The organism is Clostridium sp. AF34-10BH (assembly GCF_003478095.1).
GTDB classification, from domain to species: Bacteria; Bacillota; Clostridia; order Lachnospirales; family Lachnospiraceae; genus Acetatifactor; species Acetatifactor acetigignens.
The window spans coordinates 117745-175415 of record NZ_QUEC01000002.1; the positions used below are offsets into that span (position 1 = coordinate 117745).

Annotated in this window: 58 protein-coding genes and 1 pseudogene (1 of these 59 running past the window's edge); 5 read left to right on the forward strand and 54 right to left on the reverse strand. The window is 47.1% G+C overall.

Annotation, left to right across the window (positions count from 1 at the left end):
• Positions 1-35: 35 nt before the first annotated feature.
• On the reverse strand, positions 36-956 hold the full coding sequence (gene gpr / locus DWZ61_RS02490; protein WP_117464776.1) for a GPR endopeptidase: 921 nt from the start codon (positions 954-956) through the stop codon (positions 36-38).
• A 188-nt stretch (positions 957-1144) separates the two neighbouring features.
• Here gpr and rpsT point away from each other — a divergent pair, with 188 nt between their 5' ends.
• Positions 1145-1408, forward strand: a complete 264-nt coding sequence (rpsT, locus tag DWZ61_RS02495) for a 30S ribosomal protein S20 (protein ID WP_022311808.1) — start codon at positions 1145-1147, stop codon at positions 1406-1408.
• A gap of 327 nt (positions 1409-1735) precedes the next feature.
• On the opposite strand, the gene DWZ61_RS02505 is transcribed toward rpsT, so the two are convergent.
• The 11 genes from DWZ61_RS02505 to gap form a co-directional block, all read right to left on the reverse strand.
• Positions 1736-3826 (reverse strand): polyribonucleotide nucleotidyltransferase, encoded by a 2091-nt coding sequence (locus DWZ61_RS02505; RefSeq protein ID WP_117464775.1) that lies wholly within the window; start codon positions 3824-3826, stop codon positions 1736-1738.
• Positions 3827-4107: 281 nt separating this feature from the next.
• Positions 4108-4374: a 30S ribosomal protein S15 gene (gene rpsO / locus DWZ61_RS02510; protein ID WP_022311806.1), complete on the reverse strand. Its 267-nt coding sequence runs from the start codon at positions 4372-4374 to the stop codon at positions 4108-4110.
• Positions 4375-4500: 126 nt separating this feature from the next.
• Entirely contained in the window at positions 4501-6423 is a 1923-nt protein-coding gene (locus DWZ61_RS02515; protein WP_118537295.1) for a GGDEF domain-containing protein, read from the reverse strand.
• Between the two features lie 212 nt (positions 6424-6635).
• Positions 6636-7679, reverse strand: coding sequence for a C40 family peptidase (locus DWZ61_RS02520; protein ID WP_118537296.1), 1044 nt, complete (start codon positions 7677-7679; stop codon positions 6636-6638).
• A gap of 219 nt (positions 7680-7898) precedes the next feature.
• Positions 7899-8831 carry a TPM domain-containing protein gene (locus DWZ61_RS02525; RefSeq protein ID WP_118537297.1) on the reverse strand — a complete coding sequence of 311 codons (933 nt, stop codon included), beginning with the start codon at positions 8829-8831 and terminating at the stop codon, positions 7899-7901.
• A gap of 27 nt (positions 8832-8858) precedes the next feature.
• A complete protein-coding gene (locus DWZ61_RS02530) occupies positions 8859-9953 on the reverse strand; it encodes a hypothetical protein (protein ID WP_118537298.1) in 1095 nt (364 codons plus the stop codon).
• Between the two features lie 133 nt (positions 9954-10086).
• Complete coding sequence (locus DWZ61_RS02535) at positions 10087-10623, reverse strand: DUF3877 family protein (protein ID WP_118537299.1); 537 nt, start codon at positions 10621-10623, stop codon at positions 10087-10089.
• A 144-nt stretch (positions 10624-10767) separates the two neighbouring features.
• Complete coding sequence (locus DWZ61_RS02540) at positions 10768-11016, reverse strand: amidohydrolase family protein (protein ID WP_279220468.1); 249 nt, start codon at positions 11014-11016, stop codon at positions 10768-10770.
• Positions 11017-11055: 39 nt separating this feature from the next.
• Positions 11056-11808 carry a triose-phosphate isomerase gene (gene tpiA / locus DWZ61_RS02545; RefSeq protein ID WP_118537301.1) on the reverse strand — a complete coding sequence of 251 codons (753 nt, stop codon included), beginning with the start codon at positions 11806-11808 and terminating at the stop codon, positions 11056-11058.
• A 103-nt stretch (positions 11809-11911) separates the two neighbouring features.
• Complete coding sequence (locus DWZ61_RS02550; protein WP_118537302.1) at positions 11912-13135, reverse strand: phosphoglycerate kinase; 1224 nt, start codon at positions 13133-13135, stop codon at positions 11912-11914.
• 93 nt (positions 13136-13228) lie between these two features.
• Entirely contained in the window at positions 13229-14242 is a 1014-nt protein-coding gene (gene gap, locus DWZ61_RS02555) for a type I glyceraldehyde-3-phosphate dehydrogenase (RefSeq protein WP_022154143.1), read from the reverse strand.
• Between the two features lie 235 nt (positions 14243-14477).
• On the opposite strand from gap, the gene DWZ61_RS02560 reads away from it, so the two are divergent.
• The gene (locus DWZ61_RS02560; protein ID WP_118537303.1) at positions 14478-15299 is read left to right on the forward strand and encodes a histidinol-phosphatase HisJ family protein; all 822 of its coding nucleotides are present in this window, start codon (positions 14478-14480) and stop codon (positions 15297-15299) included.
• Positions 15300-15312: 13 nt separating this feature from the next.
• On the opposite strand, the gene DWZ61_RS02565 is transcribed toward DWZ61_RS02560, so the two are convergent.
• The 7 genes from DWZ61_RS02565 to nifS all read right to left on the reverse strand — a co-directional run bounded on the left by DWZ61_RS02565 (position 15313) and on the right by nifS (position 21528).
• Positions 15313-15681, reverse strand: coding sequence for a DUF3783 domain-containing protein (locus DWZ61_RS02565; protein WP_022154145.1), 369 nt, complete (start codon positions 15679-15681; stop codon positions 15313-15315).
• Positions 15681-16097: a DUF523 domain-containing protein gene (locus tag DWZ61_RS02570; RefSeq protein WP_118537304.1), complete on the reverse strand. Its 417-nt coding sequence runs from the start codon at positions 16095-16097 to the stop codon at positions 15681-15683. Before DWZ61_RS02570 ends, DWZ61_RS02565 begins: the two co-directional genes overlap by 1 nt.
• A gap of 31 nt (positions 16098-16128) precedes the next feature.
• Positions 16129-17709: a cardiolipin synthase gene (gene cls, locus DWZ61_RS02575; protein ID WP_243026331.1), complete on the reverse strand. Its 1581-nt coding sequence runs from the start codon at positions 17707-17709 to the stop codon at positions 16129-16131.
• 375 nt (positions 17710-18084) lie between these two features.
• Positions 18085-18624, reverse strand: a complete 540-nt coding sequence (locus DWZ61_RS02585; protein ID WP_022313479.1) for a hypothetical protein — start codon at positions 18622-18624, stop codon at positions 18085-18087.
• Between the two features lie 176 nt (positions 18625-18800).
• Positions 18801-19880 (reverse strand): tRNA 2-thiouridine(34) synthase MnmA, encoded by a 1080-nt coding sequence (gene mnmA / locus DWZ61_RS02590; protein WP_118537306.1) that lies wholly within the window; start codon positions 19878-19880, stop codon positions 18801-18803.
• A 5-nt stretch (positions 19881-19885) separates the two neighbouring features.
• Positions 19886-20323, reverse strand: a complete 438-nt coding sequence (nifU, locus tag DWZ61_RS02595) for a Fe-S cluster assembly scaffold protein NifU (RefSeq protein ID WP_022154150.1) — start codon at positions 20321-20323, stop codon at positions 19886-19888.
• A 26-nt stretch (positions 20324-20349) separates the two neighbouring features.
• Positions 20350-21528, reverse strand: coding sequence for a cysteine desulfurase NifS (nifS, locus tag DWZ61_RS02600; RefSeq protein ID WP_022313477.1), 1179 nt, complete (start codon positions 21526-21528; stop codon positions 20350-20352).
• A gap of 136 nt (positions 21529-21664) precedes the next feature.
• On the opposite strand from nifS, the gene DWZ61_RS02605 reads away from it, so the two are divergent.
• Positions 21665-22996: a polysaccharide biosynthesis protein gene (locus DWZ61_RS02605; RefSeq protein WP_118537307.1), complete on the forward strand. Its 1332-nt coding sequence runs from the start codon at positions 21665-21667 to the stop codon at positions 22994-22996.
• A gap of 44 nt (positions 22997-23040) precedes the next feature.
• Here DWZ61_RS02605 and DWZ61_RS02610 read toward each other — a convergent pair whose 3' ends face one another.
• The 3 genes from DWZ61_RS02610 to DWZ61_RS02620 form a co-directional block, all read right to left on the reverse strand.
• Positions 23041-23424: a hypothetical protein gene (locus DWZ61_RS02610; RefSeq protein ID WP_118537308.1), complete on the reverse strand. Its 384-nt coding sequence runs from the start codon at positions 23422-23424 to the stop codon at positions 23041-23043.
• A 123-nt stretch (positions 23425-23547) separates the two neighbouring features.
• Positions 23548-24012, reverse strand: a complete 465-nt coding sequence (gene nrdR / locus DWZ61_RS02615) for a transcriptional regulator NrdR (RefSeq protein ID WP_022313475.1) — start codon at positions 24010-24012, stop codon at positions 23548-23550.
• A gap of 53 nt (positions 24013-24065) precedes the next feature.
• Positions 24066-24299: a YlmC/YmxH family sporulation protein gene (locus DWZ61_RS02620; RefSeq protein ID WP_022313474.1), complete on the reverse strand. Its 234-nt coding sequence runs from the start codon at positions 24297-24299 to the stop codon at positions 24066-24068.
• Positions 24300-24461: 162 nt separating this feature from the next.
• On the opposite strand from DWZ61_RS02620, the gene sigG reads away from it, so the two are divergent.
• On the forward strand, positions 24462-25241 hold the full coding sequence (sigG, locus tag DWZ61_RS02625; protein ID WP_118502548.1) for an RNA polymerase sporulation sigma factor SigG: 780 nt from the start codon (positions 24462-24464) through the stop codon (positions 25239-25241).
• Here sigG and DWZ61_RS02630 read toward each other — a convergent pair.
• The 24 genes and pseudogenes from DWZ61_RS02630 to ychF form a co-directional block, all read right to left on the reverse strand.
• Complete coding sequence (locus DWZ61_RS02630) at positions 25231-25779, reverse strand: VanZ family protein (protein WP_117464758.1); 549 nt, start codon at positions 25777-25779, stop codon at positions 25231-25233. The genes sigG and DWZ61_RS02630 overlap by 11 nt on opposite strands.
• A gap of 39 nt (positions 25780-25818) precedes the next feature.
• Positions 25819-26127, reverse strand: a complete 309-nt coding sequence (locus DWZ61_RS02635) for a hypothetical protein (RefSeq protein ID WP_022313472.1) — start codon at positions 26125-26127, stop codon at positions 25819-25821.
• A 147-nt stretch (positions 26128-26274) separates the two neighbouring features.
• Positions 26275-27012 carry an RNA polymerase sporulation sigma factor SigE gene (gene sigE, locus DWZ61_RS02640; protein ID WP_022313471.1) on the reverse strand — a complete coding sequence of 246 codons (738 nt, stop codon included), beginning with the start codon at positions 27010-27012 and terminating at the stop codon, positions 26275-26277.
• Positions 26972-27880: a sigma-E processing peptidase SpoIIGA gene (locus tag DWZ61_RS02645; RefSeq protein ID WP_118537309.1), complete on the reverse strand. Its 909-nt coding sequence runs from the start codon at positions 27878-27880 to the stop codon at positions 26972-26974. The genes sigE and DWZ61_RS02645 overlap by 41 nt, the downstream gene beginning before the upstream one ends.
• A gap of 124 nt (positions 27881-28004) precedes the next feature.
• Positions 28005-28667 (reverse strand): penicillin-binding transpeptidase domain-containing protein, encoded by a 663-nt coding sequence (locus DWZ61_RS02650; protein ID WP_118502552.1) that lies wholly within the window; start codon positions 28665-28667, stop codon positions 28005-28007.
• A 70-nt stretch (positions 28668-28737) separates the two neighbouring features.
• A complete protein-coding gene (locus tag DWZ61_RS02655; protein ID WP_118502555.1) occupies positions 28738-30612 on the reverse strand; it encodes a recombinase family protein in 1875 nt (624 codons plus the stop codon).
• Positions 30609-30791 (reverse strand): hypothetical protein, encoded by a 183-nt coding sequence (locus tag DWZ61_RS02660; RefSeq protein WP_118502557.1) that lies wholly within the window; start codon positions 30789-30791, stop codon positions 30609-30611. The genes DWZ61_RS02655 and DWZ61_RS02660 overlap by 4 nt, the downstream gene beginning before the upstream one ends.
• 788 nt (positions 30792-31579) lie before the next feature.
• Positions 31580-32608, reverse strand: coding sequence for a hypothetical protein (locus tag DWZ61_RS02665; protein ID WP_118502559.1), 1029 nt, complete (start codon positions 32606-32608; stop codon positions 31580-31582).
• Positions 32609-33015: 407 nt separating this feature from the next.
• Complete coding sequence (locus DWZ61_RS02670) at positions 33016-33795, reverse strand: hypothetical protein (protein WP_118502561.1); 780 nt, start codon at positions 33793-33795, stop codon at positions 33016-33018.
• Between the two features lie 93 nt (positions 33796-33888).
• Positions 33889-34380 carry a hypothetical protein gene (locus DWZ61_RS02675; protein WP_145985599.1) on the reverse strand — a complete coding sequence of 164 codons (492 nt, stop codon included), beginning with the start codon at positions 34378-34380 and terminating at the stop codon, positions 33889-33891.
• 259 nt (positions 34381-34639) lie between these two features.
• Positions 34640-35857, reverse strand: a complete 1218-nt coding sequence (locus tag DWZ61_RS02680) for an IS256 family transposase (protein WP_172594840.1) — start codon at positions 35855-35857, stop codon at positions 34640-34642.
• A gap of 62 nt (positions 35858-35919) precedes the next feature.
• Entirely contained in the window at positions 35920-36237 is a 318-nt protein-coding gene (locus tag DWZ61_RS02685; protein WP_182426967.1) for an Eco57I restriction-modification methylase domain-containing protein, read from the reverse strand.
• Positions 36238-36310: 73 nt separating this feature from the next.
• Positions 36311-36445, reverse strand: coding sequence for a DUF3846 domain-containing protein (locus DWZ61_RS20045; RefSeq protein WP_243026332.1), 135 nt, complete (start codon positions 36443-36445; stop codon positions 36311-36313).
• 33 nt (positions 36446-36478) lie between these two features.
• Positions 36479-37003 carry a hypothetical protein gene (locus DWZ61_RS02690; RefSeq protein WP_022312578.1) on the reverse strand — a complete coding sequence of 175 codons (525 nt, stop codon included), beginning with the start codon at positions 37001-37003 and terminating at the stop codon, positions 36479-36481.
• A gap of 282 nt (positions 37004-37285) precedes the next feature.
• Positions 37286-37921, reverse strand: a complete 636-nt coding sequence (locus DWZ61_RS02695; RefSeq protein WP_145985598.1) for a hypothetical protein — start codon at positions 37919-37921, stop codon at positions 37286-37288.
• Between the two features lie 156 nt (positions 37922-38077).
• Complete coding sequence (locus tag DWZ61_RS02700; RefSeq protein WP_022312576.1) at positions 38078-38536, reverse strand: hypothetical protein; 459 nt, start codon at positions 38534-38536, stop codon at positions 38078-38080.
• A gap of 16 nt (positions 38537-38552) precedes the next feature.
• Positions 38553-39011: a hypothetical protein gene (locus tag DWZ61_RS02705; RefSeq protein ID WP_022312575.1), complete on the reverse strand. Its 459-nt coding sequence runs from the start codon at positions 39009-39011 to the stop codon at positions 38553-38555.
• A gap of 80 nt (positions 39012-39091) precedes the next feature.
• Positions 39092-40217 (reverse strand): annotated as a pseudogene (locus DWZ61_RS02710) (penicillin-binding transpeptidase domain-containing protein); the annotation flags it as partial.
• Positions 40218-40331: 114 nt separating this feature from the next.
• The gene (locus DWZ61_RS02715) at positions 40332-42593 is read right to left on the reverse strand and encodes a penicillin-binding protein 2 (protein WP_243026333.1); all 2262 of its coding nucleotides are present in this window, start codon (positions 42591-42593) and stop codon (positions 40332-40334) included.
• Positions 42594-42611: 18 nt separating this feature from the next.
• On the reverse strand, positions 42612-43067 hold the full coding sequence (locus DWZ61_RS02720) for a cell division protein FtsL (protein WP_117464753.1): 456 nt from the start codon (positions 43065-43067) through the stop codon (positions 42612-42614).
• 33 nt (positions 43068-43100) lie between these two features.
• Positions 43101-44030, reverse strand: a complete 930-nt coding sequence (gene rsmH / locus DWZ61_RS02725; protein WP_117464807.1) for a 16S rRNA (cytosine(1402)-N(4))-methyltransferase RsmH — start codon at positions 44028-44030, stop codon at positions 43101-43103.
• Positions 44031-44065: 35 nt separating this feature from the next.
• A complete protein-coding gene (gene mraZ / locus DWZ61_RS02730; RefSeq protein ID WP_117464806.1) occupies positions 44066-44497 on the reverse strand; it encodes a division/cell wall cluster transcriptional repressor MraZ in 432 nt (143 codons plus the stop codon).
• Between the two features lie 299 nt (positions 44498-44796).
• Entirely contained in the window at positions 44797-45672 is an 876-nt protein-coding gene (gene lgt / locus DWZ61_RS02735; RefSeq protein ID WP_117464752.1) for a prolipoprotein diacylglyceryl transferase, read from the reverse strand.
• Positions 45673-46026: 354 nt separating this feature from the next.
• A complete protein-coding gene (ychF, locus tag DWZ61_RS02740) occupies positions 46027-47124 on the reverse strand; it encodes a redox-regulated ATPase YchF (protein WP_022312568.1) in 1098 nt (365 codons plus the stop codon).
• Between the two features lie 182 nt (positions 47125-47306).
• Here ychF and DWZ61_RS02745 point away from each other — a divergent pair, with 182 nt between their 5' ends.
• A complete protein-coding gene (locus tag DWZ61_RS02745; protein ID WP_117464751.1) occupies positions 47307-48353 on the forward strand; it encodes an acyltransferase in 1047 nt (348 codons plus the stop codon).
• Here DWZ61_RS02745 and DWZ61_RS02750 read toward each other — a convergent pair.
• The 8 genes from DWZ61_RS02750 to rlmN all read right to left on the reverse strand — a co-directional run.
• A complete protein-coding gene (locus DWZ61_RS02750; protein WP_242993312.1) occupies positions 48328-49515 on the reverse strand; it encodes an N-acetylmuramoyl-L-alanine amidase in 1188 nt (395 codons plus the stop codon). The two genes, DWZ61_RS02745 and DWZ61_RS02750, sit on opposite strands and share 26 nt — an antisense overlap.
• Positions 49516-49605: 90 nt before the next feature.
• A complete protein-coding gene (locus tag DWZ61_RS02755; protein WP_117464750.1) occupies positions 49606-50871 on the reverse strand; it encodes a HAMP domain-containing methyl-accepting chemotaxis protein in 1266 nt (421 codons plus the stop codon).
• A gap of 98 nt (positions 50872-50969) precedes the next feature.
• A complete protein-coding gene (locus DWZ61_RS02760; protein ID WP_118502567.1) occupies positions 50970-52130 on the reverse strand; it encodes a toxic anion resistance protein in 1161 nt (386 codons plus the stop codon).
• Positions 52131-52198: 68 nt separating this feature from the next.
• Positions 52199-53596: a 5-bromo-4-chloroindolyl phosphate hydrolysis family protein gene (locus DWZ61_RS02765; RefSeq protein WP_118537312.1), complete on the reverse strand. Its 1398-nt coding sequence runs from the start codon at positions 53594-53596 to the stop codon at positions 52199-52201.
• 2 nt (positions 53597-53598) lie between these two features.
• A complete protein-coding gene (gene rsgA, locus DWZ61_RS02770) occupies positions 53599-54492 on the reverse strand; it encodes a ribosome small subunit-dependent GTPase A (protein ID WP_118537313.1) in 894 nt (297 codons plus the stop codon).
• 18 nt (positions 54493-54510) lie between these two features.
• The gene (pknB, locus tag DWZ61_RS02775; RefSeq protein WP_118537314.1) at positions 54511-56649 is read right to left on the reverse strand and encodes a Stk1 family PASTA domain-containing Ser/Thr kinase; all 2139 of its coding nucleotides are present in this window, start codon (positions 56647-56649) and stop codon (positions 54511-54513) included.
• Positions 56650-56682: 33 nt separating this feature from the next.
• Positions 56683-57411: a Stp1/IreP family PP2C-type Ser/Thr phosphatase gene (locus DWZ61_RS02780; protein WP_118502571.1), complete on the reverse strand. Its 729-nt coding sequence runs from the start codon at positions 57409-57411 to the stop codon at positions 56683-56685.
• 1 nt (position 57412) lies between these two features.
• Positions 57413-57671, reverse strand: the end of a protein-coding gene (rlmN, locus tag DWZ61_RS02785; protein ID WP_118537315.1) for a 23S rRNA (adenine(2503)-C(2))-methyltransferase RlmN. The gene runs 815 nt beyond the window's last position; 259 of the gene's 1074 nt are visible here — the last part of the coding sequence; its start codon lies beyond the right edge, outside the window; its stop codon occupies positions 57413-57415.

Sequence of the window (57671 nt, forward strand, 5' to 3'; positions counted from 1 at the left end):
CTCAACTCATGAACTGTTACCCTATATATATGCAGTTACGCCCAGTTTTTTTCCATGGCAATATTGATTCCCTCGGAGACCGTGTAGCTGACCCGTTTGATCACAGAATCGATATCCTTTCCGGTCATATACATATTGTTCAGTTCTGCAAAAGCCATGCGGTGCTGTCCCATATATTTGACCGCATCGAACTCCTTTTCCCCGCTCATCAGCTTCTCCAGTGCATCTCCCACAATCGTGGCGGCATCCACCACCGTGGGGATCCCGATGGCAATTACCGGTACGCCCAGGGTCTCTTCGGTCAGGGCATTGCGGTGATTGCCCACGCCGGAGCCGGGCTGAATGCCGGTATTGGTGATCTGGATCGTACGGTTCAATCTTCTGGTGCTGCGAGCCGCCAGCGCATCCACCACGATCAGCACATCCGGTTGCGTCTCCTTCACCACACCGCTTATGATTTCTGCCGTCTCCATACCGGTCTTCGCCATTACCCCCGGCTCAATACTGCTGACCAGATTCATACGGGTACAGTTGTAGGCTGCTTTGCCGTAGGCTCTGACTACGTGTCTGGTGATCAGCAGATTGTCCACCACCTGCGGTCCCAGAGCGTCTGCCGTCACTTCCCGGTTTCCCAGCCCCACGATCAATACCGACAGTTCCTCCGCTTCCCCGGGCATCATTTTCAAAAGTTCCTCCGCTAACGCCTCCGAGATCTCCCTGTGGTAATCGTCATCCGGTTCCACCATGGCCGGTGCCTCCATGGTCACATAGACACCCATGGGCTTTCCCAGTGTTTTTTCCGCATTTTTCGTATCGATGGTCACCTTGGTAATGCGGATATCCGTCTCTTCCTCATAGTGCTCGTCCACCGACACACCCCGCAGTTTGCTTTCCTCTTCATTGACACTTTCTCTTGCCTCCAGGGCCAGGTCTGTTCTGATCTGAAAAGTTTCCATTTTTTCACCCTCTGTCTGCCTTTCTTATCAATACATTTTTTACAAAAATCCGCAAAATATGTATTGACAAAAGCTCCCAGATTGTCTAAACTACAATAGTATGTTTACGTTAGTCTTCCGTGTCTGGCTAAAGTGAAACATTTCTTGTAAATTATAATTTTATTGTATACATTATGGAGGTGTACGACTTGGCTAACATTAAATCTGCAAAAAAGAGAATTTTAGTATCCCGCACAAGAGCTGACAGAAACAAAGCTATCAGATCCGGCGTTAAGACCGCTATCAAGAAGGTATACGCTGCAATCGAGACCGGTGACAAGGAAGCAGCTAAGGCTGAATTAACCGCTGCTACCAAGACCATCGAGATGGCTACTTCTAAGGGCGTTTACCACAAGAACAACGCTGCAAGAAAGGTTTCCCGTCTGAGCAAAGCTGTCAACGGAATGGCTTAATTTTTCTTGCACTGGTACAGAATTTAAGACATACAAAAGCGCCTATACCGTCATGTAGGTGCTTTTTTTGTGCCCTTTTTCAAATGTCACTTCTTGCTGCCTCATTCCAGGCAGATCCGGCTGACTGTCTTCCGCCCGTTTCATATACTTTATACACCATCTCGCTTAAAAGCTCGATGATGTACATTTGCCAAATACCGATTCTTGTGCAAGCACAAATCTGTACCTGGCTCATCGTATACACAAAAAGGACCTCTGCACAGTACACTATGCAGCGATCCTTTCTTATTTTATATCTTATATTCTTATGCCTTGCGTTCTTACAGCTTACTGCTGTGCTACATCCTTCATGGAGAAGCTGATTCTGCCCATCTTATCCTTACCCAGGCATACTACAGTCACTACATCGCCCAGAGTCAGAACATCTTCTACACGGTTGATTCTCTCCTTGGCGATCTTGGAGATGTGTACCATGCCTTCCTTGCCGGGTGCGAACTCGATGAATGCACCGAACTCCTTGATGCTGACTACCTTACCCTTGAAGATCTGCCCCTCTTCGAAATCGGTGGTGATGATCTTCACCATCTCCAGAGCCTTATCCATCATTTCCTTGTCAGTACCGCAGATAGATACCTTACCATCATCGGTGATATCGATCTTCACACCGGTACGGGCAATGATCTCATTGATGGTCTTACCACGCTGTCCTACTACATCACCGATTCTGTCGGGATCGATCTGAATGGAGATGATCTTGGGAGCGTACTTGCCAACCTCTGTTCTGGGAGCAGAGATAGCGGGCTTCATGCAGGTATCCATGATGAACAGTCTTGCATCACGGCATCTCGCAATAGCGCCTTCTACGATAGGTCTGGTCAGACCGTGGATCTTAATATCCATCTGGATCGCGGTAATACCTTCGGTAGTACCGGTTACCTTAAAGTCCATATCTCCGAAGAAGTCTTCCAGTCCCTGGATATCGGTCAGCAGAACGAAATCGTCATCGGTCTCGCCGGTTACCAGACCACAGGAAATACCTGCTACCATCTTCTTGATGGGTACGCCTGCTGCCATCAGGGACATGCAGGAAGCACAGGTGGATGCCATGGAGGTAGATCCGTTGGATTCAAAAGTCTCAGATACGGTACGAATTGCATAAGGGAACTCGTCCTCACTGGGCAGTACGGGGATCAGGGCTCTCTCAGCCAGAGCGCCGTGACCGATCTCACGTCTTCCGGGTCCGCGGGAAGGCTTGGTCTCACCTACGGAATAGGAAGGGAAGTTATAGTGATGCATATATCTCTTGCTTACTTCGTTCTCATCCAGGCCATCGATCTTCTGCTGCTCGGACAGAGGTGCCAGAGTACATACGTTACAGATCTGGGTCTGTCCACGGGTGAACATAGCGGAACCATGTACACGGGGGATGATGTCTACTTCTGCTGCCAGAGGACGGATCTGGGTGATTGCACGTCCATCGGGACGCTTGTGGTCTTTCAGGATCATCTTACGAACGGTCTTCTTCTCATACTGGTATACTGCCTCACCTAAGATAGCCAGCCACTCTTCGTTCTCAGCGAAAGCCTCTGTCAGCTTGTCGGTGATCACACGGATATTCTCCTCACGGGTCTGCTTATCATCGGTGAATACAGCTTCTTCCATCTCAGCGGGAGATACGATCTTCTTCATCTCCTCGAACATTTCAGCGGGCACTGCACAGCTGGTGTACTCATGCTTCTTCTTGCCTACTTCTGCTACAATCTTGTCGATGAAAGCAATGATGGTCTGGTTCACTTCGTGAGCCTTATAAATTGCTTCGATCATGGTTGCTTCAGGAATCTCGTTCGCTCCTGCCTCGATCATGATCACCTTTTCTCTGGTGGAAGCAACGGTCAGGTTCAGATCACCTTTCTTCCACTGCTCCTGGCTGGGATTGATGATGAACTCGCCATCGATCATGCCTACCTGGGTCATAGCGCAGGGGCCATCGAAAGGAATATCGGAAATGCAGGTAGCGATAGCTGCACCGATCATAGCCACCAACTCCGGACGACACTCGGGATCCACGCTCATTACCATGTTGTTCAGGGTTACATCATTACGGTAATCCTTGGGGAACAGGGGACGCATGGGTCTGTCGATGACACGGCTGGTCAGAATAGCATTCTCACTTGCCTTTCCTTCTCTCTTGTTGAAACCGCCGGGGATCTTACCCACAGCGTACATCTTCTCTTCATACTCTACACTCAGAGGGAAGAAATCGATACCGTCTCTGGGCTTCTCGGAAGCGGTTGCGGTACAGAGAACCGTGGTATCACCATAATGCATGAATGCACATCCGTTTGCCTGCTTACCTACACGGTTGATATCAACCACCAGAGGTCTGCCTGCAAGATCCATCTTGTAACTTTGATACATAAATTCCTCCTATCCATCGTACTGTGACTGTTATCTTTGGTGCCACGCTACGATATGAATTATTATTCTACGGGCTGGAGGATTACCGAAACTACTGAAAATTCCATGTCGCTCCCATGATCCGCAACATAATCTTTTCAGCGGTCTCGGGGCTCACTTCCATCCCGTGTGTTACCTTTTCAGGCGCGGTGAATTAGATTTTCACCGTGCATATGGATGTAATGAGAAACAAGAGAAGCGGAGCGCCGATGTAATCGGCAGACCCCGCTCACCAGTCAGCATTATTTTCTTAAGCCAAGCTTCTCGATTAATGCACGATATCTCTCAATATCCTTCTTCTTCAGGTACTCCAGAAGACCACGTCTCTGACCTACCATCTTCAGCATACCACGACGAGAATGATGATCCTTGGGGTTCTCCTTCAGATGCTCGGTAAGCTCCTGGATTCTTGCGGTCAGGACTGCTACCTGTACCTCAGGTGAACCGGTGTCACCGGGGGTTCTTGCATACTCGTTCATGATGGCTGTTTTCTTTTCCTTAGAAATCATTTCTTTTTCCTCCTGTTTTTTAAACGCCAGATACCAAGACTAAGGTCGGAGTGTCCGTAATCTGGGCATCGGCTAATCATACTATTTCAATATATCATAGTTTCTATCGGTTGTAAATATATTTTTCTATTTTCTTGCGGCCCGCTTCTGTACCTTTTCCTCGTACATCCGGCTGTCTGCAATTTTTACATAATCTGCAAAAGACAGTGCGGATTCCGGATCCGTCACGACAGTTCCGATACTCATGGACAACGGGAACGGAAGCTTCTGGGCTTTTCCCTCCGCCTCCAGTGTTCTGCGGATGCGCAGCACCAGTTCTCTGGAAACCTCATCGGACTGGTAACTCTGGATCAGGACGAATTCATCACCGCCGGTTCTGGCCGGCACAGCGTCCCGGCTGCTACACTGCATCAATGCTCTGGCTGCAGCGCAGATGGCCATATCCCCATACTCGTGTCCGAAGGTGTCATTGATGTATTTCAGACGATCCAGATCCACGAACAAGATCAGAAGTTTGCGTTTGTTCAGACCGGAAATACGGAAGGACTCCTCTCCCAGCTGTTGGTAGCCCATACGGTTATACATACCTGTCAGCGTATCCATAATATACAGGGAAGACAGCTTGCGGTTCATATAGGCCAACATTTCTTTTTTGTGAAGGTTCTCCATGGAGCGGGTCAGTGCGTTCATGATCTGGAACAGGTACTGTTTCTCCATCAGGTATACCGCATTACGGATAGCTACATAGCCAACGGTACGCTCTCCGAAATGTAACGGCAGGAACAAAAAGTCCTGTCCCGGCTTCGGATAATCGAAGGTCGGGAAGATGCCATCCACTTCCTGTCTGTCCAGATCCAGTCTCTGGTCCCTCTCGTATGCAAAGGTCATCTGCATCTGTCTCGGATAACCATGCAAGGAAAATCCCTCGTCCGAAGGGGTGGCATCCAGATGAATACTCTTCTCCGTTTCTTTTTTATAGGCATTGAGGTGATCGTCCAGCACCAGATACATGGCATCGCATTTCAGGGACGGAATGCACTGGGGAATGCAGTACATCATTTCCTCTACGGTATTGCACTGCATCATCTCTGCCTCCATGGACAGGACTTCCTCGTCGAATTCCTCACTTTCCACGCTGTACATGATCTGATCCTTCAGATGGGCTCTGGCATCCCTGCTGCTTCCTTTGCCGCAGCCACAGCTCTCCTGCCACAGCATCTCAGTATTGGTGAAATTGTACCGGGGGACACTTTCTCCCGCCCAGATTTTCAGGAGAATATCCATTCCCTTGTATGCAGCTTCCTCTCTGATATGTCCCACAGTGGTAATACTCGGCGTGTAAAATCCGGCCTTGTCGAAGTTGTCAAAGCCTGTGATACGGAAGTCCTTCGGTGCTGTAAATCCCATCTGGGCCGCCGCTTCGCATACCGCTACAGCCACATTATCATTGATACAGATAATAGCATCCGGCAGCTCTTTGTGAGTATCCCACAGATGCCTGTAGCCTTCCAATCCGCTCTTGTAGTCAAAAGAGCCGTACCAGATGTCATTCTTATCTATTTTGATCTTGTGTTCTTTGGCATAGTCAAGCATTCCCTGCAGTCGGCAGCTGCTCTCATAATTGCTGTCAGCCCCCACCAGCAGCCAGAATTTTTTGCAGTTATGCACCTCATGCATATGTGCGATCACCTGCTTCATGGCAGAATAATTGTCAATACCCACATAATAAAAATCTTCCAGCTCGTTGGCAATAGAGACTACCGGAAGGTGCGACTGCTTCGCCTTGTGGATCACTTCCGCCAGCACTGCCGGAGAGCTGATATTGTTCAATTCCAGAATAATGCCGTCGAACTCTGACAGATCCGGAAGGTTAAAAATATTATATTCTGCCCTGTTGTACCCAGCATCTCTGCTCCAGTTGCCAGTACTGTTAAAAATATATAAATTTACTTCTTCGTCCCTCTCTTTGATTCTCTGCAAAATACCTGCCGGCCAGGCATAGGTAAACAACCTTCTCCAGCCATCGGTGATCAAAGCTACTTTCCGCATATTCCTCACCCATTTTCGTCTCTGTACGAAGCCCCCTTTTTTCCTGTCAGGGACCGCTGATGTATACAAAAATAGTATCATACTTCCCTGGGAAACGCAATTGTAAAAGAAAGATCCTGCGCATATCTTCGAATAATCAAGCAGGCTGTCTCCTACTCGATTTGTACACAAAAAAGCATTGCCCCGCCCTTTTGCGAAAGCAATGCTTTTTATCAGTCGTGAATGACACGGACACATTTCACAGGTGTACGATACTTATAGCTGCTGATCTTGATACCGGTCTTCGGGCTGCTGGCGTGAATTACCTGTCCTCCACCGATATAAATAGCTACGTGATTAATATTACCCTTGCCGTTACCATAGAATATCAGATCACCGGGCTTTAGCTCGGATGCACTGATCTTGGTGCCCTCATTGGCCTGTGCTCTGGAGGAATGGCTCAGGGTAATGCCGTATTTCTTGAATACGCTGAGAACGAAACCGGAGCAGTCCGCACCCTTGGTAAGGCTGGTGCCTCCCCAGACATAAGGGTTACCTACGAACTGTTTTGCATATTCTACCAGATCTACGCGGACATCGGATACCCCCTGTCCGTAGAGAAGCTCTGTCATGGTGATGGCGGTATCCAGCTTTTCTTCCACTGTGACATAATCTTGGGATACATAAGCATCTTCGCCGTCAATAGAAATCTTCACCCAGCCGTCGGAACCGGTCTCCACATACTCCATCTCTTCTCCCTGTCCCACCTGAGTCACGATCTCACTGGTGGTATTGGGCTCCTGACGTACATTCAGGCCATCGGTATTGGCAATGGCTACCGTATGAACCAGTTCCATGGCTCGGATTCTGGCTTCAGGTCCAGTCAGCAGGAATTCCTTGCTGACATAACCTTCCACTTCACCGGACTTGATATGTGCCCAGTCATCTACGGTCTCGACCACTTCACAGGCCGCATCCTTGGGAAGCTTACCTACCAGCTTACCGTCTGTGGAAGATACCGCTCTCACATTCAGATTACCGGATTCCACATTGGCCACACCGATATTGGTATAGCCCCAGGAAGCTCCCTGGGCATCCTGTGCGATCTGGATGTATTCCTCCAGTGTACGCTCCGTCTCCAGGACAGAAGCCACACCGCCGGATGCCATGAGGACACTGCTTTCTGCAGCGGAAGCGGAAAGCGGTGCCGCCAGCATACACAATGCCAGGCCAGTGGCTACGATCTTTACTTGTTTTTCTCTTGTATGTTTTATCATAAATTCTTCTTTAAAATCCTTTTACAAATATATTACAGAATTGTTACATCACAAGTCTGATTATACCTGTCTGCAGGCTTCCTGTCAACCCATGGAAAATTTTTCCACTACTGTTTCCCGCCGTCGCTCCTTCCTCCGTAAAACGAAAAAACCGGCGTATGAGTGTCTGTCTGCACCCGATACGCCGGATCTCTTGTTCCAGGAATGGAACTTGTTATTTTATCTTCTATGGCCACCGCCGCCATGGCTGACACCGCTGCTGCTCCGATGACTTCCTCCGTGACCGCCGCTGTGTCCGCTGCTGTGCCCGCTACTGCTACTGCTGGTCTCGATCCTGCGGGTCACCACGTTCTTACGCAGATACTGGTCTCTGGTATTGTTGATCTTGGGCTTTTTGCCATCAAGATACTGATTGACCGTAGTAGTATCCTTTGCTTTGCTCTGATGCAGGTTCACTGCGGCATAGATCAGTGCAACGACAAGACCTGTCAGGATCCAGGGAGAAAAGGTCATCGGCATGCTTTCCTTACTTTCCTCCATGGTCCGGGTCACATAACTGATACAATTCTTATACGCTTTGTAGGGGCTTTCGTCTATGTAATCATCCACTGCGTACAGGGCCTGGTCGATCTCGTAATCGCCAAAATAATCATAGACATTTCCACAGGTAGACAGCCAGCTTCCCTTTTGTCCTTCATAGGCATTGTCCAGCAGCAGAACTCCGTTGCCGTGTACCTTGTCATAACCGAAATTGTTGTAATCATAGAAGTTATCCGCCAGATCTCTCATGGCTGTACTCCAGTCGGTACTGCCGACTTCCTTCGCATGAAATGCCTCCGCAAGACCCGGATTTTGCAAATCATACTCTACGGATTCGGAGATCGTTACGATCACGATGTCCGCCTGGATCTTTTCCTCACACTCTGCTATATATTCCCGCAGGCTCTGCTCCTCTTCGTCTGTCAGCATATCCGCATAGTCAAACACACGCTCTGTGGGATCCTGGCTGTTGCCCCGGACAGTCTTCGGTGTAAGCAGATGAACGACTGCCGCTCCGATGGTAATAACCGCCAGCACTCCGGCAATGATGAACCATACCTTAAAATATTTCAGGTACTGTCTCAGTGCTTCTTTCTTAATATCTTTTTCCATTGTCCCGTTATCCTTCCCTCATAATCTCTACACCAGACTGGCGATTGCATTCACCATGCATAGAATTGCCGCCAGTGTCACACCAAGTGTTCCCGCATAAGCCCACACCTTTGCTTTGGAAATCGGTGCAGTACCTACCAGTTTACCGGTCTGTCCGTTTACATAGAAAGGATATTCTTTGCCTTTGTAGCTATAGTCATACTTCCATACTGGCAGGAGACCATAACTTACAGAACTGTCCGTCACGTTGATGTTTTCTCCCATTTTGCGGACACTGGAATATCCAGAATAGCTGTCATGCAGCATCTTCTGTGCATCCTCCTGCATCTTGGCTTTGGCACGGCTCTCCACCAGATCGGAAGTCATATTGTAGCGTTCACTATGAAATCCAGACAGATATTCTGGCTTAAACTCCTGCAGTTCCTTGTAATCAAAGGGCTCCATCAGATCCATGACATCATCCGGCATTCCCACGGAAGCATCCACAGGAATCTTGACAAAATCAATGTCCATATCACGGACAATATCATAATATGAGGTCTCGGTATACTGTGTATTGCCGGTCGTCCAGCTGCGCACCTTGGTACCTTCACCGTGGAACGTGCAGTTGGTATTGTAATCGTAGAACCAGAACGGTACATAATCACCGTAAATACCGTTCATTCTTACTTCCGACAGAAAATCCGTCGGTGCAAAAATACATTTCTCAAATTTATCACGGATCAGCTTCTTGCAGACTTCCTTGCCCATATGGAATGGAATCAGCATATGCGGTGTGTAGGCCCCGGAAATCTGATCATCCACGATCACATAATTGTCACAATAAGGACACTGTGTAGCGGAGGTGTTTACCGTCATGGGAATCTCGCCACCACAGTTGGGACATACCTTTGTCACCTTTTTCTGCGCAGCACCCTCGGCTGCTGCCATTCTGCTGACCGGCTGTCCGGCTCCCGCTGCCTGGACCGTTCCTTCCGCAGTGCCGTTTTCCTCACCGCTTGTCTCGATCACGCCGTCCTCGCGTTCTTCGCTGTCCTCACTCTCACAGAAAGGACAGAACATCTTCTTTCTCTCCGGGCTGTAAACTACATTACCGCCGCAGTTTTTACATCTAAAGATCATTTTACCCCTCGCCTTCTGCCTTTTACGACATTTTTCTTCGTAGAACCTTTTTTATCCTACCATAGATTCCATCGTATTTCCATATCGTAAAATACACATAATCTTTTCTTATCGTTCGTTTACCATGATTGTCTCATGCTTTCATCAGGTCTGCGTAATCCTCCAGCAGGAATCGGTGATAGATCACATGGCACCCTTCATCCCGAAAACAATAACAGTAGGGATCTCCCATTTCCTCCGGGAAACGGATCATGACATCAAAGTCCTCGCCCCGCATCTCTTCCACATAAATATTCTCACTGTACCGCAAAAATAACTGTCGGATATCCTCCATCTTACAGTCATGCTGCCCGATCAGGCGGATCAGTTCATAGATGAATCCCTTCTCTGCAAAATGCTCATGGACATAAGTACTGCCTTCCTCCGGAATACAGAGGCAGAAACGGTCTCCCTTACGGCTCACAGCCAGTTTTCCAAGCTTTATTGTCATGCTCTCCGGCTGTCCTGCCAGTGTAACTTCCATCTGTTCCGCCGTATCCTGTGTACCCAGCAAGTGATTCAGTGTAGATAACGGATAATACAGGCGGATCTTCTCTCTGCGGAAGCCTAATTTTGCCTGTTCCTCCAGAACCACATCCATGAGGTTTTTTTCTAATTTTTCAAATGTCATTTTCTTTTTCCTATAATTTCCCATAATCTGTCAAAAATAAAAACTATGCAGCGGAGATTTCCTGTCCTGCATAGTTTTTATTATACAATATTCACGCATCAGAATACAATTCTATTCTACGGAAACAGACATTGCCGTTCCATTCTAATTCAGAAATTTGTCCAGCTCCGTCTCTACGATCTGCTTTTTCTTCACCTTGGGAGCACGGATCACTTTTCCCTGTACGATGACCATATCCACATTTCGAAGCACCAGTAGATCTTCTAACGGATTCTTCTCCACCACGATCATATCCGCGCATTTGCCGGGTTCCAGTGTACCGGTGATATCTCCGATACCCGCCATCTCGGCGCCGCGGCAGGTTGCGGTATAATAAAAGACCCGTAATGGAATCCACCATCACGGGTCCTGTGACTCTTTTGAAAGAATCTGTTATTTATTGTAGCAGACGATCTGTCCGAAGTCAGCCTTCAGGGAAGCGCCGCCTACCAGACCACCGTCGATGTCTGCCTGTGCAAACAGCTCGGGAGCGCTGGAAGCAGATACGGATCCGCCGTACTGGATACGGATAGCTGCTGCGGTTGCATCATCATAGATCTCAGCGATGCACTCACGGATTGCCTTACATACTTCCTGTGCCTGCTCGGTAGTAGCTACCTTGCCAGTACCGATAGCCCAGATAGGCTCGTATGCGATGACAGCCGTTGCTGCCTGTGCAGCAGTTACGTTCAGGAATGCGATCTTGATCTGCTGACGGATGAAGTCGATGGTAACACCCTGCTCTCTCTGCGTCAGAGTCTCACCACAGCAGATGATGGGAGTAATGCCATGCTCGAAAGCCTTGAGAACCTTCTTATTCACGGTCTCGTCGGTCTCTGCAAAGTACTCTCTTCTCTCGGAGTGTCCGATGATCACATACTTCACGCCTGCATCATCCAGCATTGCGGGAGAAATCTCGCCGGTGAAAGCACCCTTCTCCTCGAAATACATATTCTCCGCACCAATCATGATATTGGAACCCTTTGCTGCCTCCATAGCGGGAATGATGTCGATTGCGGGAACGCACAGAAGTACGTCTACTTCATCATTTGCTACGAGGGGCTTTAATGTATTGATCAGCTCTACTGCCTGGCTGGGAGTCATATTCATCTTCCAGTTGCCGGCAATGATCTTCTTTCTTGCCATAATCATACACCTCTTCTTTTCTTATATTGTGTTTCCCACAGGATGCATCTGTGCCTGCAGGCAGGTTCGAATACATTCCGTGGGAAAGCTTTATTATTTCTATTTATTTGTCGTCTGCTGCTGCCACGCCGGGAAGCTCTTTGCCTTCCAGGAACTCCAGGGAAGCTCCGCCACCGGTAGAGATGTGGCTCATCTTGTCAGCGAAACCAAGCTGGTTAACAGCTGCTGCAGAGTCACCACCACCGATAATGGTAGTTGCATCGGTCTCAGCCAGAGCCTTAGCTACAGCGATGGTACCTGCTGCCAGGGTAGGATTCTCGAATACGCCCATAGGTCCGTTCCATACAACGGTCTTAGCAGTCTTAACAGCCTCAGCATACAGAGCTGCGGTCTTGGGTCCGATATCGCATCCCTCTCTGTCTGCGGGCATGTTGGTAACATCATATACCTGAACCTCAACAGGAGCATCGATCGGGTTAGGGAAATCAGCGATGGTTACGGAATCAACAGGCAGTAACAGCTTCTTGCCCAGCTTCTCAGCCTTTTCCATCATTTCCTTACAGTAGTCGATCTTGGTATCATCTACCAGAGACTTACCGATTTCATATCCCTTTGCCTTTAAGAAGGTGTAAGCCATACCACCACCGATGATCAGGGTATCACACTTCTCTAACAGGTTGGAGATAACGTTCAGCTTGTCTGCAACCTTTGCACCGCCCAGAATAGCTACGAAAGGTCTTACGGGATCTTCTACAGCCTTACCTAAGAAGTTGATCTCCTTCTCCATCAGGTAACCTACTACGTTCTGACCACCCTTAGCGGTGATGAACTTGGTAACACCTGCTACGGAAGCATGTGCTCTGTGAGAAGAGCCGAATGCATCACATACATACAGATCAGCCAGGTCAGCCAGTTCTTTGCTGAATTTCTCACCGTTCTTGGTCTCTTCTGCGCCACGGAAACGGGTATTCTGAAGCAGAACAACGTCGCCTTCCTTCATGTTCTCAACAGCCTTGGTAGCTGCTTCGCCGGTTACATTGTAGTCAGCTACGAAAGTAACCTCTTTGCCCAGCTTCTCGGACAGTCTCTTGGCAACAGGTGCCAGAGATTCGCCTTCGTTGGGGCCATTCTTTACCTTACCCAGATGAGAGCAAAGAATTACCTTGCCGCCATCGCCTATCAGCTTCTTGATGGTAGGCAGAGCTGCAACGATACGGGTATCGTCAGTGATCTCACCGTTCTTTAAGGGAACGTTAAAGTCGCATCTTACCAGGACTCTCTTTCCCTTTGCGTTAATGTCATCTACAGATTTCTTATTTAATCCCATGGTATTAACCTCCAATTATTTTAGTATCTAAAAAGGGCCCGGTCCTTGTAAGACCGGACCCTGATAGGTCTTTACTCGTTAACGCCTGTCGGCTTATGCTAACTCGCTGAAGTACTTGATGGTACGAACCATCTGAGAGGTGTAGCTGTTCTCGTTATCATACCAGGATACAACCTGTACCTGAGTATTGCCATCTTCCATAGGAGCAACCATGGTCTGAGTTGCATCGAAGATGGAACCGTAGGTGCTGCCTACGATATCGGAAGATACGATCTCATCGGTGTTGTAACCGAAGGACTCGGTAGAAGCAGCCTTCATTGCTGCGTTGATCTCTTCCTTGGTTACAGCGCCCTTAACTACTGCTACCAGAATGGTGGTAGAACCGGTAGGGGTCGGAACACGCTGAGCGGAGCCGATCAGCTTGCCGTTCAGTTCGGGAATTACCAGGCCGATTGCCTTAGCTGCACCGGTAGAGTTGGGAACGATGTTGCAAGCGCCTGCACGGCTTCTTCTCAGATCGCCCTTTCTCTGAGGTCCGTCAAGGATCATCTGGTCACCGGTATAAGCGTGAACAGTGGTCATGATACCGCTCATGATAGGTCTGCAATCGTTCAGAGCCTTAGCCATAGGTGCTAAGCAGTTGGTGGTGCAGGAAGCTGCGGAGATAACGGTATCTTCGGGCTTCAGGGTCTTGTGGTTAACATTGTATACGATGGTAGGAAGGTCGTTACCTGCGGGAGCAGAAATAACAACTTTACGAGCACCGGCAGTGATATGTGCGGAAGCCTTCTCCTTAGAGGTGTAGAATCCGGTACACTCCAGAACTACATCAACCTTTAATTCACCCCAGGGAAGCTTGCTTGCGTCAGCCTCTTTGTAGATGGTGATGGTCTTGCCATTAACGGTGATGCTGTCCTCGCCAGCCTCAACGGTGCTTGCATACTTGTAAACACCCTGAGAAGAATCATACTTCAACAGATGTGCCAGCATCTTAGGGCTGGTTAAATCGTTGATTGCTACTACTTCATATCCTTCTGCATCGAACATCTGTCTGAATGCAAGACGACCAATACGGCCAAAACCATTAATTGCTACTCTTACTGCCATTTTAGTTTCCTCCTAAAATTTTAATTTTATATCTTTTGGCTTTCCGTTATTCACAGATTGTCAAAATTTTATCAGCAAAGACATTTTACCTAATTCCTGATTATAATTCAAGATGTAAATGAAAAATATTTGTGATTTTGTGGTAAATTTTACAGTTTGTTTAGAAATGCTATGGTTTTTCCCTTCATTTTTGCTATAATAGGTTCGTATTATGATAACCAGAAAGGATAAAAATATGTCTATCAAAGCAGATTGTCATCTTCACTCTTCTTTTTCGGGAGATTCCCAGGCTCCAATGCCGGAGATGATCGATAAAGGTCTCGCTCTGGGACTGGAGACCATGTGTTTTACCGAGCATAACGATTTTGATTATCCCCGCACCGAGGAAGGACCGGGAACGATCTTTTTACTGAATACGGATTCCTATCTGTACGACGTGCTCCGCTGCCGCGCGAAATATGAAGGGAAAATGCGAATCCTCTTCGGCGTGGAGCTGGGATTGCAGCCTCATCTGGCCGACCGCAACGAAGATTTTATTTCCGCCTATGATTTTGATTTCGTCATCGGCTCCACTCATCTCTGCAAAGGAATGGATCCCTATTATCCGGAATATTTCGAGAAATTCTCCTCCGAGGAAGAAGCCATCCGGGCTTATTTTGCAGAGACACTGGAGAATCTGAAATGCCATGACGATTATGATGTATTGGGACATCTGGACTATATCGTCCGTGTGGCTCCCACCAAGGACAAGAACTATTCCTATGACAAATATAAGGATGCCATTGATCCGATCCTAGAGCTTTTAGTGCAGCAGGGAAAAGGTCTGGAACTGAACACCGGAAGCTTCCGCTACGGTCTCAGACAGCCTCATCCCTGTACCGATATTCTGCGCCGCTATCATGAGCTGGGCGGTGAGATCATCACCGTAGGAACCGATGCTCACAAACCTCAGGATGTGGGATCCTATCTGGATCTTGCCTCCGAGATCCTGCAGCTGTGCGGTTTCAAATATTACACAATCTACGAAAAGCGCAGCCCGGAATATCACAAGCTGTAATTTTCTTTATTCCCTATCCTCCAAGCTGAATGTGTTCCTTCATCAGCTCGCGAAGCAACGCATCCGCTGTCCATGAGACATTATACGGTGTCACAATCGCCTTCAGGGCAACCGGTGGTAAGCCGGTTGCCTTATATTCTGCCAGGAATGCATCCACCTGTTGCGAATCCATTCCGGAAAACACCAGCATTTCCATTGCAAAATCAGGACCGTTATATATTTTTCCATTCTTATGAAAACCGCTGATTTCCGCCAGTGTTCCGATCTTCTGTCCATAGTCCCTGCGGTTCACCGCCGTCACATCCACACCTATTTTCTCCGCTGCCACACGCACAGCCCGGTCTTTTTGTGTACTCACGCCAAACAATAATATTTTTGCCATTATATTTCCTCACAGTCCATCACCCGGAAGCCGTTCTTTTCCAGCAATTGCGCAAATACTCCCTGTCCGGGAATGAGTTTACCAGTAAAACTCCCGTCATAAATCTGCCTTACGCCGCAGCTGGGGCTTCGTGACTGTAAGATTGCCAGATCGATGCCATTCTCTTTGGCGATCCGCAGAGCCTCCTCTGCGCCTTCCCGAAACTGCCTGTCCACATTTACGCCTTTACAGTTTATGACCTCACCGCTCACGATCTCCGACGGATCCCTCGGGGTCGGAAGTCCTCCCAGCACCTCAGGACATACCGGGATCACCTCATGCCCTTCCAGATATTTTGCCACACGCTCGCTGTAATTATTTTTCCCGTTATATTTACAGTTTTCGCCCAGCAGACAGGCACTGACCAGTATTTTCATCGTAATCTCCAGCTTTCCGTTATTATGTCTGTTACAGCAACGGCGCGATCAGGCGCATGATACACTGCCAGCCTCTCACTGCCATATTTTTCCTTCCATCCCGGTATTTATCGGTGACTTCCTCACTATCCTGTAACAGCTTATCAAAATCCGCCTCAATATCCCGGATGGCATCACAGCCGTGCATCCACACACCGTTTTCAAAATGATGATAAAGGCTCCGGTAATCCATATTGATAGTACCGACGGTCGCCGTATCCTCATCACACAGCATCTGCTTCGCATGCAAAAAGCCCGGGGTATATTCATAGACCCGCACGCCCTGGCGCACCAGTCCGGAATAATAGGATCTGGTCACACCGTATATGATTTTTTTATCCGGAATGCCGGGGGTAAATACGCGCACATCCACGCCACGTTTGGCTGCCAGCCCAAGCTCTCTCGTCATCTCATCACTGATGATCAGATAAGGAGTTGCCACATAGAGGCGTTTCTTTGCCGTCTTGATCAGGTTCAGGTAGACATTCTCACCCACCGGCTCTCCGTCCAGTGGAGAATCCGCATAGGGCTGCACATAGCCGGATGCCTTCTGCACATTTCCATCTTCCGCACCTTCCTGCGACGCCTTCAGATACTTTTCATAATCCGTGTCCGCCTGTCCCATAACATTCCACATTTCCAAGAACATCATGGTAAAATTCTGTACCGCTCTGCCGGTCAGCTTCACTCCGGTATCCTTCCAGTAACCGTAAGGATGCGTGATATTGAAATACTCGTCCGCCAGGTTATATCCACCGGTAAATCCTACTTTTCCATCGATAACCATGATCTTACGATGATCGCGGTTATTCATGAAAATATTTAAAAAAGGCACTACGTAGTTAAATACCCGGCACTGTACACCGATGGCATTCATGCGGTCTATAAAGCTTTTATCCAAAAAGCCGATACAGCCCACATCGTCGTACAGAATACGGACTTCCACGCCCTCGGCAGCCTTTCTTGCCAATACACCCTTCAGCCGTGCAAAAGCCTCTGCCTCCTCTATGGCATGATATTCCAGGAATATAAAGTGCTTTGCCTTCTCCAGCTCCTTAAGCTGTTCCTCGTATCCCAGATAAGCTTCCGGATAGAATTTCACAGCTGTCGTGTCATACACCGGATAATTACCATACTTCCAGATATAATGGCATTGATTTGCCAGCAGAGGATCTTCCTGCTCCAGCTGCTGCAATATTGTCTCATCCTGCACATTCAGAGGAATCAGTTGTTCATCCACATCCTCAAATTTCCGGATGATTTTATGCATAGCCTCTTTATGCCCGAACAATCCGTAAATACACAGACCGAATACAGGAAATGCCAATATTACAATAATCCAGGGCATCTTAAATGCGGCATTGGTATGTTTTCCATAAATCCTGAGCGCCACTACCAGCGCAAACAGGCTGGTCAGCAGAGAGATCACTGAAGAATACTGATACAGTTTGATCATCAATATCAATATCCAGCCGATCTGTAAGAGCACAGCCAATGCTGCAAACGCAATTCTTCCTATACTGTTTTTCACATTCCCTTTTACTTCAGAACGCATCTGCTTTTTCTTACCCATAATGTCCTCTTTTCTCTTTCGTTCTGCCAGATCATAAGTAATCTCCCCCTTACAGGCTGCCTGCACTGCGCACAGACAGCCATGGGTATATTCTATGGTGCCAGGGTCAAAAGGTCTAAGCCCACATGAGCTTGCTCATATGTGGGCGAAAGACCTTGGGACCCGCCCCGATATGAGCATAAAAGTGGGATGATAATCCCACGATATGCGAATATTGGGGCGGATTGTGGGAGTGCGCAGCACGGAACAATCCGTAGGCATCAAAGTCGAGGACTTTTGCCCCCGACATCATTCTATAGGGGATTATTTTATGGTATAACATTTTTGCAAAAATCTCAATAGGTCAATGGACTACAACTGTCCTCTTTTGTCTGCCTAACCACAGTTTCTGTCACACAGTACCACCACTGTAGACGGCGTGGTCTGGGCAGGAATGCTTCTCGTGGAAGAGGAATAGATGACCACCAGATTATGGTTCGCGGGACTCGCCTGGAAATACTGGTTGTTCACGGTACGCACATCCACTGTGCCATCCAGATTCAGCTGCAATGTCTGCTCCTCATTGACCAGGGAATTGCTGTAGTAGCTCACATCCACATTCCGGTCGCTTCTCTCTTCAGCCACTACCACTGCGGTATACTGAGGCGGATAGATCAGGGGCATGGGTGCATCATTGCGATACCAGAAGGTTGCCATCATTCCCACCGACAGTGTAGTGAAATCCACCACATACGTATCCGGGTTGATGAAAAAGTTCACCGTGTTGCCGTCCGTATCCTCGATTGTAGCGAACAAAAGGCATCCATCGGCTCTGCGGCCACCCTGTCCTGCCGGTACCAGATCCACAATGGTTCCCTTCATGGAGCCGAAACTGCTTCTTCTCATAGGTCTCTGAAATGAAAAACGATAATCCATAGTCTCTCCTGTGAATTATAAAAGCTTTCTTCTATTATATGCACGCCCCCGCTGTTGATGTTACGTGTCGTGATAAAAATGCAGGACCACTATTGTAACAATAGTGATCCCGATCTTTTCCGCTATACAAATCTTTGTATCCGTAGGACGCAGAGACCTCCTCTTTGAGCGCTTTCCTACAGAATAATGGTTCCGCCGCCCAGTACATGCTCATCCTGATAAAATACCATGGCCTGTCCCGGTGTTGCGGCACGTACCGGTGCGTCAAAGGTACAGAGCACTTTACCGTCCGGCTGTTTTGTCAGAGTTCCGTATTCTCCCTTATGGTTGTAACGGATCTTCGCCAATACTCTGGTGGGCTCTGTCAGATCTTCCACTGTCATGTAATTCACATGATCGCACAGCACTTTATCCGTAAAGAGTTCCTGATTGGAACCGATGACGACTTCATTGGTCTCGGGACGGATGGCGGTGACAAACACTCTTTCCCCCATAGGAAGTTCCAGTCCTCTGCGCTGTCCCAGTGTATAATGGGTAATGCCCTTATGCCGGCCTAAGATCCTGCCGTCCTCCGTGACAAAATTGCCCGGTCCCGGCACCTTTTCGCCGGCTTCTCTGTCAATAAAGGAAGCATAATCATTGTCCGGCACGAAACAGATTTCCTGACTGTCCGGCTTATGCGCCACCGGAAGTCCCGCCTCCTCTGCCAGGACGCGGATTTCATCCTTGGTATATTCACCCACCGGCATCAGAGTATGTGAAAGCTGATCCTGGGTCAGATTGTACAACGCATAGGTCTGATCCTTGGCTGCGGTAACGGAATTACGGATGGCAAAACGGCCATTCGGCAGCCTGTCAATCCTCGCATAATGTCCCGTGGCAATATAATCCGCCCCGATCTCCAGGCTTCTCTGCAGCAGGGATTCCCACTTCACATAACGGTTGCAGGCAATACAGGGATTGGGAGTATGGCCTCTTAAATACTCTGCCACAAAATAGTCCATGACATGGCATTTGAATTCCTTCTTAAAGTTCATGACATAATAAGGAATCTCCAGTCTCTGTGCTACTCTTCTGGCATCATCCACCGCCGACAGTCCGCAACAGCCGCCGTTGGCTTCCTTGGCCGCTTCCTCTTCGTCCTGCCAGATCTGCATAGTGACGCCGATCACGTCATAGCCCTGTTCCTTCAATAACATGGCTGCCACGGAGGAATCTACTCCCCCGGACATGCCTACTACTACTTTTTTCTTCATAGATCTTAATAATCTTCCTCTTCTTCGCCCTCACTGATGTCATTCTTGGGCTTCTGCAGTCCTTCGATGGTGATATGGTTCTTCTCTGCATAATCCCACAGTGCTGCATGAATCGCTTCCTCTGCAAGCAGTGAGCAGTGTACCTTTACGGGCGGCAGTCCGTCCAGAGCCTCCATTACAGCCTTGTTCGTTACCTGTAATGCTTCCTGAATGGTCTTACCCTTTACCAGTTCGGTAGCCATGGAGCTGGTAGCTACGGCAGCGCCGCAGCCAAAGGTCTTGAACTTTGCTTCCCGGATGATCCCGTTCTCGTCAATGTCCAGGAACATTCTCATAATATCTCCGCACTTTGCGTTGCCCACGGTACCTACGCCGCTGGCATCCTCGATCTCCCCTACATTTCTGGGGTTCTGAAAGTGGTCCATTACTTTTTCACTGTACATGTATCTGTTATCCTCTTCTTTCTCACTTAGTTGTTCTTCTGGCTTTTCAGGAAATCTTCATATAAAGGAGACATATCCCGCAGTCTCTGTACGATTTTCTTCACTTCTTCCGCCACGATGTCCATCTCTTCCTTCGTGCTTTCCTCAGATAAGGTCAGACGCAAGGAGCCGTGTGCTTCCTCATGCTTTAAGCCGATAGCCAGCAGTACATGGGAAGGATCCAGAGATCCGGAAGTACATGCGGAACCGCTGGAAGCGCAGATGCCCTTCATATCCAGCATGATCAACATGGATTCTCCTTCGATGAACAGGAAGGAGAAGTTGATATTGTTCGGAAGTCTCTTCGTGCGGTGACCGTTCAGCCAGCAGTGAGGGATCTCGTTCTCCAGACGTCCGATCAGATAATCCCGCAGTTCGATCTCCTTGCGGGTCTTGGTATCCATAATACGCATAGCGCGCTCTACAGCAGCACCCAGTCCCACAATACCAGGAATGTTCTCTGTACCAGCTCTGCGGCTTCTCTCCTGTGCTCCGCCGTGTACAAAGGAACGGATCTTCACACCCTTGCGGATATATAAGAAGCCGATACCCTTGGGGCCGTTTAATTTGTGGCCGCTGGCACTGAGCATGTCGATGTGCATTTCATCCACATTGATGGGAACCTGTGCATACGCCTGTACCGCATCGGTATGGAACAATACACCGTGCTCCTTCGCGATCTCACCGATCTCGGCAATGGGTTCGATGGTACCGATCTCGTTATTTGCAAACATTACACTGATCAGAATCGTGTCAGGGCGAATGGCTGCCTTCAGCTCATCCAGACTGATCAGTCCGTCTCTGTCCACATTCAGATAAGTGATCTCAAAGCCTCGCTTCTCCAGATACTCACAGGTATGAAGAATGGCATGATGCTCGATCTTCGTGGTAATGATATGTTTTCCCTTGGAAGCATAGGCTTCTGCGGTAGCTTTCAGCGCCCAGTTATCGGACTCGGAACCGCCGGCAGTAAAATAGATCTCTTCCGGCTTTGCACCCAGACTGTCTGCGATGGTCTGGCGGGCATGATCCATGGCCTTCTTGCTCTCGGCACCCAGACTGTAGATGGTGCTGGCATTGCCGTAGTATTCACTGAAGTACGGAAGCATCGCATCCACGACCTCCGGTGCCGTTTTGGTAGTTGCTGCATTATCTAAATATATCATATTGCCTCATTTCCGCATATTTTCATGCTTATTTCACTGTTATTCATGATAGCATTCACCGCGCAGTTCTGTCAACAAGGTGGATGGAATATACTTTTGCAAGATCTTTTATCTGCAAAGGATCCAACGAAAAGCTATGAAGCATGCCAAACGTCATCCTCTGATCTTCGGTACTCTGATTCTGACGATCACCGGTCTTATCACCCGCATCATCGGTTTTTTCTACCGGATCTACCTGTCCAGGCTCTTCGGAGAAGAAGGAATGGGGATCTATCAGCTGCTCAGTCCCGCACTGTCTCTCTCCTTTTCCCTGACAGCTGCCGGCTACCAGACCGCCATCTCCAAATTCGTTGCCGCCAATACTGTGGGGCGGCGTTCCGATGACCTGAAAACGCTGCTGACCGGGGCAAGCATCACGCTCCCTCTGTCCCTTGGAGTCAATACTGTCCTGTTTCTCGCCGCAGAACCCATAGGAACCTTCCTGTTAAAAGAAGCCCGTACCATATCCATGCTGCGGATTCTGTCCTTCTCTATTCCTTTTGCCGCGCTGCATGCCTGCATCAACGGCTATTTTTATGGAAAAAAGAAAGCTTCCGTTCCTGCCCTCACGCAGCTTCTGGAGCAGCTGGCCAGAGTCGGCTGTGTCTTTCTCGTCACCGGAACCGATCTGTCTGAGGGGCGCACCCCCTCCATCAATGCGGCCGTCTTAGGTCTGACCGTCGGCGAGCTTCTGTCCATGCTGATCGCTCTGATCTGCCTGTACATACACCTGTATCCGGATGCCTCTGTTCTTTCCCTGCAAAATATCTGTCCTTCTTCCGCGGTCTACCGGGATCTGTTGGGCATGGCACTGCCCCTGACCGCCAATCGTATCGTTCTGAATATTTTGCAGAGCATCGAAGCTGTCTCCATTCCCCAGAAGCTTCTGCTCTACGGTTATGATACCACCACAGCCTTAAGTGTATACGGCGTACTCACCGGTATGGCCATGCCCATGATCTTTTTTCCCAATGCTCTCACCAGTTCCGTGGCGGTCCTTCTCCTGCCCACCATCTCCGAAAATCATGCCAAAGGAGACCGTGGAGCCGTCATAAACGCCACCCTGCGCACCGTAAAGTATTGCAGTCTCATGGGTGCCTGTTGTCTATGCGGCTTTCTGTTTCTGGGTGACTGGATGGGAACGGAACTGTTCCACAGTGAACTGGCCGGTCATTTTATCGTGACTCTGGGCTTCATCTGTCCTTTTCTGTATCTGGATACCACTCTCTCCAGCATTTTGCAGGGGCTTGGCATGGCGGGACGGATCTTTTTCTCCAACGTGGTCTGCCTTTTAATCCGGCTGTTGTTCGTATTTTTTGCCATTCCCGTGATCGGTATGCAGGGATATCTGTGGGGGATTCTGGTCAGCCAGCTGGTACTTGCCGGAATCTATTTTTTCTGTCTGTATCACTTCTTCCGAAAAAATTAAAAAATACCTCCGGTGTCATGCTTACGCCTGACAGACGGAGGTAACTATTCTGTAAATACCGTTTTGCTTCCCACAAAGTACTGGTACTGCTGTAAGATCTGGTCCTTACGCATATCGGAGATCGCCTTCTCCACATCCAGGGAATGGATATCGCTGTTCCTGCCAATGTAGCCGAAATCGTCCTGTTTGTGGAACGTAATGGAGATGTCCTCTAACGTTGCGTTGGATTTCTTCTCCTGAACCGGAGTTTTCTCCTTCGCCGCACCGGAATTCCCGGAATTTATCTGTTCCGAAGATGCTACATGGGATTCTGCCCCGGTCTCTTCCACGATCACTGTCTTCGCCGGCTGCGGCATCTGTATGCTGTAATCCTGCATTCTACCGATTCCGCTGATCCTGTTCACTCCGCCTATTCCGCCGATTCCCATGTATTCACCTCCTTGTCCTTCTTTTTTCTATATCGCACATGCCATGCGAAATTCCAGCTTTATCTGGCTGTATTTTCAGTTATAATATCGACTGTTTTTACGAAAACTTAAGTCTTCCGGAACTTAATTGTGATTCTTGTCATTCAGGACACTCTTTAATTCATCCATAAAGGTGTTCACGTCCTTGAACTCCCGATATACAGAAGCAAATCTTACATAAGCGACCGCATCCAGATCCTTTAACTTATTCATCACAAGCTCACCGATGGTGCCGCTGGGGATCTCCCGTTCTTCCCTGTTGAAAATCTCGTTCTCCACCTCATCCACCAAAGTCGTGATCTGCTGTGCGCTGACCGGACGTTTATGACAGGCTCTGAGCACCCCTGCCTCGATCTTGGCACGGTCATAGGCCTCTCTGTTATTATCCTTTTTAATAATGATCAGCGGAATCGTCTCGATCTTCTCGTAAGTGGTGAATCGCTTGCCGCATTCATCACATACACGACGGCGGCGAATGGAGTTGTTATCTTCCGCCGGTCTCGAATCGATCACTCTGGTATTTTCATGGCTACAGAACGGACATTTCATAGGCATCCTCCTTATAAAAACCACGTGTTATTTATGTTAAGATTATAGAAGATTCAGCAGTTAATGTCAACTAAAATTATGTCCGGTCCAATCTGTCTGATGTCCTTATACGGGATGACGATATTCGGCTCACAGCGCAGAAATGAAAGCCACTGGTTGCATCCCGGCACCATGATCTTACAGATGCATCCGCTGCACTCATCGAACTCCAGATCACATACATGCCCCAGCTTTTTACAGTCTCTGACATTGATTACATCTTTGCATTTTAACTCGGAAAAAAGCATACTCTGCTCCTCCCGTTTTCTTTCTATTTATTATATGATACCGCTCCGTTTCCCGTTCGGGAAAAACTGGAAAATCTTTCTTGCCGGTATAGTCACTGACTCTCCTGTGAATACTGTAGTTATCAAAAATCAGCAACGATTCAGAAAACTTGGGAGGTCTCTATGGTACAGGGAAAAGTAGAAATCTGCGGTGTCAATACAGCAAAACTGCCTTTGCTAAAGGCAGCGGACAAGGAAGCTCTCTTCGCAAAGATCCGGGAGGGAGATACCGCCGCCAGAGAGACCTACATCGAAGGCAACCTGCGTCTGGTTCTGAGCGTGATCAAACGCTTTTCCGGCAGTGCGGAAAATGTGGACGATCTGTTCCAGATCGGCTGTATCGGTCTGATCAAGGCCATCGACAATTTTGATTCCACGCTGGGTGTAAAATTTTCCACCTACGCAGTTCCAATGATTATCGGTGAGATACGCAGATTTTTACGTGATAACAATAGTATCCGTGTTTCACGGTCTCTGAAGGACACCGCCTACAAGGCAATCTACGCCCGCGATACCCTGACCAGGAAAAATCTGAAGGAGCCCACCATGGAAGAGATTGCCGCAGAAGTAGGTATCTCCAAGGAGGATATCGTCTATGCCCTGGATGCCATGCAGAATCCCATGAGCCTCTACGAACCGGTCTACACCGACGGTGGTGACACCCTCTACGTCATGGACCAGATCAGTGATAAAAAAAATAAGGAAGAGACGTGGGTGGAACATCTCTCCCTCAGTGAAGCCATGAAACGTCTGAACGACAGAGAGCGTCATATCATCTCTCTGCGCTTTTTCGAAGGAAAGACCCAGACCGAGGTCGCCGACATGATCGGCATCTCCCAGGCCCAGGTCTCCCGTCTCGAAAAAAATGCATTGAAAGCTATGCGAGGCTATCTTACCGCATAGACCTTGATCCTCGTATTCTCTGTAACGTATGATACACCAGCCAAAACATCCAGTATCCGATGATTCCTCCCAGCACATTGGTCAGGATATCGTCCACCTGAAAATATCCCCTGCCGGTGATCAGCTGGATCGTCTCAACGCCCAGGCTGGTCACAAAAGCCGCAAAGATGTTCCTGAAAAATCCCCTAAGCCAGGGAAATGCCCAGGGGCACGCAAAGCCATACGGGATGAAAAGCAGTACATTTTCCACCACGAAGGCGTTATTTCTCGTATTGATCCCCCAGGTGGAGAAAAGCTCCAGATCCATGGCACGGTTCCGGCTGCCATCCTCTCTGGAGAAAAAAGTAATCACCAGTATGATCATAAGGTACAAAGAAAACACCATGAGACCTGCCATCGGAAAGGCTTCTTTTCCCTTCCGCTCCCTCCTGGCATTCATTGCATTCAGGATCAGTCCCATGACGGCACCGGCCATCACACCATAGGGCAGATATTGTATGGCACCGTTCAGATCCCTTATTATATATTTCCAAATCATTCTTTCTTCATCCTATATCTGTCTCTTAAAATTCCCGTTTTACATCTGGTAAGTGTCCCAGCGGGAAGGCGCCTCGTCCCATAGCTTTTTGTTCTCAAATAATCTGTCGTTCATCCAGCCGACCGCATCCACCACTCCGTCCTCGTCAAAGGAGAACATGGCCCTCTGCTTCTTCTCCTCCGGTGTCTTTAAAAAGTTAAAGGGCTCCGGCCAGACCGTCACGAGAAGCTTTTTGCCGCCTTCCGGATCCTCAGTCTGCTCCAGACGGTAACGCATCCCCTGGTGGCATCCGGTGAATTCCGTCTTTTTTAAATATTCCATGGATAATATATCATCACGCTGTATCATGTATTTGTCCTTTTTGGTTACTTCCGATTCCGTTACCTGAAAACTATCCTGTCTGTATTATATGGTTCACGAACTGCTCTGTTGCCACGCAGCTCCCACAATTCTGCACATGTTATATAGTATCATGTATCCGTCCCGAATGCAAAGTCAAATATGCAGGCTGATCTCCTTTTTCAGCTGCCGCATGATCTTTTTCTCCAGTCGGGAAATATAGGATTGTGAGATTCCCAACAGATTGGCCACTTCCTTCTGGGTCATCTCCTGTCCGTCCACTGTCCCCAGTCCGAATCGAAGTCTGACGATGGTCTTCTCCCGCTTGGACAATTTGCTCACGGCATTCATGAGAAGCTTCCGCTCCACCTCATTCTCTATACCGCGATAGATCACATCCTCATCCGTCCCCAGAATATCCGACAACAGCAGCTCGTTGCCGTCCCAGTCTACATTCAACGGCTCGTCAATCGAGACTTCCATTTTCGTCTTGTTATTCCGGCGCAGATACATCAGTATCTCATTTTCAATGCACCGGGAAGCATAGGTTGCCAGCTTGATATTCTTCTCCGGATTGAAGGTGTTGATAGACTTGATCAGTCCGATGGTGCCAATGGAGATCAGATCCTCCACCCCTACACCGGTGTTATCGAATTTTTTGGCTATGTAGACCACCAGACGCAGGTTATGTTCGATCAGGATGGCTTTCGCCTCATCCTCGTATTCCGTCCCCAGATCACCGATCACCTGATTCTCCTGCTCACTGGGCAGGGGCGGCGGCAGTACCTCCGCGCCACCGATATAGTGGACATCTCCTTTCCGGTGCAGCAGATAAGGCTCCCTGCGCATCATTTTAAACTGCATTTTTCCCGGTATTGCTATCTTTAAGACCATATTTACTCCTATCTGCCACATTGTGCCTTGCCGGATTGTCCGGCTCTTTTATTTTTTCCTTCTTCCTCCGTGCTTTGTTCGTCTCCTGCAACAGCGCAGGAGGTAACAGCATCGGGATCTCTTCTCCCGCGATCTCCTCACTCACTGCCAGGTATACATTTCTGTATTCTCGTTCCACACCCTGCTGTATGAGCGTCATCTGCGGCACCGGATATCCCTTAAGGATCCCGCTCTTTTTCCCTACACTGTGATAAGGAATCACCCGGAATCCAGGCAGTCCCTCCGGCCACAGCCGATAAAATATCCGTGCGTCCAGCACCGATACCGGTGCTCCGCTGATAGGTTCGGTCAGGGTATTGCCGGAGTCTACCAATGCATGAATGCGCAACGGTCCCTCCGCTCCCTGTAACACTACCTCACAATAGCAGGCTTGTTCCGCTTCCTTTTTGCGCCCCCGCACAAGTATCCAGCCGGAGAATGCTCCGACTCCCAGGGTCATACCGATCCCAGGCAGATAATTTCTTCCCATCGGGAATCCCCGAAGCAGTGCCGCCAGAATGCCTCCGATCAGGAAGGTGGACAGCATCAGTTTTCGGAAATAGTTCCACAACGTCCCAAGGCTGCGAATGTGAAATGTCACATACAGCATAAGTATTGTCCCCGGCAGAAAACAAAGCAACAGCTTCCCGGCGGCTGTTCCTTTCCATAAAAAAGGAAACAGATACCAGACCGCTCCGACCCCTGCTCCCGCAAGCAGCCGGTACCACGTGGCAGTGTGGCCCATGCTGTGATCCACCAGGCAAAGCAGCAGCAGATTCATCCCGAAATTGAGGAGGAACAGACTGTCTAAGTAGAGTTCATAATGCATCACACCCCTCCTTCAGAAACATTATAAAGGGTGGCATCAGCGGATTTTGTCAAATTTTCATCCGCCGGAACCTTTTTCTTTCCATTGTTTTCGACATCGTCCCTGGGGAAGTCTGCGACCGCCATCACTCCCCGGACTCCGCTGTCTCCTCCGGTTCTTCGGTCTTCTCCAGTCCCAGATAGGGCAGAATATTTTCGTACAGCTGCCTTATGATCGGTGCTGCCACCTGCCCCCCGTAGTAGATGCCCTGGGGATTATTGATAATAGCAATGGCGATGACCTGGGGATCATCCGCCGGAGCGAAGCCGATAAAGGAAGATATGTAACGTCCGCTTCCTCTGGGCAGGGTCTGGCTGGTTGCAGTCTTGCCGCCGACGCGGAAGCCCTGTACCTGACCGTTTCTGCCGGAGCCTTCCGCCACTACCATTTCCAGAATGTAGCGCATAGTAGCCGAAGTCTCCTCCGAGACGATCCCCGTCTGCACCGGATAGGAAAAGGTCTCTTCCACCTCCCCGTCACGGTTCAACGCCTCGATGCCGAAATGCGGGGTGATCCGGTTGCCGCCGTTGATAATGGAGGACGCCGTGGTCAGCAGCTGGATTGCTGTGATCTGGAAAGATTGCCCGAAAGCCACGGTAGCCAGCTCCACATTTCCCATATCCTCTTTTTTATGCATGATAGTCCCAGCTTCCCCCGGCAGGTCGATGCCGGTGCGCTGTTTTAGGCCGAACTGTTCAAAATAATGGTAGTAATTGTCCACACCGAGCCGTAGGCCGACGGAAATCAATGCCGGGTTACAAGGGGTCTGGAACTACTGTCAGAGTTCGGGTTGGTGGCATATTTTTTTAACGTGCTGGCTACTCTACCACCTCCCAATAGCATTCGCTATGTTCGAACTTTTCCTTGATATAAACGATCCTGCCCTGCTCCTTTAACTGTTGGATACTGTGCCAGGTATAGCTGTAGGTGTTCCCCAGCCGCTCCGCCATCTGTGGAATCGTAATGTATTTTTCACTTCGGATCAGTTCCAGTACTTTCTCGTTATAAGCTTTCCGATTGCGGTCATAGATGGTTTCTTTTTTATAAGTGAAGGAAAAATGGAATAAACTGTAGTCCGATTCCACAATGCTGTACAGTTCAAATTTACTCCGCATCAGTTCCCTGCTCATGGTGACATCCATATCCCCGTTGTTATGAATCTCTATGACCTCCACACAGCCATAGAGAATTTCCAGAATCGCCTGCTCGTTATAATTTTTGTTTTCTATGGTATCCCGGATCTGCTGTAAGCGGCGGTACTGATCCGCCAGACTCTTCTCCCCGTCTTTCTGTCCCTCTATCTTTTCTTCCAGTTCCCGAAGTTCCTTTTCCAGTCTGTCCTTGTAGATTCCAAAGTCCTCATCGGAAATCACTCCGTTCATTAACTTATGAAACAATACATCCTTATTTCGTAAAAGGAGTTCACGCTGGGTTTCCAGTGCCTTCAGTTTTTTTCCATTGTCGGAATTGCATAATGCCTTTTCAATGGTATGAATCGTATCGTTGATTAAACCGGAAGAGATATGGAAAAGGTAGGCATATTTTTCTTTCAGTGCTGCCGCCAGTTGCTTCTCTAACTCTTTCTCCGCTATCACCATATTGTCACAGGCGCTTCGGGTTCTCTGAAACTGCTCGCTGCATTTCCACGTGATGACTTTTTCGGAATTAAGTTTGTAGTGCATTCTGTAGTATGGCTTCTTGCAATTTGCGCAGACCAGTCGGTTACTCCATTTGTAGGTACCTGCCAGCCCCTTGCAGCACCCCATCTGGAACCGCCTTGCATCTATGATCTGAACGATCTTCTCATGGTATTCCCTGCTGACGATGGGAGGAATCACGTTTTCCTTATAAATCCAGTCCTCCTGCGGGAGTTTCACACGCTCCTTGGTGTAGAAGTTGCTGACTTCCTTATGTAAAATGCAGTCTCCATGCAACATCGGAGAGGTCAGCATTTTCTTCCATGTATTCGCCGCAATACGCACAGAAGGCATCTTGTGATACCCTGTGGTTCCTTTGCTCCGCACCCCTCGGTCATACATGATGTTGGCTAAACGGTAAAAACCTATCCCCTGCTCCACCAGTGACAAGGCGTAGCGAAGTTCTGTGGCTTCCTTTTCGTTGACTGTCCACCAGACACGCTTGGTGTTCTCGTCGATAAACTCCACATTCCGATCCCAGCCGTATAAGGGTCTGCATATATGCAGTGCCTTGGAACCCGTGGCGTAGATCTGTCTGTTGCTGTGAATATCTCTGATTTTCTTGGAAGTGATCTTACTCTGCTCTGCATCCACGATGGCCTGCACAGAATATTTTATATCGTCCCTCTCATGGTCATAGATGTGGTCATCCAGATAAAAATACAGTTGAAACTTCTTTTGCAGATGCAGTTTCACAAAATTGTGCCATTCCGCCTGATCTCTGCAAAGTCTGTCCGAACATTTCACAACCACCAGATCGATCCGATCCGCCTTAATGTCCCGAATCATCCGCTGATATTCCAGACGATGCTCCGCCTCCGTGCCGGTCTCCGGCTCTATATACTGATCCACAATTGTAAGGTGATTGTCCTCCACCAGTTTCCTCGTGTATGCCACCTGCACATCCAGTGCCTCCATCTGTACCTTCTTCTCCGTAGACACCCGGTTGTAGATTGCCACCCGTGTCTGCGGCGAAAATTTTGAAAGCTCGCTCATTTCTGTTTTCCTCCTTTTTCTTTTGCATACAACAACTCCACAATGTCCTCATATTCCTTCTCCGATAAACTTCCGTCCTCGTACAGTAACCGTACAATTCCACACTGCACCTCTGTTTCCTTCCGTAAGGAAACCTCCCGGTTCTTTGCTGCTCTCTTAGCGCCAGATCCAGTTGCCATTCCATCCTCCGAACGAGGTTTTTACCAGTGTATGCCATTGAAACGCTGACCTACACAAAATGCAAGATTATTTCCGCTATTTTCCGAATGTTTTTATTCTTTCATAGCAGTGCATCGTTAATTATTTAACAAGTAAATATACCTCTTAATTTATTTAATCTAGCGCGCAATACAAATGCGTTCCGTTTTCAAAAGGTGTGCTGTTACCGCTACGGGTATGGCTTCGGTGGGGACGATGTAAGGTAGTTCGGAAATAAACTGTTCTGGGGTAGGGACGCTATGCGATCAGGGGGAACGCTGTGGGAAAATCGATGAACGTATCGGGGTGAAAAGTGAAAAAAGGTCAGTGCGGTGGAAAATAAGTGACTATTGCGCTTTAGAAAACTAACAACCTGTCTGAAAATGGTCTACTACTTCCAAAAATGAGAATGTCGGGTCACATGACAGATTGGCTCCTGTGGTTCACAGTGCTTTCATCACCTGTTCGGATGGTGCTGGTGGATTCATGGAAATGCTGCGTGGAAAACTTGAAAATATTTTTCTGAAATGCTTTATTACTGTTTTTTGCTTTGTCTGAGGTTGGAAAATCACATGGTAGATGGGTGTAGGTGTTGATGGGTGGGGAAATTACTAACCAGTCGGGAAAAGGTGATAAACGGATTTTTCAGACACTGAAAGAAAAATCCCTTGACCTTCCAAAAGAAGAAAGTCTTGGGATTTTTTCAAATATTTACCTGTTTTTGGTATTACTGTCAATGACAGGGAGAATACAATAGAAGACCTTTTTATTACTCTTCTGGAGGTAACTTTTCCTCCGTTTCTTCTGCTTCTGGCTCTTTTATAATTTTCAAATTTCTCTTTGCAACATAGCCTTCCCTCTGGACACCATCCTCGTCTGTGAACGTAACTTTGTAGTAGTAATTTGTGTTTTCAATAATGGTTGCTTCTATATTTTCCTTCAACTGGGCAACAATTTTAGCTCCTTTTTCAGGAAGTTCTTTTACATTACTTTCTACATAAGTCATAGCTGGAAGACCCAAATTTTCCTGAAGATAAGGCTGAATAAAAATCCCCCATATAAGTAACCAAAAGTTAATTACAATAAAATATTTTTTGTATTTTTCTGCCGCCCAATTTGCAACTCTCTCTTGGAAACCAACAGGGTTATTCATCTGGTCATTTATTGTGTCTTGAATTTCCTGTTCACTTGCAAAGTCTGTTTCCAACTCTACATTTTCTGAGATGTTCTCTTCCTCTTGAAGAGATTCATACGCTGCATCGACAGCATCTTTAAAAGTTCCGTTTTTTTGCAGTGTTTGAGAAAAAATTTTGCTGTAATCAATGCTCTCTAACTGACTAATCTGTTCAGCTATAACACTATCCGTAAAAAGTTTCATTGATTCCTGAAGGTTCTGGATTGAACGTGCCGTATCAATAGTGGTTACTGACATCAATGATTTTGCAATATTTTGTATGCTATCTAGGCTTCTTCTATATTCTTCCGCCATGTTTATTGCTGAAAACTGTCTTCCAATCTCTTTAAAAGATTCCATTGATTGTTTGTATGACTCTGATACCTCAAAAGGAGTATAAGCAGCTTTCAATACTGCTGACGCTGATTTTGATATATCTACATTCTCATACCCTTTCCACAATTCTGCCATTCTACTGCTCATAAGTCCTGCTGCTCCTATTAATGCCGATGTATCAAGGGTCATTTCAGACAATGTTTTAGTTAATGGCATTAACGATTTTCTCATTCTTTCAAGTGATTCTAAATAAGAATCATATGGTGTTTTCGAGTTGTCATTTTTCATATAGCTATACCTCCCTTGAAAATTCCCCAACTACTGTTCTTGTTTCCAATTATACAACAGATTTCAACAAAGAAAACGTCATTTTTCTGCCAAAAAAACGTCACAAAAAGGACTAGCATTGCTGCCAGTCCTCTTATTTACTGAATCTTCCAATAATTATTTTTACTGAATGAAGATTGATATCCTTTATAACTATTAAAATTCTTCTCCCTTTTTACAAAAGTGTGTCTGATGCATATTAACTCATAATTATACGAAATACCACTCTTTTATTTATTTTCTATTCACTTCTTACTAATGGGTATTCATTTTTGCTTTAAGTTGTCGTGCAATTTATTAGAATGGAATTTTGAAAAGGCTATCTCACTTGGGAGGTGAGGTAGCCTTTTTAATTTGCCACTGTATTTTTAATAACCAATTACATCTTTTGATACTTCATTAATTACTGATTGAGGTATCGTATCAATGCTTACTGTATAGACTTTGTTCATACGAGGATTATATATACCTAGATTCTTTATGCTCTTAAACTCTTTATGAATCGAGTGCATACCCATGATATAATATACCAACAACTGCAATGTGTATTTTGGCTTTGGCTCATCCTTTGACACTTTAAAATCCCATAATGTATCTTTTGTTAAATAGTCTCCATCACCAGTAGATATAGTGTCTGTGTATCCGCCTTCAAATGTAAATCCATCTTTTGTTATAGGTCCATATTCTTTCCAAAAAGATAAACTACGATTAATCATGGTTACAATGTTTTCAATCGTATCTTTATCGGGGTTAATTTCTTCTACCGGCTTATACCCTATTATGCCAGCTCTAAAACAAACATCATATCCTACCAATTTGCAAGCATTTGTTATGGATTTTTTATCAAGTCCTTTTATATCTGCTAATAGACTTGTAGCGTTTTTCATTGACGATTGCTTTTTATTCCCTGTAAATAAATCCAAAGCCAAAGCACCCTTCAAAGATATTGAAAAGGCTTCCTCTTTTTGGGCACCCATCAAAAATCGGGTCATATAATCAACTGCAAGACCAACTAAACTTGCATGGATATTCTCATTCTCATTCAATGTAATTCCATCATCAAGTTGAGTTACCACAAGTTCTTTTTTGTTTATGTATCCACCACGGGGTTGTTTTATCATGCTAATTCGTTTGGTTACTGAATACATTCGTTTGTACCTCCAATATTCTCATTATGCATATCTTATCATATTTTATCACATGACAAGAACATTGTGAATGATTTGCTATATTATATTCGATTATTTTCGCTCTTTGATGACTGATTCAATGATATCTATGTATTTTTGAGGTAAGTTGAATGCTTCATACAATTCTTGGTCGGTGTAGATGTGGTCAAACTTGCCTGATGGTGGAGCGGGAACGAAACGGAAGTAATCATTGGTGAGTATTCCAGTTAATTTTGAAATATTGCATGCAACAAAAAATCTTGTAAACTTCGTGTTTAGCCATGATATAAAACTTTCACACTCGGCTCTATTATCTGAACTGAATATACATTCACTTGCTCCAGATGGTGATTTTTCACCTTTTGATGTATCTAGTATTCTACTTAACCCTATAACTGTTGAACTTCCGTTATCTGACATAAATCTTGAACCACTGCCTGCTACTTGATTATTTGTCCATACTTGATATTTATTTGATGCATATTGCCTAAAAACAAAATGTTTATATTGGTGTAGACTATCAACAATTTCTGAACCAATATTAAGAAGGCTTTCACGCCCCAATAATGGTCTCATTATTGATGAATTGTAATATTCTTGCACTCTACATTTATTGATTACTTCACAACTGTCATGAGTGTTCTTATCAATAATAAACCATGTAATACGAGACCGTTTCAAGTTTTGTGTAAACGTTAAAAACTGATATAAGATTTGTGAATAGTTACAAATGGGCAGAGCCGATTTTCCGGATTCTGCCCATATCTGCATTATACAGGAGTTTTTGGGTATGTCAATAAAACCTGCCTAAAGCAAGCTGTTTTTACAGGTTGCGTCCGATTAGACGTTCTTCAAAATAGATTTCCAGCTGGGAATGGATCTGCCCCCAGTCCTGCCTGTGTCCGGTCCATTTTTTCGTGATATCCATAGTTGCCAGATACAGCATTTTTAAAAGGCTATCATCTGACGGAAAAACTGTCTTGCTTTTGGTCACTTTCCGAAGCTGACGGTTGAATCCTTCAATGGCATTTGTGGTATAAATCAAACGTCTTACAGCTTCTGGATACTTGAAATAAGTGGACAGTGTTGCCCAGTTATCATGCCAGGATTTATAGATTTTCGGGTACTTGGAATCCCATTTATCTTTGAATAATTCTAACTCATTTAAAGCTGTTTCTTCCGTTGGAGCCGCATATACAAGCTTCAGATCAGCCATCAGTTTTTTGATATCTTTGTAGGAGACAAACTTCGTTGAATTGCGGATCTGGTGAATGATACACTGCTGAATCTCTGTTTTTGGATAAACCGCCTCGATTGCCTGTGGAAATCCATTTAAACCATCAACGCATGCAATTAGGATATCCTCAACGCCTCTGTTTTTTAATCCATTCATGATAGAAAGCCAGAACTTTGCACTTTCGTTTTCTCCAACATACATTCCAAGAACATCTTTTTTCCCATTCATATCGATACCAAGGGCAATGTAAACCGCACGTTTTACAATACGTCCTTCACTGCGGACGTGATAGTGGATTGCATCCATAAATACTACAGCATACACTTCTTCCAAAGGGCGTTCCTGCCATTCTTTTACAATCGGCAGGATTTTATCTGTGATCCTGCTGATTGTACTGTCAGAAATATCAATATCGTATAATTCACGCATGTGGGATTCAATGTCTCCAGTTGTCATTCCCTTGGCATACATGGAAAGTATTTTTTCTTCCATGTCCTGAGTTACGGTATTTTGATATTTTTTAATCAGCTGTGGTTCATAATCACCGTTACGATCCCTTGGAATCGCCACATCCATATCTCCATAACTGGTGTGCATGGTTTTGCTGGAATGTCCATTTCTACTATTGTCTGTTTCTTTGTTTCGATAGTCATACTTGGAATATCCTAATTCCTCATCCAGTTCTTCATCCAAAGCACCTTCCAAAAGGACAGACATCATGTCACGCATGATGCTATTTACATCGGTGCCGTCTTTGATGCTGATATCATTATTTTTCAGATAGTCACGCATCATTTCTCTCATTGCTGCTTTTTGTGGGCTGTCTTTTCTTCTTGCCATAAAAATAACCTCCAAACTGAGTAATTTTATCTTACATCAGTTTGGAGGTTTACACAAACTTTAGGATACTCCCTGTAATTACCATCTATTTGGTAAATGTCAAATACCTCCATGCTTTGTGGATAGAAGCAAACATAACTCATGTGTGGTACATACATTTCACGAAACTGCTTATAATTGATATTTTTACTTGCACATCCACTATAATCATCTGCTGTGGTTTGCCATTTAGCTGGTGTTATCATTACTGTATATTTGTTCGATATTTTATAACCTAGGTCTACAAAGTCTAAGTCCATTCCTTTATTATATGGTGGGTTACCTATGACTACATCAAATTTCATTTGTCCGAACTCCTTTTTCATTTCATCTATTAACATCTTATGATTGTTATTTAGGCAAGCTGTCTTGTATTGGTCAAATACTCCAAAGCATCTCTTCTGTCAACGCCGTACATTCTATCAGACCTCCGACAAACGCCTGCTCTGCCTTGAGAGAATTTTCTATTTCCATGATTCCTTGCTTATCTTTCGTGTATCCATATACTTTCATACTGCTGCCCTCCGAAAAGAAACGGACACCCCATTACAGGGTGTCCGACTTCTCCTTATCCTCTTTCTGTTTTCCATCCGCCACAGGTGCTGTTGGTTTTTCCAGAGATGCCACCACTACCGCACCATTTTCCAGTTTCGCCCCGGCACTGATGATATGCATATCCAACAGCGTTTTTACTTTTTCCTCCGTGAAGCTGGTTCTCTCATATCGTGAGGAAATCACATCATACATGGTATTTCCCTTTTCCTTATGTGTACCGATCACAATATAGAAAAGGTTGGCTAAACAATCTTCCTCGACCATGGGAATTAAAGTGTTGGTGTGGATTTTCTTCATCATGTTGGTGGTGAAAAAGTTCTTTTTATCCATTACCAGTTCCCCTGCTTCGGATAACTCCAGACCATACACCTCATCCGTAGTAATGCCTTTCAGGGCATCTTTGATCTGCTTCTCTGTCAGTTCCACGACTTCCCCCTTGGGTAAGCTGTAGGCTTCATAACAGATTGCTCTTGTTCCTAAAAAGATCTCGTTGGTTACTACTAATTTTCTGCACATAATTTTTTCCTCCTGCGTTTCGCATTTACTATTTTGTTTCGGACATTTTCTTTTCTGTCCTCCTTACATTTAATACAATAACGCTGGGAAAATGTTTTGGCAGTGGCGAGAATAGCCAGAGATTTAATAAGGTGATTAGTGATGATGTAGAAGCTTCATGCCCTCTACAAAATAACCAATTTTGACCCTGTCAATTTTGGTGTATATTTCAAAAAAAATAAACATCAAAAAAAAAGCAACCGCCCTCGCTAGGAATAGGTTGCTTTCCCTGTATCCACCTTCTCAAATCTGCTGAAGCCGGTAACCGCTGTCCTTGCAAATGGATCTTGTGTCTAAATCTATCAGCTTATCTACGGTACCCTTATCTTTACAGCAGTATTCACACTTTTTATCGCATATATTTATCACTTGCTGTTGTGCCATATTTTCTTTTATGTCACTGCAATCTCTCAACCAACATTCCGCCGATTTCCGGAACGCTCCCACTGATTTCGTTATCGCAAAATGACCGTTCCCTTTTAATGCCCTTGTTACCTCCATCAGCAGTTCGTTTGCAAAGTGTTCTCTGTTTTTTCCTGCGCTGTTATGTAAATCAATAAAGTTCTGAATCTCGCGACTGGTATCAAAATAATCTGTTCCATTTTGCAAATTATCATGTACATACTGTAATGCAGCAATGACCACATTTTCTGCCACGGGGTTCTTCAAGTACATCGCTAAGACTTCGTCATAGGAAAGGTACAGATCCTCAAAGCACCAATAGGATGTAGCAACAAACTCAGCGCCTTTTTTCATGCACAGCCTGGTTCCCCATTTCACAAAGTCATGTGCAATAAACCCTTTGGTATTGTTTGCCACACAGTCAACCGCTACAAATACTTTATCTCCTGCCTGCAATTTGGGAAATATGCTTAACACCTGCGCCTTTAAGGTTGTATTCCCCGAAGCAGTCTGTCCATCACTCCCGATTGGAAATGATACTAACAGAAAGGAATCCACAGATCTGAATGTCTGGGCTACACATTGCCAGAAATCACGGGCTGAATTTGAATCCTCTGTAATGATATACAACAATTATGCCCACCCCCGTACATAACACTCATATTCCAACTGCAGTTCCCCATCCTTCTTGCACAACGTCCCGAAATAGTTCGGTGACAACTCGATTCCCATAGGTTTTCTTAAAAATATCAGGTATCTGTTGTCCCCTCTGTCCGCATTGATAATTTCTACCATCTGTTCATCCAGTATAAGCTCTGCTCTGTCTATTATGATAAGCTTACCCTTTTGTAAGGAAAGCTTGTCCTTATTATCCTTTGATACAATAAAAATATTGTCAGCATTATACGGCTTAAAGCTGGCATTATTATTATCGTTGATGTAGCTTTTCAACATAGTGCACAGTAAAGATTTTCCCGTTGCACTATCCCCATGCACTATGGTCTTATTTCCCCGGAATTTTAAGTTATATTTATTTCCGTTTACATCCGTAAATTTCAAAACATTGCTTTGCCAATCATAACACTGTTGCATGTTACCTCCCCATAAACTACACCATGAAAAGTAAGTCTGTTATTCTTTCGGAATCGTTGATCAAATACTCTCTGTTACCGCATTCATATATTTCATCCTCATGCTCCAGGACGATTCCTATGTCCATATTAGTCTTATCAATATAACAGAAAAGCTGCTCTAACGCATTCTTTCCGCATTCCGTTGCATTAATCGCTCTGACTGTCGGATATACCTTCTGGTTCTCTTGCAGAAAAATGCAATTCAATATGGTTTTGCACCCCGTTGACAAGTCCTGAATACCAGTAATGCCGTAAGGAGTTTCTATTTTCCCGATATTCTGATCCAATAGCTTTGCATGGTCAACTTCTTCCATGACCTTAATAGAATTTTCGGAAAGGCTTTTTGCAGATACATTGTTATTAAAAAAAGAATCATTGTCTATGATGATTTCGTTGTCTTTAAAATATTTGCCTGAGGTATATAGTCTAACCATACTTCGCCGTTCTCCTTTTCATTTATTATACCGCCTAATTCACAAAATTACAAACCACCGTTTTGAAATTCCCTGTTTCTCCCCACTCGCACCCCAGCATCAGATCCAGACCCTCTGGTTACAACTGTTCTCCATGCACTGTACAAAAGTCTGGCTGCCATGCCCGGCGATCTTGTGACAACGGATCCTGCGGTCATCCACGATGATAAATCCTGGACAGGAAAAAGTGCTTTCCGGGGTCACTACTCCCGCCTCCAGTCCCGCAGCGGCCGTGATGATCTTGAAGGTGGATCCCGGTTCGTAGGTGTCGTTGATACAGCCGTTTCGCCACATGGCATTCAGCTTTTCCTGTTTCTGTTCCGCCGTCAGTGTGTCCGGGTCCACCGCCACAACGCTGCCGTCCTCCTTCACTTCCGTCAGCTCCGGTAAGGTATAAGGGTCATTCAAATCAAACTCCGGATAATTCACCATAGCCAGGATCTCGCCGTTCTGCGGATTCATAGCCACTATATAAACACTGTCCGCCTCCTTGGTGGCACAGGCCTGCGCCGCCAGCTGTGTAGCATACTCCTGGATGTTCCGGTCGATGCTGATACGAAGATCCATGCCCGGCACCGGTTCCACCCGACGCTCCCCTGCCGTATCCACCTCGATCCCCTTGGCGTCCGTGATCGTCAGGATCATTCCCGGATCCCCCTGCAGGATCTCTTCATATACCACTTCCAGTCCGATGATTCCCTGATTGTCTCCTCCGGTAAAACCCAGCACCTTGCTAGCCAGATCCCCGTAAGGATAATATCTCTTGTAATCTTCGTCCACTTTTACCCCGGCCAGATCATATTCCCGGATCCGGTCTCCCACGGTCTTATCCACGTTGCTTTTCACCCGCTCGATGGAGGAATATTTCTCCACCCGCTTTCTGGCCTCTTCCTCGGAGATTCCCAGTTCCTTCACCAGTATGGCGATCACCTGCTCCGGCTCCTCGATCTGATTGTGGATCACCGATACCGTACAGACCATCTTGTTGTCCGCCAGCACGACCCCGTTGCGATCCAGAATCCGTCCTCTCGCCGCCTTGATGCTGCGCTCTCTTTCGTGCAGCCTTGTGGCCGCTTCCTCATAATATTCCGCCCGCCATACCATCAGATACAATAGTCTTCCCAACAGTCCGCAGAGCACTGCCGCACATACGAAAAATATGGTCATGATCTTCTTCCGATGAAAGAAACGATTCTGATGATCTGCCATAAAAAAACCTCACAACAAGAGCTTTTTACATTTTATTGCTCTTGCTGTGAGGCTATTCGTCAGATTACCTTACTATTCATTCTGCTGGTTCAGCAGATTATTGTTGACCGGGCTGTCCCCCAGGGAATCATCGCCGCCGACATCCGCTCCCGTAACAGGGTCAATCAGTCCACCGTCAATCGGGCTTACCAGATAACCGGTGGCCGGATCCACAGGATAATTTCTCCAATCCTCGGAAGGTGTTGAATCATCACCGCCCTGACCGTCGCCGGTTCCATCACCACTGCCCGTCTGATCGTCTCCGGTCTGTCCGTCGCCGGTTCCGTCACCATTATTCTGATCCTCACCGTCCTCGGGCTTCTGGGTATACTGATTGGTGATCTCGATCTGTTTTTCTGCCAGCTCCTGGATCTCCTTCTCAGACAGCTCCTCGGTCATGAAAATATTCAGGTACGGCAATACTTCCGTCAGAACATTTCGTACAATACCGGTTGCGAACTTCGCATCATCCTGCGGAGATGCATTGGCACGATCCACGACCACATAGATAGCGATCTGGGGATCATCCGCCGGTGCATATCCCATAAAGGATACGACGTACTCACCGTTTTTACGGGGAATGGTCTCTGCGGTACCGGTCTTGCCACCGATGGCGTAGCCTGCAGGTCTTGCGGTTCTACCGGTTCTGCGGTCACCACCCTCTTCCATTACGGTAGCCCGGCAGTACTGTCTGATCTTCGCCGAGGTGCTCTCGGAAATGGTCTGACGCAGTACTCTGGGCTCGATGTTTTCCACTGTTGCGCCGTTAGAATTGGTGATCTTATCCACCATATGCGGCTCATAATAATAACCGCCGTTGATCAGGGAACAGAATCCCGTGATCATCTGGATCATTGTTACATTGAAGTTCTGTCCGAAACTGTTGGTAGCCAGATCGGCGCTTCCCATCTGATCTACTGGGAACAACAGGCTTGCGGTTCTCGCTTCTCCTGCCAGATCCACGTTGGTCTTTAATCCAAAGTTAAAGGTCTGTTGGAATTTGGCAAACTCTTCTTTTCCCAAAGTAGCTGCAATCTTCATCAGCGCCACGTTGCAGGACCAGGCAATGGAATCCTGTACGGATACATCTCCTTCACCGCCGGAACGATAGCTGTGACACTTGATCGTATGTCCGCCGACTTCCAGAGATCCGTTACACTGATAGTGCTCGTTGCCGGTGATAGCACCGCTCTCCAGTGCTGCCGCCACAGTAAACGGTTTTGCTGTGGAACCCGGCTCGTAAGTAGTGGAGATACAATAGTTCTTCCACAGGTAATTCAGGTTGTCCAGCAATTCGTCATCCGTTAAGGCATCAATGTCTTCCTGCGTAAAATAGGTATCTGTCTTGGTCAGAACATCATAACCGTTGGCATTGGTCACCATCTCGATCTTACGGGATCCCAAAAGGGCGTCCGTATTCCTGGTATCGTTCAGGTCATAGGTCGGATAACTTGCCATGGCCAGAATATTACCGGTATTAACCTCCATAATGATGCAGCCCACATTTTCCGCACCGTTACCGGGATGTACCGCATCCTTATGTTCCTCGTTAAACTGCTTCAGATATTTCTCCACAATACCCTGGATATTGGCATCAATGGTACTGTGTATCGTATTGCCGTCCACGGCCGGTTTGATGGTCCGCTCCAGGTTGGCATCATCATTCAGATATCCATACTCTCTTCCGGTGGTTCCGTTCAGCACATCATTGTAATACTCTTCCAGTCCGTACTGTCCTTCGTTGTCCGATCTGGAGAATCCGATCACGTCCGCCGCCAGGGAACCATTGGGATAGACTCTCTTGTATTCTTCCTGGAACCAGACGCCCTTGATCTTGCTGTCCTCCAGTGCTGCCGCCTGAAAACCGCTGATCTGATCATAGGTCAGCCTTCTGAGAGGGACATACCAGGAAGAATCCGGATGACTGATCACATACTGTCTCACTGCCGTCATATCCAGATCCGGGAAATTTGCGGACAGCGCCTCCATCGTCGGTTCCAGATAAGTCTCACGGCTTAACATTACATAGGAATCAATGACCAGATTATATACCTTCTCGCTGACTGCCAGTTTTGTTCCCTTGGTATCCACGATGTCTCCACGGCGGAACGGCAATGTCACGGAGTCGTATTTCTGCTGTGACAAAACCTGTTTTTCGTAGGTTGCTCCATCCGCTTTCACGATCCAGGACAGTCGGACAGACAGCAGAATAAATGCCAGTATGATCAGGGCATACAGGCATAAAAGTTTTTTCTGCATCTTTATGGAAAATTTCTTAGGCTTCTGTTCCTTCACGCTTTCTGCCTCCCAGACTTAGTTCTGGCTGGTATCCGCCTGACGCATATAGTCGTTGCTGCTGTTTGCGTAGGTGATTACCTGTCCTTCGGCAGCATAGGTCATTCCAAGTTCGCCGATGGCAATTCTCTTGACTTCTTCCAGATTGATATTGCTGGTAATCCGGCTGTACTCTTCATCGTTTGACAGCTTCAGAGAGTTCAGTTCACTCTCCATTCTGGACACCTCAGTGATCTTGGTGGTCAGCTCCGACTGCATCTGGATATAATTTACCAGACAGAAGGCACAGGCAATCAATGCTCCCATCAGAAAGGTGACGTAGCCGATGCTCATATGTCTTGCTTTTTCTCTGTTTTTTCTCGTCTCATGAGACATCTGTCTCCGAGGCTCCTCCATCTGCCTGCGGATCTGTAAGTCTCTTGCTGTATTATCATATATGTAAGGAGTATTGCTTACTCTTCTTCTCTGTGCCATACTCTTTCTCCCCGCTTTCACTACTAAAGTCTTTTATTTTTTCTCAAATACCCTGAGCTTTGCACTCTTGGATCTGCTGTTTACTTCCAGTTCTTCCACACTGGGAAGAATGGGTTTTCTGGTGATCACCTTTCCCTTGGAGACCTTACCGCATACGCACACCGGAAATTCCGGCGGACAGGTGCAGGGATTCTCATTCCTGCGGAATGCGTTCTTCACGATCCGGTCCTCCAGGGAATGGAAGGTAATAATGCAGAACCTTCCGCCGGGATTCAGCAGATCGATCAGCTCGTCCAGCGCCTTTTTCAGTACTTCCAGTTCCTGATTACATTCGATACGGATTGCCTGGAAAGTCTGCTTCGAAGGATGTCCGTTCTGTCGCATCTTTGCCGGGACTGCGGCTTTGATGATCTCATTTAATTCAAAGGTGGTCTCAATGGGCTTGTCTGCCCTGTTTTTCACAATGTGTTTCGCTATATTCTTGGCAAAAGGATCTTCACCGTAATCCCGGATGATGTGATACAGTTCCATCTCGGAATAATTGTTGACGATATCTCTCGCTGTCAGGGTCTGCCTGCGATCCATCCGCATGTCAAGAGGGGCATCAAACCGATAGGAAAATCCTCGGTCTTCGGTATCCAGCTGATAGGAAGATACTCCCAGATCCAGCACGATTCCGTCCACGCCGGTGACACCATATTCTCTGAGAGCCTCCACTGCATTTACATAATTGTTGCGGATCACGGTCACTTTATCTCCAAACGGCTGCAATCTTGCGGATGCTGCCGCGATTGCTGCATCATCCTGATCAATACCGTAGAAATGTCCGTTTTTCAGGCGGCTGCATACTTCGTAGGCATGTCCTCCTCCACCTAAAGTTCCGTCCACATAGATGCCGTCCGGGTTAATATTCAGTTGTTCAATGGTCTCATGCAGCATCACAGAATAATGATTGAATTCCACGACGGTCATCCTTTCTCGGTCACGTTTTTCACCCGTTAAATGGTCAGTCCCAGTCCTTCCATGGCGCTGGTGATCTCATCCATATCGGTATCGGAGTTCATATTCTCCCATTTATCCTTGCTCCAGATCTCCACACGGCTGCCGACGCCGACCAGTACCACGTCCTTTTCCAGTCCAGCGAACTCTCTGAGTGCTGCCGGCAACAGGATTCTTCCCTGCTTGTCCACTTCTACCGTAGCTGCACCGGCCAGGAAGAAACGGGCGAATTGTCTTGCTTCTTTATTGATCAGAGGTAATGAAGTCAGCTTCTGTTCAAAAGCGTTCCAGTCATCGTTGGCATACACAAATAAGCAGCCATCCATTCCTTTGGAAACCACAAATTCCTCTCCTAAGACTTCTCGGAATTTTGCCGGAATAATCAACCTGCCTTTCGTATCTAACGTATGGTTGTACTCGCTCATAAACATCGCACTCACCACCATTCATCCAAAAGGGGACTGCCACGAAAAGGAGGTCATTTTTCTAAAAATCTACCACTTTGTGGCACTTGCCTCCACTTTCTCCCACTTTTATTATGATTTTATACTAAAATAGGGTATTTTACAAGAGAAATCAAGTAGCTTTTTTCGACAGCACCACGCAAAAAAGCGCCCTGTCCTACGACAAAGGCGCCTTTTACTACTATATCTGGTATAAAAATAAGAGCAAACACAATATCTATGTATTTGCTCCTGTTTCGATATTCTTAATAAATTTTTAAAAATTTTTAATATTTTTCCACTTTCGGCTGTTTTTCCAGGCGGATACGTACCACAACGTCCGTCACCACTGCGAAGATCACCATGCACAAGGATAATACCTGTGATACGGCGAGGGTCGTTCCGGGGATAAACAGGGTATCTGTCCGGATACCTTCGATCCAGAATCTGCCAAGACCATAGCCTCCGAAGTACAGCAGACAGATCTCACCCTCAAACTTTTTGTGCTTGCGGTACACCAGCATAATGATCAGGATCATCAGATTCCACAGGCTCTCGTAGAGGAAAGTGGGATGTACCTGAATGTAATTGGTCCCATCGATAATGTGAGCTGCTACATTCTCAGAAATATCCCGGCTGCGCACAGCTTCGATAGGAAGCCGCATGGCCAGAAAACTGTCCGTATATTCCCCGAATACTTCACGGTTCATAAAGTTACCCCAGCGGCCGATGATCTGTCCCAGGATCAACCCCGGCACACACAGATCTCCCAGCCGGAACGGGTTGATCTTCTTGATCCTGCAATAAATGAGCAGTGTCAGGAATGCTCCGATCACACCGCCGTAGATCGCCATACCGCCGTTACGGGTATTGAAAATGCTTAACAGATTGTCCTTGTAATAGTCCCAGGCAAAGACCACGTAATAGATTCTGGCTCCGATCACGGAAAAGATCACGGCATAAATGGCGAAATCCCAGATCGTATCCGGATTTTCTCCTGTCACCTTTGCCTGATGCACCGCCATCAGAATGCCTGCCAGTACCCCGATTCCGATGATCAGGCCGTAAAAGGCGATTTCGAAACCGAATACGGAAAAGCTTCTGGGAACATTCTCCAGGTAAATGCCTAAATGGGGAAATGCAATATCTCCTGCATTCATCATAATATTTATTTCCTTTCTTGGTACTATCCGGCTTCTGCGCGCTTCGCGCTCCCGAATCCGGCACATACATTCGCATTCCGGGCTATCGCCCTACTTGCTCATGGCTCCATACTAACCGGCTTCTCCGCGCTCTGCGCTCCCGAATCCGGCACATACATTCGCATTCCGGGCTATCGCCCTACTTGCTCATGGCTCCATACTAACCGGCTTCTCCGCGCTCTGCGCTCCCGAATCCGGCACATACATTCGCATTCCGGGCTATCGCCCTACTTGCTCATGTATGTTTGATCCGCTAATAGACAGATTACTCTGCCTGCAAGCAGTCTCGTAATCTGTCTATTGCGGATCTTAGTATTACACGTTGAATCTAAATAGGATCACATCGCCGTCCTGCACTACATAATCCTTACCTTCCATGCCGACCAGACCCTTTTCACGGGCAGCGGCCAGAGAGCCCTGCTCCAGCAGATCCTTGTAGTTTACTACTTCTGCCTTGATGAAGCCTCTCTCGAAATCGGAGTGGATCTTGCCGGCTGCCTGAGGTGCCTTGGTGCCAATCTTGATGGTCCATGCTCTGGTCTCATCCTCTCCTGCAGTCAGGAAGCTCATCAGACCTAAGATATGATAACTTGCCTTAATCAGTTTCTCCAGACCGGATTCCTTTAATCCCAGATCGTCTAAGAACATTGCCTTCTCATCATCATCCAGCTCGGAGATCTCTTCCTCGATCTGTGCACAGATCACGAATACCTCACTGTGTTCACCGGCTGCGAACTCTCTTACTTTTGCCACCATCTCATTGGATGCGCCGTCATCTGCCAGATCATCCTCGGCTACATTGGCTGCATAGATCACAGGCTTATAAGTCAACAGATTGTATTCCTTTAACAGAGCCAGTTCATCCTCATCGGTAACATCCAGGCTCTTTGCCATCTTACCGCTCTCCAGATGCTCCTTGATACGCTCAAGCAGTGCCAGCTCCTTGGCATAGGTCTTGTCCATTCTGGCTGCCTTGACTACCTTGGACAGTCTTCTCTCCAGTACTTCCAGATCTGCGAAGATCAGCTCCAGATTGATGGTCTCGATATCACGCAGAGGGTTCACGCTGCCGTCCACATGGATGACATTAGGATCCTCGAAACATCTTACCACATGTACGATAGCATCCACTTCACGGATATTGCTTAAGAACTGGTTGCCCAGTCCCTCACCCTTGGAGGCACCCTTTACCAGACCTGCGATATCCACGAATTCGATCACTGCGGGAGTTACCTTCTTGGAATGATACATCTCGCCCAGTGCTTTCAGTCTGTCATCCGGAACTGTTACCACACCCACGTTAGGGTCGATGGTACAGAAGGGATAGTTGGCGGATTCTGCTCCCGCCTTGGTCAGGGAATTGAAAAGTGTGCTCTTTCCCACGTTGGGAAGACCTACGATACCCAGCTTCATTTTATCTTTACCCGTTCAAAAATCCCTCTATAAACGGAATTTTTGCCTTTCTGTTTATTAGTTGAACAATATAATCTAAAATTATAGCATAATATGTGTTTTTTTCAAACACCTAAATACTTTTCTTTCGAAATAAAAATATGCTATAATATGCAATATCATAAACCAAAGAGGAAAAATTAATGAAAAGAATACATTATTTTGATTTGCTTAGATGTACCTGCTTTTGCTTCATTATTTTTTATCATCTGCTCTTTCAGCTCTATCTCTCCGGAATCTGTCCTGTAGAGAGACTCAATCCTCTGTTTTCCAACAGCAATATGCATCTGGCAACCCTGGGTGTTGCTGTATTTTTCATGTTATCCGGTGCCAGTCTCTCCTATACCGCGAAGGAGAACTTCAGCCTCGCAAAATATTATAAGAAAAGATTTCTGCGCATCCTGATTCCCTTTTATATTCTTTACATTGTTTATTTCCTGTTTCTCCTTTTCCAGAGCCATTCCGTCCACAATATTTTTCCTGAAGGAATTCCTGCGTGGAGAATTGTTTTTACTTTTCTTGGAATGGATTCCTGGGTCAGCATGCACGGGATCAGCACCTTTTCCCTTACCATCGGAGAATGGTTTCTGGGATGTCTTATTCTGTTGTATCTGATCTTTCCATTGCTTCGATTTTTTATGATAAAAAATGAAAAGTTCTTTTTTATCATCGCTACCGGGATTTATTTGATTGTTTTATTTCATTACGATTTCTCCGTCCCCATCCATATGAACTTCTTCCTGAAGGGCTACGAGTTCGTAATCGGTATGATGATTGGTTATTATCATGAAAAATTCAATCCTAAATGGATTTTCTTATCCCTGCCGGTGGTGATTTTCTTTGTTCTGTGCCCTTTTGCACTTCCCATCAGCACCGGTTTGAAAATAACGATACTGGCCGTTGCCTTCTGGATTTCCGCTGCATGCCTAGAACCGGTTCTCGAAAAAGGAAACGGCCGATTTCTCCGTACGATAAGTAACTACTCTTATGAAGTATTTCTGGTCCACCATATCATTATCTATTTTATCACTCCGAGGGCTATTCCCTATATGCGCGGTATGGTGGGTGTTTTAGGTTTGTTTCTCGTTGAATTGCTGCTGATGGCAGTGCTGGGATTTCTTTTGAAGTCCATCTCCGATCAATGCATTGCCGCTCTAACCAATCTTACTGCTGTTGAAAATAAACGTTAATCCCCTGCAGTAATCCTTCCGCCAGTTGATCCAGTATAGCATCGCTGTGATCGGAATATGCATTTCCCAGTTCCATATCCACGGAAGGGATCGTACTATAAGAAGTCTGGGTCAGGTCAATGCTCATGTTTCCTTTTCCATAGATCGTTACTCCCTGTCCCCGCAGCCCTTCCACCAGATCCGCTCCCAGAGCATCGTGCTGCTGCCAGTGGGATGCCACCGGTTCCATACTCTTCAGTACTTCCGGCACAGAGATGTAAAAGCATCCCTTGTCGTAATTCTTGCTGTCACCGCTGTCCCAGTGCAGTGCAATATGGCAGTCTGCCACGTTATTGCAGATCACGGTCCTGGCCACATTGTCCAACTGCACATCCTCTCCGTCCCTGAGCATCAGTACATCATAGCCAGAGGCCAACAGTTTGTCCCGCAGGATCTGTGCCATCTGCAAAGTAACCGTTCGCTCCGGTGTCCCGTCCTGAAATGTCATGCCTCCGGACACTGCCGCAGCTTCTGTAGCTCCCGCTGCCGTACTGCCTCCCGTAGTCTTGGCCGAACCGTCCGGATGGCACAACGTCTTTACTTTGGCCCCACCGGCGGTGCCATGTCCCGCATTCACTCCGATAATGATTCCCTTTCGTCCACACTCCTCCGGTGCCCGGTACAATACCGCCGCCCCGGTATTGATCTTCGAATGATCCGCATATTCCCAGTCCGGATCCAGAGTGATCTGTTGTAAGTCGGTATATTCCACCGGCTGGTTCTGTATAGCCTCCGGCTGACCGGCTACCGTTTCTGTCTGACTGCCTGCGGCCTCTGTCGGCATACCGCTTTGCGACACCGCAACCTCTCCCCCAGGAACTTTGTCGGTCCCCGAAGTCACCATTTCATGTCCTGCACTATTCGCCGCCCCTTGCGGCACAGACGTTTCCGCCAGCGTTTCTCTACCGAATTCCTCTGCGTTTTTCTCATTTTCTGTTGTCTCCGCGGATGCTACTACGCTCTCGGGAACCACAGGATCCACGTTTTCCATAGTTTCCACGCTCTCCGTCCCCTCAGTCCCTTTCTGTGCACCACAGGCTGTCATACTTACTGCAAGCGCCAGACCGGCCACTACCGCCGCTATCCCATATTGTTTTCTATGAAGCATTTCCTTATTACTCATTACTCCTCCGATATGAAAAGAACCACAGCTGTGGTTTCAGCTATGGTTCTTCTGTTCTCTCTATTACGATCTTGGGAAAACATCCTCCGATTAACCGCGCAGTTTGAAGTGCTCTAACAACTCGTTCAAAGTAGTAGCGGAAGCGGAAAGCTCCTCGCTGGTAGCGGAAGTCTCCTCTGCTGCTGCGGAGTTGGACTGGATAACATCGTTGATGTCCTCCACACCCTTCTTGATGTTGTTGACAGATACTGCCTGTCTGTCGGATGCAGTACGGATATTAGCAACCTCCTGGATGATCTGATCCAGTTCGGTCATAACCTTCTGCATTGCTTCGTTGGTCTCCCTGGTAACCCTGTTACCCACTCCTACTTCGTTCATGGATTCTTCGATCAGCTTCTTAGACTCTACTGCGGAATTTGCACTCTCTTCTGCCAGCTGTCTGATCTGGTCAGCCACGACTGCGAAACCTCTTCCGGCTTCCCCTGCTCTTGCTGCCTCAATGGAAGCATTCAAAGACAGCAGATTGGTCTGGGATGCAATATTCTCGATATCTGCGATGATCTTCTCGATATTCTGGGTCGTGGTATCGATTTTCTTCATGGCATCTACCAGCTCATCCATCTTCTGCTGGCTGTTGGCTGCCTCGATACCTACCTGTTTTGCCTTATCGTGAACGATATCGGTAGACTTGGTGTTCTCCATTACCTGATTCGTTACTTCTTCTACGGTAGCCACCAGTTCTTCAACAGCTGCAGCCTGACTGGTAGCACCTTCTGCAATATCCTGTGCACTGACAGCCAGCTGATTGCTTCCGGCAGACACCTGTTCGGAAGATCCCTGAATACCGTGCATAGTCTCACTGACCTTGTTCACCATATCATCCAGTTCATCCAGTACATTGCGGAGCTGTCCTACATACGCATCGGGGCAGTTGCTATGTACATCAAAATTACCCTCAGCAAAATGCTCTACAATATCCTGCAGATCTGATACAACCTTTTTCAAAATACCGGCTGCGGTCTCAAAACTGTCGGATAAGCGTCCCAGCTCATCCTCGGACTCATAAGGAGTGCCGATCTCAAAGTCACCGGAAGCAATCTTCTCAGATGCCACTACCAGACTTTCAATAGGCTCTACCAACATTTTGGCAAGCATCTTTGACATAGCTGCATTAAATGCAATAGCTAATACAACTATGATCACAACAATTACGCTTCCCACATAGTTTTTTGACTGTATCAATCCCACAACTGACACCAGTGCCAGCACCACATATAAAACGTCCATAATGCGGAACACAAAAGAAAGCTTATTTTTAATCGGTTTCTCCCTTAGCATTTCTTCCAGTTTTTTCATTTGTTTCCTGCTCCTTCCGTTAATTAACCTACATACATTTTATTTTAATTTCCTCTGGTTGTTTCGTCAAGATTTCTCTGCTTAAAATTATGTAAAAATCATGTATGGGATGACTGGCTCATCTCCAGAAGCTTATCCCGCATTTCATTTTCGATCCGCTGTAAGTCTTCCTCTGCGCTCTGTCTTCTGGCACGGCCTTCCTCCTGGATCTTCATGACTTCATCCAGTGTGGTCATCAGTGTCTGGTTCGTGGTCTTGAGGGTCTCGATATCCACAATACCTCTCTCAGATTCCTTCGCTGTCTCCACGGATGCCACTTTCAGTGCTTCTGCATTTTTCTTCAACAGTTCATTGGTCATATCCGATACTGCACGCTGTGCCTTGGCTGCATCGGTGGCATGATCCAGACCGATGGCAATGACCATCTGGCTCTTCCACAGAGGGATCGTATTCACCAGTGTGGACTGGATCTTCTCGGACATAGCGATATCATTGGACTGGATCAGTCGGATCTGGGGTGCCATCTGCAGAGAAATGGCTCTGGTAAGTTCCAGATCATAGATCTTCTTCTCGAATCTCTCACACATTGCTGCAAAATCCTTCGCAGCCTGCGTATCCTCCGGCAGTCCGCTCTTCTGTGCTTTTTCCAGAAGTTCCGGCAGTTCCACGTTTTTCGCCTGTGTCAGTTTCTTTTTACCTGCCAGAATGTACATGGACAGTTCTTTAAAATAATTCAGATTCAGCTGATACAGCTTGTCCAGTACCGCCACATCTTTTAGCAGCACCACCTGATGATTTCCCATGGCATCACAGATCTTGCTGATGTTCACTTCCGCTTTATCATACTTTGCTTTCAGATTATTCAGCTTATCCCCGCTCTTTTTAAACAAGCCGAAGAATCCCTTGTCTTCCTCTGTATCAAAATCCCTGAGCTGTGCCACTACATCCGTCAACAGCTGTCCAACCTCGCCCATATCCTTGGTCCGGACATTGCTAAGTGCTGTCTCAGAGAAATCTGCGATCTTTTTCTGACTCCCCGCACCGTACTGCAATACCGCCTGGGTATTGGTCAGATCGATCTGTCCCGCAAAATCATCTACCATTTTCTGTTCTTCCGGTGTCAGTTCCATCTCCGGAACAGCCTGCTCCTCTACCAGTTCCTCCGGCTTCTTCTCCACGATCTCTGCCTTTGCCTCCGCAAAGGGATCCAGTGTAAGGGTAGGTGCCTCTTTTGTTGCTGCATCCAGATCCATATTCATACTTATAACCCCGCCTTTCCATACTCTCTCATGATTTTTTATTTACCATCAGCATTACTTTCCTGCTGTCATACATTTTTTTCTCTTACAAAATCCGATTCTGTCAGCCCTTCCTTAGCCAACATCGTCTGCAATACCTGTGCATCCGCTGACGCATCAAAGGCTGCATCCCGGAACAGATTGTTCAGCAATGTAACGAATGCCTGATTGATCATATCCAGTGTCTTTTCGATCTCTTTTTTAGCATCGAGAATATCTTCTCCCGGGCTGCTGATCTCGTCAAATTCCGCATACTGCTCCACCAGTTTCAACATAGTAGGCAGGTAATAATCCATCAGTTTATGCATCCGGTGCATCTGCTCCGGATGCTCCTGCACTCGGTCAAAGATCTCCTTCAACAGATTTTCCAGCCGGTACAGCTTCTCAGAGATAGCTTCTCCTTCGATCCTGTCATTCAGATCCCGCAGATGACGGATGTATTCCATTCCTTCTGCCACAATACTGTGCAGTTCCTGCTCTCTGCGGTTCTGATCCGTATCCTGTGTATCGGTGCCCGCTGTATTCTGTTCCTTCTCCTGCTCACTGATCTTCTTCTGCTCCAGATAGGCTTTCTCCGTCTCCAGATACTGACGGTAGATCACATTATTGAGCATAAAGCAGGTCTCTTTATCATCCAGATGTCCGTCCGGAAACATTCCGGCTTTTAACATCTTACGAAGATCCCTTCTGACATAGCGGACACTTTTTCCGGTATAGCGGGCCATTTCGTTGATCACACCATACATTTTGGTGCCGCACAGTTCCAGATATTTCTCCGCGCGTTTTAATCTTCTACGCTGTCCGTTGCCATAAGAGATCATCTCTAAAAATACCAGAGACAATACCCCCGGAAGGATCGCCGCACTCAGAGATGCTGCCTGAAAAGCTGCCAGTAACAGCTGTACCAGAAGTCCCAGTCCGCTGAACCCCAGTCCGATCCCGCCGAACACAGTGCACAATGTTCCGGACACGTTTCCCTTCTTTTCCATTTTGACCAGAGAAGTCATTTCTGCCGCAGTAGCTTTTCTGGGTGTCACCGGCTGTGCCTGATTCCGTGCACGGTTCTGCTCTGCCTGAACCTTCCGTTGTTCTTCCCACTGCTTTTCCCGCTCTCTGCGCTGCCGGTGCCATTCTTCGTTCTGCCTGCGGCGCTCCTCCTGCTGTTTTTCCCGCTGCTTCCGTTCTGCCTGGATCTCTGTCTCAGTCTTGACTTCCTCCCGCCTTTTATCCTGCCAGCTGCGCTGGGAATTCCACACCTTTTTTTCCGTGGCTTCCCTGGACAGATTTGCCTGGAAATCCGCCTCCCGCAAGGCATCGTTGACCGTATCCGTCACCAGCGTGTTCAACGCATGAAAATCTCCGGTCTTCATCGCTTCCGCAATGGTCTCTTTGAATTTTTCCCCTAGATTATTCTGCACTTCACTCATAATTAATATTTTCTCTGATTTTTCAGTTCATCATAGAGCAGACAGTAGTTCTCATAACGTATCTGCGGGATCTCTCCCTCTGCCACAGCAGCCTTGATACCGCATACCGGCTCAGAGATATGGGAGCAGCCTCCGAATCTGCAATATTTTTCAAAAGGGGCAAACTCCGGATAAAATTCCGCCAACTGCTCCTTCTCCAACCGAAACAACCCCAGAGAGCTAAATCCCGGGGTATCCAGAATATACGTATCCTGTGCAATGGAGATCAGTTCGGAGTGCCTGGTAGTATGCTTTCCCCGCTCGATCTTCTCACTGATGGAGCCGGTCTCCATCACTGTGCTGGACTGCAGGCAGTTTACCAGAGAGGATTTACCGACACCGCTGGGACCCGCCACCGTAGTGGTCTTGCCACGAAGCAGCTCCTGAATGGTATCTATCCCTTCTTGTCTGGCTGCGCTGACCGTGATCGTACGGAATCCCGCCTGTTCGTAAATGGCACGATAATCTTCCTTTTTGCCTTCCTCGTCAATATCCTGCTTGTTAAAACAGATAATGCAGGGAATGTCCTGCTGCTGCATCATGACCAGGAAACGATCCAGCAGATTAAAATTCGGCTGTGGCTTCGTGATGGCAAAAATCACCAGCGCCTGATCCACATTAGCTACCGCCGGACGAATCAGTTCACTGTGTCTGGGAAGCAATTCCCTGATATTTCCTTTTTTCTGTGCCTCATCCAGGACATCCATCTCCACGTCATCCCCGACCAGGGGTTTTCTGTGATCCTTGCGAAAGACTCCTTTTGCCTTGCATTCGTACACCGTGCCCATTGTATGGCCATCGTCCGCTACATGGACGTAATAGAACCCGGCGATTCCTTTTATAATCTTGCCCTTCATAGCTTCCCGCCTTTGATCTTATTCCTTTACGAACTCAACTCTTCTGGTAAAGGAACGGTCTTCTGTCGTTCCGGGAACCGTCACCTGCTCCCCGGTATCCGGGTTCGTTGTGGTGGTCGGTTCGCTTGTCACCTGATACGTCATGGTGAGCGTACCACCGGAGGCAGTCATACCGTTGAAATTGGTAGCTACCGGGAAAGTGCTGGTCTTGGTATCCAGCAGTACGTTATTGTCATCCGTCACCAGTTTGATGCTGACTTCCATTCCCGATACATAGCCGGGTGCTTCCGAAGTCGTCGGTGCCGCAATGCTGACATTACACTTGTAAGTCACCTTCTGAGCTCCCTGACTGACCTTGATATCAATGGAAGTTCCCTGATCCACATAGGAGCCATGGGAATAGCTCTGGTAACAGATCATGCCTTCTCCCACTTCGTCACTGTAGATATAGGTCACACTGCCTACGGTCAGTCCTGCCTCGATGGCTTCTACCGTGCCGTCCTGCTCGGACAGACCGATCAGATTCGGCACACGGATCTTGGTATCTTCCTTACCCAGACTTACTGTCACAGTGATCACACTGCCCTTTGGTGCTTTGTTGCCCTCGGAGGGGGTCTGGGAAATCACCCGGCCGGACTCTACCGTATCGGAATAGTTCTCTGTCTTGTTGACCAGGAATCCCTTGCTTACCAGCTGTGTATTGGCTTCATCAAAAGTAAGATTCACCACATTGGGTACTTCCACACCCTGAGTTCCTGCACTGGCTTTCAGGGTTACCTTGCTGCCCTTATCGATCTGTGCTCCCACGCTGACATCTGTATTGATAACAATACCTTCCGCTACCGTGTCGGACTCCTCATAAGTCACCTCTGTGAGGATTCCCAGACTGGTCAGGGTGCTCTTTGCATCTTCTACCTTCATGCCCGTTACATACGGCATGGAGACCTTTTCCACTTCTGTGGCATCCGTCTCTTCGGTCGTAATGATCGGTCCTGCATCAGAGTCACTGCTTCCTCCATTTTTGCCGCCGAAGATCTTCACTGCCAGAACGATCAGGATAATACAGATCACCACACCGGCTACAATTGCCAGGATTGTGGTCACACGCTCCATCTTGGGGTCGTAGTCGTAATTATCTTCGTCTTCGCCATCTTCTTCGTTTTCATACATGGCTTCCGTATCGGAACGCAGACGCATGGTCTCGTCATGATCCGGTTCTTCGTATTCCCGGCTGCCCTGATAAGGAACCTTACGTTTGATCTGCGCCATATCCTCATCGGAGATCATCCGGGTACCACCTTCCATATCCGGATCGGTGTTCACCACGAAATCTTCCTCCGGATTGATCAGGGACTGTTTCAGATCTGCGATCAGTTCTGCCATATTCTGGTATCTGCGGTCCGGAGACTTCTGACAACATTTCAGTACAATACTGGCTACGCTGGAAGGGATCTCCGGTACGAACTCCTTCGGAGACGGCATCTCTTCCTGAATATGCTTGATGGCAATGGCAACCGTAGTCTCCCCGTTGAATGGCACTCTTCCCGTCAGCATCTCAAACATGGTGATGCCCAGCGAATAGATATCACTCTTTTCATCACTGTACCCACCTCTGGCCTGCTCTGGAGAAGTATAATGTACACTTCCCATGACATTAGAAGTGATGGTATTACTGGTAGCTGCCTTGGCAATACCGAAGTCTGTCACCTTGACTTTGCCGTCCTTGGAGATAATAATATTCTGCGGCTTGATATCCCGATGGATAATATGATTATTATGTGCAGCCTCAATACCCATGCTTACCTGGATGGCGATACTTACCGCTTCCTTGTAAGACAGTCTGGCCTTCTTCTCAATGTACTTTTTGAGGGTAATACCCTCTACCAGTTCCATGACGATATAATAGATTCCGTTCTCTTCCCCGACATCATAGACATTGACAATATTGGGGTGCATCAGTCCTGCTGCCGCCTGTGCCTCGATCCGGAATTTGGATACAAAATTAGCATTTTCGCTGAATTCCTGCTTCAATACCTTGATCGCCACATAGCGATTCAGCTTGTGACATTTTGCTTTATAGACATCTGACATACCGCCGGTTCCGATTTTTTCCAGGATCTCATAGCGATCGCCGATCATCATTCCTATTTTGATCATACTTGCTCTCCATTTCCAAAAAAGCTGGGTAATTTACGCGCACGGCTCGATCAGTATCACACTGATATTGTCTCTGCCGCCGTTGGCATTGGCCGCCTCCACCAGGCTCTCTGCCTTCTCCACAAGGTCTCTGGCTCCGCTGATAATCATGCGGATTTCCTCGTCTTCCAGCATATTTGTCAGACCATCCGAGCACATAAGGACGATCTCACCCTCCTGTAATTCCACGGTAAAGAAATCCGGCTCCACTTTGTCTTCCGCCCCTACCGCTCTGGTAATAATATTTTTATCCGGATGGTTCCTTGCATCGGCACGATCCAGTTCTCCGATCCGTACCATTTCTTCTACATACGAATGATCTCTTGTGATCTGGCGGATCTTGCTGCCCACCACATAGAGTCTGCTGTCTCCTACATTGGCCACCTGTAAGAATCTGCCCATGCAGGATGCCACCACAACCGTAGTCCCCATTCCTTCCAGCTTTTCATCCTCGCTGGCTCTCTTGCGGATCACATCATTGGCTTCCTCAATGGCTTTGCGGAAGATCAGGGTGGGATTCTTCTCAAAAGAATTCTCCATCTCGGCAAGCATGGTCTCTACCGTTACCTTGGACGCATAGTCTCCTGCATTGTGACCACCCATACCATCTGCCACGATAAATACATTCGGCAGATTTCCCACCGGTTTTTCAGAGGTATAGATATAGTCCTGATTTACTTTTCTTTTCCTTCCGATATCGGTTATGGAAAACGTCTTAAGCACGTCAAACTTCCTCCTGTGAGAGTTCCCCCGGGTTCTTCGCCTCCTGCGTATGACGGCGTCTTAACTGTCCGCAAGCTCCGTCAATATCCCGGCCCATCTCCCTTCTAATTGTAACATGTATCATCTTACTTTCAAGTTTATTTTTAAATGCCTGAATGTGCTTCGTATCCGACTGCACATAATCCCGCTCTTTAATGGGGTTGACCGGGATGAGGTTGATATGGCAGCACAACGGCTTCGCCAGGGCGATCAGTTCCCTG

Excerpts from the sequence above, each read along its gene's own strand:
- gpr (WP_117464776.1), bottom strand. The coding sequence starts at position 956 with ATGGAAACTTTTCAGATCAGAACAGACCTGGCCCTGGAGGCAAGAGAA.
- DWZ61_RS02505 (WP_117464775.1), bottom strand. The coding sequence starts at position 3,826 with ATGTATCAAAGTTACAAGATGGATCTTGCAGGCAGACCTCTGGTGGTT.
- rpsO (WP_022311806.1), bottom strand. The coding sequence starts at position 4,374 with ATGATTTCTAAGGAAAAGAAAACAGCCATCATGAACGAGTATGCAAGA.
- DWZ61_RS02515 (WP_118537295.1), bottom strand. The coding sequence starts at position 6,423 with ATGCGGAAAGTAGCTTTGATCACCGATGGCTGGAGAAGGTTGTTTACC.
- DWZ61_RS02520 (WP_118537296.1), bottom strand. The coding sequence starts at position 7,679 with ATGATAAAACATACAAGAGAAAAACAAGTAAAGATCGTAGCCACTGGC.
- DWZ61_RS02525 (WP_118537297.1), bottom strand. The coding sequence starts at position 8,831 with ATGGAAAAAGATATTAAGAAAGAAGCACTGAGACAGTACCTGAAATAT.
- DWZ61_RS02530 (WP_118537298.1), bottom strand. The coding sequence starts at position 9,953 with ATGATCTTTAGATGTAAAAACTGCGGCGGTAATGTAGTTTACAGCCCG.
- DWZ61_RS02535 (WP_118537299.1), bottom strand. The coding sequence starts at position 10,623 with ATGACATTTGAAAAATTAGAAAAAAACCTCATGGATGTGGTTCTGGAG.
- tpiA (WP_118537301.1), bottom strand. The coding sequence starts at position 11,808 with ATGGCAAGAAAGAAGATCATTGCCGGCAACTGGAAGATGAATATGACT.
- DWZ61_RS02550 (WP_118537302.1), bottom strand. The coding sequence starts at position 13,135 with ATGGGATTAAATAAGAAATCTGTAGATGACATTAACGCAAAGGGAAAG.
- gap (WP_022154143.1), bottom strand. The coding sequence starts at position 14,242 with ATGGCAGTAAGAGTAGCAATTAATGGTTTTGGCCGTATTGGTCGTCTT.
- DWZ61_RS02560 (WP_118537303.1), top strand. The coding sequence starts at position 14,478 with ATGTCTATCAAAGCAGATTGTCATCTTCACTCTTCTTTTTCGGGAGAT.
- DWZ61_RS02565 (WP_022154145.1), bottom strand. The coding sequence starts at position 15,681 with ATGGCAAAAATATTATTGTTTGGCGTGAGTACACAAAAAGACCGGGCT.
- DWZ61_RS02570 (WP_118537304.1), bottom strand. The coding sequence starts at position 16,097 with ATGAAAATACTGGTCAGTGCCTGTCTGCTGGGCGAAAACTGTAAATAT.
- cls (WP_243026331.1), bottom strand. The coding sequence starts at position 17,709 with ATGGGTAAGAAAAAGCAGATGCGTTCTGAAGTAAAAGGGAATGTGAAA.
- DWZ61_RS02585 (WP_022313479.1), bottom strand. The coding sequence starts at position 18,624 with ATGGATTATCGTTTTTCATTTCAGAGACCTATGAGAAGAAGCAGTTTC.
- mnmA (WP_118537306.1), bottom strand. The coding sequence starts at position 19,880 with ATGAAGAAAAAAGTAGTAGTAGGCATGTCCGGGGGAGTAGATTCCTCC.
- nifU (WP_022154150.1), bottom strand. The coding sequence starts at position 20,323 with ATGTACAGTGAAAAAGTAATGGACCACTTTCAGAACCCCAGAAATGTA.
- nifS (WP_022313477.1), bottom strand. The coding sequence starts at position 21,528 with ATGATATATTTAGATAATGCAGCAACTACCAAAACGGCACCGGAGGTC.
- DWZ61_RS02605 (WP_118537307.1), top strand. The coding sequence starts at position 21,665 with ATGAAGCATGCCAAACGTCATCCTCTGATCTTCGGTACTCTGATTCTG.
- DWZ61_RS02610 (WP_118537308.1), bottom strand. The coding sequence starts at position 23,424 with ATGGGAATCGGCGGAATAGGCGGAGTGAACAGGATCAGCGGAATCGGT.
- nrdR (WP_022313475.1), bottom strand. The coding sequence starts at position 24,012 with ATGAAATGTCCGTTCTGTAGCCATGAAAATACCAGAGTGATCGATTCG.
- DWZ61_RS02620 (WP_022313474.1), bottom strand. The coding sequence starts at position 24,299 with ATGCTTTTTTCCGAGTTAAAATGCAAAGATGTAATCAATGTCAGAGAC.
- sigG (WP_118502548.1), top strand. The coding sequence starts at position 24,462 with ATGGTACAGGGAAAAGTAGAAATCTGCGGTGTCAATACAGCAAAACTG.
- DWZ61_RS02630 (WP_117464758.1), bottom strand. The coding sequence starts at position 25,779 with ATGATTTGGAAATATATAATAAGGGATCTGAACGGTGCCATACAATAT.
- DWZ61_RS02635 (WP_022313472.1), bottom strand. The coding sequence starts at position 26,127 with ATGATACAGCGTGATGATATATTATCCATGGAATATTTAAAAAAGACG.
- sigE (WP_022313471.1), bottom strand. The coding sequence starts at position 27,012 with ATGGTCTTAAAGATAGCAATACCGGGAAAAATGCAGTTTAAAATGATG.
- DWZ61_RS02645 (WP_118537309.1), bottom strand. The coding sequence starts at position 27,880 with ATGCATTATGAACTCTACTTAGACAGTCTGTTCCTCCTCAATTTCGGG.
- DWZ61_RS02655 (WP_118502555.1), bottom strand. The coding sequence starts at position 30,612 with ATGAGCGAGCTTTCAAAATTTTCGCCGCAGACACGGGTGGCAATCTAC.
- DWZ61_RS02660 (WP_118502557.1), bottom strand. The coding sequence starts at position 30,791 with ATGGCAACTGGATCTGGCGCTAAGAGAGCAGCAAAGAACCGGGAGGTT.
- DWZ61_RS02665 (WP_118502559.1), bottom strand. The coding sequence starts at position 32,608 with ATGAAAAATGACAACTCGAAAACACCATATGATTCTTATTTAGAATCA.
- DWZ61_RS02670 (WP_118502561.1), bottom strand. The coding sequence starts at position 33,795 with ATGTATTCAGTAACCAAACGAATTAGCATGATAAAACAACCCCGTGGT.
- DWZ61_RS02680 (WP_172594840.1), bottom strand. The coding sequence starts at position 35,857 with ATGAGAGAAATGATGCGTGACTATCTGAAAAATAATGATATCAGCATC.
- DWZ61_RS02685 (WP_182426967.1), bottom strand. The coding sequence starts at position 36,237 with ATGAAATTTGATGTAGTCATAGGTAACCCACCATATAATAAAGGAATG.
- DWZ61_RS20045 (WP_243026332.1), bottom strand. The coding sequence starts at position 36,445 with ATGAAAGTATATGGATACACGAAAGATAAGCAAGGAATCATGGAAATA.
- DWZ61_RS02690 (WP_022312578.1), bottom strand. The coding sequence starts at position 37,003 with ATGTGCAGAAAATTAGTAGTAACCAACGAGATCTTTTTAGGAACAAGA.
- DWZ61_RS02700 (WP_022312576.1), bottom strand. The coding sequence starts at position 38,536 with ATGCAACAGTGTTATGATTGGCAAAGCAATGTTTTGAAATTTACGGAT.
- DWZ61_RS02705 (WP_022312575.1), bottom strand. The coding sequence starts at position 39,011 with ATGGTTAGACTATATACCTCAGGCAAATATTTTAAAGACAACGAAATC.
- DWZ61_RS02720 (WP_117464753.1), bottom strand. The coding sequence starts at position 43,067 with ATGGCACAGAGAAGAAGAGTAAGCAATACTCCTTACATATATGATAAT.
- mraZ (WP_117464806.1), bottom strand. The coding sequence starts at position 44,497 with ATGTTTATGAGCGAGTACAACCATACGTTAGATACGAAAGGCAGGTTG.
- lgt (WP_117464752.1), bottom strand. The coding sequence starts at position 45,672 with ATGATGAATGCAGGAGATATTGCATTTCCCCATTTAGGCATTTACCTG.
- ychF (WP_022312568.1), bottom strand. The coding sequence starts at position 47,124 with ATGAAGCTGGGTATCGTAGGTCTTCCCAACGTGGGAAAGAGCACACTT.
- DWZ61_RS02745 (WP_117464751.1), top strand. The coding sequence starts at position 47,307 with ATGAAAAGAATACATTATTTTGATTTGCTTAGATGTACCTGCTTTTGC.
- DWZ61_RS02750 (WP_242993312.1), bottom strand. The coding sequence starts at position 49,515 with ATGAGTAATAAGGAAATGCTTCATAGAAAACAATATGGGATAGCGGCG.
- DWZ61_RS02755 (WP_117464750.1), bottom strand. The coding sequence starts at position 50,871 with ATGAAAAAACTGGAAGAAATGCTAAGGGAGAAACCGATTAAAAATAAG.
- DWZ61_RS02760 (WP_118502567.1), bottom strand. The coding sequence starts at position 52,130 with ATGAATATGGATCTGGATGCAGCAACAAAAGAGGCACCTACCCTTACA.
- DWZ61_RS02765 (WP_118537312.1), bottom strand. The coding sequence starts at position 53,596 with ATGAGTGAAGTGCAGAATAATCTAGGGGAAAAATTCAAAGAGACCATT.
- rsgA (WP_118537313.1), bottom strand. The coding sequence starts at position 54,492 with ATGAAGGGCAAGATTATAAAAGGAATCGCCGGGTTCTATTACGTCCAT.
- pknB (WP_118537314.1), bottom strand. The coding sequence starts at position 56,649 with ATGATCAAAATAGGAATGATGATCGGCGATCGCTATGAGATCCTGGAA.